The organism is Methanoculleus caldifontis, from assembly GCF_032842345.1.
Taxonomy (GTDB): Archaea; Halobacteriota; Methanomicrobia; order Methanomicrobiales; family Methanoculleaceae; genus Methanoculleus; species Methanoculleus caldifontis.
The window spans coordinates 1,169,223-1,224,120 of sequence record NZ_WBKO01000001.1 but is presented as its reverse complement, the minus strand read 5'-3'; the positions used below and the strand labels follow the sequence as shown (position 1 = coordinate 1,224,120).

Sequence of the window (54,898 nt, the reverse complement as noted above, 5' to 3'; positions counted from 1 at the left end):
GTTGCCGGAGCGGCGCTCCTTCTCCTGCTCGCGGGACGGAAGATGCGGGGCTGATCCTCCAGGGGCCGGACCCCGGCCCCCTCAGACCTCTACCCTATTCTCATCTCAGTTCACGTTTTCGGGAAGTCTCAGGTCTCCCCTCGCCGGTAGTAGAAGAACGCTCCCGCCCCCACGAGGGCAAGGGCGATCAGGCCGGGAACGACGTGCGCGTACGGAGAGTCGCTCCCGGCCTCCGCCGGGAGAGAGATATCCGGCCCGACAACCTGCGCCGCGCCTCCTCCGGGCACCTCGGCGAAGAGCGCATACAGGCTGAAGTGTGAAACTTCGGCCGTGACGCTCCGGGTCTCGGGGTGGACGGCGGTGGGGACCTCCTCCCAGGTCTCCGCCGACCGGTTATACCACTGCACCAGAAGCCCGCCCTGGCCGCGGTAGACGGTATGCCACTCTTCCTCCGTGAAGTTGAACGCCAGAGCCACCGGCGGCGAGAAGGTGGCTCCCTCCGGGCCGGCGGCGCAGGCATACCCGGCAAAGGCATACGCCCCCACTCCCGGCACCGGGGGCACCTCGACGGGGTCGAGCCCATCGAGGGTCACCGCACGGAGCGGGTTCCCGGCAGCGTCGACGGCTCTGACACCCCCGGCAACGATGAGACTCGCAATGCCGTCGGACGAGCCGACCCGGACGAGGTCTTCCACGAGGCCGGCCTCACCGATAAGCAGCCGGCCCGGCCCGGCCGCTCCAGGAAGAGGGGTCGGCGTCGCGTTCGCGGTGGGGGTCACTGTCGGCGTGGCGGTCGGAGTGAGTGTCGGCGTGTTCCAGGCCGGGTTCCAGCCGCCGCCGCCACCGCCACCGCCTCCTCCTCCTCCCCCTCCCCCACTGGCCGGCGGCTGGGTCGGTATCGCGGTTGCCGGTGCGGGGTGGACGGAGATGTACCGGGTCTTCATCACGGTATCCTTCCCGGCAGCGTTCTCCACCGTCAGGTTGACGGTGTAATTCCCGGCGGCAGCGTAGGTGTGCGTGGGATGGCGGTCGGCCGAGGTCCCCCCGTCACCGAAACTCCAGAGCCAGGCGGACGGGTCTCCGGTGGAGGCATCGGTGAACGTAACCGCGAGGGGGGCAGTGCCGTTGGTGGATACGGCACTGAATCCTGCGGTGGGTGGGCCGAGGACGCGGATCTGCAGGGACTTTGTAGCGTGGTCGCCGCCGTCGGAGACCTTCAGGCCGACGGTGTAGGTACCGGGTCTCGCGAATACGTGGACCGGGTCGGGCACCGCGGAGGTCTCGCCGTCCCCGAAGTCCCAGGACCACGACGCCGGGCCCCCGGTCGAGGCATTCGTGAACCGGACCGCGAGCGGGGCGACCCCGACGGTCGCGTTCGCGGTGAACCCGGCGACCAGCGGCTCGCGGACGGTGATGTAACCGGTCCGGGTCGCCGTATCCTCCCCGGCATCGTTCTTCACGGTCAGGATGACGGTGTAGGTCCCGGGCGCCCGGTAGACATGGACGGGGCTCCCCGCCGTCGCCGATCCCCCGTCACCGAAGGCCCACGACCACGAGACCGGGGCCCCGGTCGAGGAGTCCGTAAACCGGACCGCGAGCGGGGCCCTGCCTTCGGTCACGTTCGCGGAGAACCCCGCCGTCGGCGGCGCGGCGACCGTGACGTATCCCGCCACCTCCCGGAGATCCTCACCGAATCGGTTCGCGACGGTGAGCGTGACGGTATAGATGCCCGCGCTCCCGTAGGTATGGGTCGGGTTTCGCTCGTTCGACGAACCCCCGTCCCCGAAACGCCATGACCAGGTCTCGATATCGCCGGTCGAGGCATCCGCGAACCGGACGGTGAGCGGCACTCTGCCCGTCGTGGCATTCGCCCCAAAACCGGCGACCAGGGGCTCAAAGACCGTTATGTGTCCGGCTTTCGTCGTCGTATTCTCACCGGCATCGTTTTTCACTGTCAGGGAGACGGTATAGGTCCCGGGACTCCCGTACGTATGCTCCGGGTTCCGGCCTGTGGAGGTCCCGCCGTCCCCGAAACTCCAGGACCAGGATGCCGGAACCCCGGTCGAGGCATCCGTGAACCGGACCGCGAGCGGGGCGACTCCTTCCCGGGCGTTCGCGGTGAATGCCGCGACCGGTTGCTCGATCACGGTGATGTAATCGTTCTTCGTCTCGGTGTCCTTCCCCGCCGCGTTCCCGACCTCGAGCGAGACGGTGTAGGTCCCGGCACCAGGGTAGGTATGCTCCGGATTTGGGTCGTTTGAGGAGCTGCCGTCACCGAAACGCCAGAGCCGTGTCGTGACGTCGCCGGTCGAGGTGTCCGTGAACCGGACGGTGAGCGGTGCGATCCCGCTCCGGGCATCGGCCTCGAACGAGGCCTCAGGAGGCCGGACGACCGTGACGTAGGCGGCTCTCGTGACGTTCGAGTCGCCTGCCGCATTCTCAACGGTCAGGCTGACGCTGTAGGTGCCGACCGTCACGTAGGTGTGCTTCGGGTTCTGCTGGGTAGAGCGGTTCCCGTCCCCGAAGTCCCAGAACCAGGCGGTGGGGCCGTTCTTTGATTCGTCTTTGAACTGTACGGCAAGGGGCGCGCCGCCCGATACCGGCGAGGCGGAGAAGGCGGCCTCAGGCGGCCTGGGCAACTCCGCACGGATGAGGTCGGTCTTTGTGACGGTGTCGGACCCGAACCGGTTGCTCGCCTGGAGGAAGACCGTGTACTCGCCGGGGCTCTCGTAGATGTGGACCGGGTTCTGCTCCGTCGAAGTCTCACCGTCGCCGAACTCCCACTCCCAGGCGTCCGGGCCGCCGGCGGAGAGGTCGGTGAACCGGACGGTGAGCGGGACCGTGCCGGCGGCCGGCGACGCCGAGAACTCCGCCTCCGGCGGCTTCCCGCCGGCGTAGGTGAAGGCGTAGATCTTCCACTCCCCGCTCCGCTTGTCCTGCCAGACGATCCTGCTCCCGGAGACCGAGGGGAAGAGCTGCTCGTTTGTGGCGGTGCAGACCGACATCTCGGCGCCGGTGTCGAGATCATGCATGTAGATGTCCCAGAGGCCGCCCCGCTTGTCCTCCCAGGCGATGATATCCCCGTCGATCGCTGGAGAGACCTGCTCGGAGGGGTCGCTGGTGATCCGGTACTCGCGGCCTCCGCCGAGATCGTACAGGTAGATGTCGGGCTGCCCGTTCCGGTAATCCTCCCAGACGATCCGGCCTCCCGATATTGCAGGATACGCCTGCCGCGCACCGTTCGTGGTTATCCGCCTCTTCTGCCCGGTCGCGATATCGTATGTCCAGATGTCGCCGCCCCCGGTGCTCTCCTCCCAGACGACGTATCTGTCCGAGAGTGCCGGCTTCCACCCGGTCACCGGCGAGCAGTCGAGATAGGTCTCCTCTTCCGTTCCGATGTTGAAGAGGCAGATATCGACACCTCCCTCGCGGTTCTCGTACCAGACAACATGGTTGTTATAGATAACCGGCATCCACCGGTCGCCGGTGCCGGTGCCGATCCGCCTCTCGCCGCCGGAAGGCGAGTACATGTATATCCCGAGGCCCCCGTCCCGCCGGTCCTGCCAGACGATACGGCCTCCCGAGACGGATGGATACCCCTGTTGGGCGTAGCCGTCGGTGATCCTCTGGCCCCCCCCGCCGGGAGCAGTAGAGTAGTAGATATACTTCCCGTTCCGGCCGTCTTCCCAGACGACCATGCTGCCGTCGATATCCGGATGCTCCTGCGATCCGCCGGCGGAGCAGAAGGCTATCGTTTCCCCCGGAGCCACAGGCGCCGCAAAAACGGGCGGAGCCAGCAGTCCGGCAAGGATGACGGCGCAGACTATCATCAGCGCTATGTGTTCAGCCATTCTCCGATCACCACGATGAGAACGCCCCCTTTCGTCTCACGCGATGGTGCCCGCAGGCAGGATGGAGACGGTGTCCCCTCCCCGCCGGCGTGCAAACTGAGGTCCTGCAGGGTGCCGGAGAATCACCGGGTCCCGCCAGGCAAAGGGTTCGTGGGTGGGAGGATATGAGTATAAATATATATCTCTTACGGACTCCCGGTGTCGGAGGGGTCATTCGGGATTATTATAAAATATAGAGAATAATATTGTGCCCGGGCCCCTGGAGACCGGGTCACACTCCGGCGAGTTCGCGAACCTTCGCGATGTTTCCGCCGTCACCCCGGCGCTCATCGACCGGGGTCTCGCAGATGAGGGGGAGGCTCCGGACGGCCGGGTGCCGGAGGATATGCCGGAACCCCTCCTCCCCGATGGAACCGAGCCCGATGTGTTCGTGCCGGTCAAGCCCGCTCCCGAGGTCGCCCTTGCAGTCGTTGAGGTGGATGATCCGGAGGTTTGAGAGGCCGATCAGGTCATCGATCTCGCCAAAGAGCGCGTCGACGCCTTCGGCGGTCCGGAGGTCGTACCCGGCGGCAAAGGCATGGCAGGTGTCGAAGCAGAGCCCGATCTCTCCTCTCTCATCGATCCCGTCAACGATCCGGGCGAGATCCGCAACGGTCGACCCGACGCTGTTCTTCTCCCCGGCGGTGTTCTCGAGGAGGAGCGTCACGCCGTCCGCCCCGGCTGCGGCGAGCGCCCGGTTGGCGGCGGCGATCACCCGTTCCTGCCCGCCCTCCGTCCCGGCACCGCGGTGGTGGCCGAGGTGGGTGACGAGATAGGGTATCCCGAGCAGATCGCACCGCTGGAGTTCATTGGTGAGCGCCGCGACCGATTTCTCGTAGATCTCGTCGTCGGGCGAGGCCGGGTTCGGGAGGTAAGGCATGTGATCGACGACCGGGCCGAGCCCGGATGCGTCGAGCGCCTTCCGGAACGCATCGACCGGTCCCGGCTCGAGGTCCTTCGCCTTCCAGCCCCGGGGGTTCCGGGAGAAGATCTGAAACGTCTCGCAGCCCGCCTCGCGAGCTCGCCCGACCGCGCGGTCGATCGAGCCTGCGATGGAGATATGGCATCCCACCAGCACCATAGCCTACACCTTGGCGGGGAAGCGTTTAGGCCTTCCCCCGCCCGACCTCGCGGAGCACCGCCGCCCCGAACTCCCGGGTGCCGGCGGCGCCGCCGAGGTCGCGGGTCCGGATGCCTGCCCCGATCACCCGGCCGACGGCCTCCTCCACGGCCGCCGCGGACGCGGTGTCCCCGAAGTGGGAGAGGAGCATCGCGGCGCTCCTGATGGCGGCGATGGGGTTAGCCACGTTCTGTCCCGCGATATCGGGAGCGCTCCCATGCACGGGCTCAAAGAAAGCGTGACGCTCGCCGATGTTCGCGCTCGGCAGCATCCCGAGTCCCCCCACCAGGTAGGCGGCGGCGTCGGAGAGGATGTCCCCGAACATATTGGTCGTCACGATCACGTCGTAGCGGTCCGGGCGCATCAGGAGGTCGAGGCAGAGCGCGTCGATGTAGCGGGTTGTACAGGGAACCCCCGCACGGACGGCCTCCGCCGTGCAGATCTCCACGAAGAGGCAGTCCGACTTCAGGACGTTTGCCTTGTTCCCGACGGTGAGGTGGCGGCGCGGCTTCGCGAGCGTGCAGGCGTAGCGGGCGATCCGCTCGCTCCCCCGCCGGGAGACGACCCTGACGGTGCAGGCCCGGTCAGGTTCCGTCCACTCGATCCCGGAGTAGAGCCCCTCGGTGTTCTCCCGCACGATGACGACGTCGACATTATCGCCCCGGATCGGGCGGACGTTCGCGTAGAGATCGAGATCGTGGCGGATCTGCAGGAGGACGCTGCGGTAGTCCGGGTCCGGCGGGGTCGTGACGGCTCCAAAGAGGATGGCGTCCGCCGACCGGAGGTCGTTCATGGTCTCGTCGTCGCAGGCGCTCCCGGTCCGCTCCCACCGGCCGTAACCCACCTCGACGTCGAAGAACTCGAAGTCCGGCCGCACGGCGGCGAGGATCTCGCGGGCAACCGGGACGACCTCCTGCCCGATCCCGTCGCCCTCAACGACCGCTACCTTCACCATGCTTCTCCCTCCATGCGGTCGCCACCTGCCGGACCGCCTGCGCGATCTCCCACGCCGATGCGCCCCAGTGGACCACCGCGCCGAACCGGCCGTTCCAGCGGCCGAGACCTGCCCGCTCGCTCCGGCAGCACCGGGCGATGAAAGGCTCAGCCGCCACCGCGCCGAGGGGGCAGATGTTCTCCACCGTGATCCCGTCGTCGCAGCACTCCTGCACGAGGTTCTGTGCCGTCAGGCAGCCCACGACCCGGTCGCCGGGGCGGACCGGGTCGGCGTCGAGGGTCCGGGGGAACCCCGCCGCCCGGCAGGGGTAGACGTCGCCCTGGATCTCCCGGATATCCCTCGTATGATGCTCAAAGACGACCTCGAGGTCCCCGAAGAGCCCGGTCCTCTCGAGCTCGGTGAGCGTGGATGAGAGGTGGGGGCGGGGCGGGGTGATGTCGTAGACGTGGATCCGGAGGAACCCCGAGAGGTCCGGATCGAGGACGAACGTCGTCTGTTCGCCGTGGCCGGTGAATATGGTGCACCGGTGCCCGGACCGTATCGCCTCACTTACTAAGAGTGTTCGATCCTGGACGTTCACGCGATCGGGATAGCAGTAAACCTCGTCTCCGGCGGCGATGACGCGGGCGGAGAGGACCCTGCGCATCAGTCCGGTGCCTTCCGGGTCGGGCTCGACCTCGAGCACCTCCATGCCGTCGGGGGTCTCGCGGACCAGGTAGCGCGAGAGGAAGTAGACCCGCTCGCCGTAAGGGGCGGTGGTCGCGGACCCGACGAACTTGCAGTGGGGCGGGAAGATCATCGGCACGACCTCCAGTAGGGCACCAGCCCTCCGGCCCGGAGGATCGCGACCATCTTCTCCGAGAGCGGGCGGGCGGGATATCGTTCCCCGTCGACCTCCACCCACCCCGCATCGAGGTCGAAGGCGACGCGGGACCCGTCGGTACAGGGGATAGCGGCCTCGATCACCGGGAGGCCCACGTTGACCGCGTTCCGAAAGAAGATGCGGGCGAAGGAGGGAGCGACGACCCCGACGACACCCGCTTCACGGAGGGCGACGACCGCCTGCTCGCGGGAAGAACCGCATCCCATATTTCTCCCGGCGACGACGACCGCACCGCGGAGGCGGCCGGCAAGCGTCGGGTCGAGATCCTCAAAGACATGCTCCGCCCAGACCGAGCGGTCCTTCGTCCGGAGGTAGCGACCGGCAATGACGAGGTCGGTATCGATGTCGTCCCCGATACAGACCGCCGGTCCGGCTCCCTGCATTTATACCACCTCCGGCACGGCGATTACGCCCGCAAGCGCGCTTGCGGCGGCGGTGGCGACCGACGAGAGGTAGATCTCGCCGCCGACACCCATCCGGTTCTTGAAGTTCCGGTTGGCCGTGGAGAGGCAGACCTCGCCCTCGCCGAGCACGCCCGCGTGCGCCCCGAGACACGGCCCGCAGCCGGGCGGCGCCACCATGCATCCCGCCTCCACGATATCGGCAAGGACGCCGGTGGCGATCGCCCGGGCGAGCACCGGCCGCGAGGCGGGGACGACCAGGGTCCGGACCGCCACCTTCTTCCCCCGCACGATCCGGGCAAACCGCTCAAGGTCCTCGTAACGGCCGTTCGTGCAGGTCCCCACAAAGACCTGGTCGAGGTGCGTGCCGGCGAGCGCCTCCGCCTCCCTGACGGTGTCCACCCGGTGCGGGACCGCGACAAGAGGCACGACATCGGCGAGGTCGAGATCGAGCGTCCGTTCGTAGCAACAGTCCTCCGGGGTCAGGGGCGATGCCGTAAGGCCGTATTCCCCGAGATGACGGGCGGTGACCTCGTCGGGATAGAAGATCCCCGTCTTCGCCCCGGTCTCGACCGCCATGTTGCAGAGGGTCAGTCTCCCGCTCATGGAGATCCCTGCCGCCCCGTCCCCCACGAACTCGAGCGCCTGGTAGGTCGCCCCCTCCATGCCGAGTTCTGCGACGTAGGCAAGAGCGAGGTCCTTTGCTTCCGCAGCTCCGTCGAGCCTCCCGGCGAGGTTGACCGCGATCGTCTCCGGGACCCGGAACCAGGTGGCCCCCGATGCCCAGATCGCCGCCATATCGGTCGCACCCACCCCGGTGGCGAACGCGCCGAGAGCCCCGAGGGTGCAGGTGTGGGAGTCGGCGCCCACGACGACCATCCCGGGCCGGACGAGGCCTTCGCTCATCACCTGGTGGCAGATCCCTCCTCCGGCGTCGGAGAGGGCTATCCCCGAGACCCGGGCATACTCGCGGAGCTCCGCCTGGAGCGTCGCCGTCGTCCCGGTGTTCGCCGGGACGATGTGGTCGAAGATGAGGCGCAGGCGATCGGGATGAGGGAGGCTCTCCACTCCCATCTCCCTGAGCGCCTCCCTGGTGAGGACGCCGGTCCCGTCGTGGGCGAACGCGACATCGACCTCCCGGTCGACGTATCTCCCCGCCGGTGCGCCGAGGATCCTCTCGGAGAGCGTGCTCACCGTGAGACACCCTCCTTTGCCTGCCGCAGGATCGTGCAGAGCACCTCGCGGGTGACGCTGCACTTCCCCTCGCTCTTCTGCTTGACCTGCTCGAGCACCCACCGCGCTTCGCCATCGGAGAGGTCGAACCCGTAGGCCTTCGCGACATGCTCGAGAGCCCGCTTCCCCGTGTGCTTCCCGAGGATGAACCGGCGCTCGCCGCCCACCATCTCCGGGGGCACGTACTCATAGGTCGCCGGGTCTTCGAGGATCGCGGCGATGTGGATCCCGCTCTCGTGGGCGAAGGCGTTCTCGCCGACGATCGGCCGGGTGCGTTCTCGGGTCACGCCCGAAGACCCTGCGACCAGGTGCGAGATCTCCTGCAGGCGCGAGAGGTCGTAGCGATCGATGCCGCCCTTCAGCCGCAGGGCGACGAGGACCTGTTCGAGCGCCGCGTTGCCCGCACGCTCCCCGATGCCGTTGACGGTGGTGTGGAGCTGGAACGCCCCGGCAGCCGCTGCCGTGACGGTGTTTGCCGCGGCAAACCCGAGATCGTTGTGGCAGTGGATACAGAGCGGGAGGGGCGCTTTGCCGAGGATCTCCGATACGACCGCGTGGATCTCGAGCGGGGTGAGACACCCGACGGTATCTGCGAAACTGACGAGATCGGCACCGCACTCGACGCCCCGGGTATACATCTCCACCAGGAACGCCGGGTCGGTCCGTGAGGCATCTTCGGCCGCAAACCGCACCTGCAGCCCGTGGTCGGAGGCGAACTCCACCATGCCGAGGGCACTCTCGAGCACCTCTTCGCGGGGTTTACGGTACTTGTGCCGGATGTGGAGGTCCGAGGTCGCGATGAAGATGCTGACCATGTCCACGTCGCAATCGATGGCCGCCTCGATGTCGGGGCGCAGAGCCCGCGCAAGACAGCAGACCCGGGCGTCAAGGCCGCTCCGGGCGATGGCGGCGACGCACTCCTTCTCCGATGCGGAGACCACGGGGAAACCGGCCTCGATCACCTCCACGCCGATCTCGTCGAGCGCTTGCGCGATCGCCATCTTCTCATCGCGGGTAAAGGAGACGCCGGGAGTCTGCTCCCCGTCTCGCAGCGTTACATCACAGATCTCGATATGCCACGGTAGCATGTTCTTCACCTTCAGGGCAGGCGCCTTCGACGATCACCGTCCGGGGTCCCCCTCTCGGGGGGACGAGGGCCCGGCGAAGCGCTGCGGTGTCGTCCGCAGCGCAGATGACCGGGTCCGCCCAGGCGATGTAGCGAAGGATCTCGGGGACGGGGTGACCGCCGGTCATCCCCATCCGGTTGTTCGCGAGGACGATACAGAGGAGCGGGAGGTTTCGTTCGTAGACGTCGATGAGGGCGTTTAACCCCGAGTGCAGGAGCGCGTAGTCGCCGGTGAGCGCGACGCCCGGACCGGTCGCCGCCACGGCGACCGACGAGCCGAGGCCGTAGGTCGCAAGCCCGACCCGGTAGGGGGGGTTCATCGCGAGGATCGCGCACCCGGCGTCGCAGACGACCCGCATCCCGCGTTCGGAGAGGATACCGAGCGCGGAATGGAACGGGCAGGTCCGGCAGAACGTCCGGCAGTAGCCCCGCGAGGAGAACCGCTCCGGTTCTCCGGCGGGTTCTGGAGGGGAGAGCAGCCGGTGCTCGGAGAGGAAGGGGCGGCCGGTCTCGGGGACCAGGGCGAGCACCTCAGGGTCTGCCGGGGGCGGGTAGACGGTGACGGCGCGGAACGCCCCTCCGGCGGAGCGGTTGAGAGGCGAGGACCGCGACCAGGCAAACATCGCCGCCGTCCGCCGGTCCGCTGCCCGCGCCCGTCCGGCCATCGTGAGGTCCGGTTCCGCGAGGCTCCCCTCGCGGTCGTTGCGGAGGAAGGAAGGTTCCGGGACGTCCGCTTCGAGGAGGTCGGGCGTGACCCTGACGAGAGCGACCCGTGAAAAGGTCTCCGAGACCTCGAAGGCCGCCTCGACGGCCTGGCCGATCGTCTCGCAGTCGGGCTCGATGACCGGCACCCGGGCCACCTCGCCGTAGTAACGCGAGTCCTGCACGACGTCCGATCCGGCCGCGCGGAGATCGTCGCCGACGACCACCACGACCCCCGCCCGGAGACCCTGGGCGGTGGCGTGGACCAGCGGGTCGGCGCAGGCGTTGAGGCCGACATTCTTGACGATCACGGCGGCCCTCCTCCCGGAGAGCGAGTCGCCGAGGGCGTACTCGAGCGCCACCTTCTCGTTGACGGTGAGCGCGGCCCCGGCCGAGGCAACGAGGTCCGTGACCGGGTAGCCGGGGACGGCGTAGCAGCGGTCGGCAGCCCGGAGGATCGCGAGGGCGAGCGCCTCGGTGCCCTTCATACGTCCCTCCCCGGCGTAAGGTCGCACCCGGTGCATGCCGAACACATCGTGAGCGCCCGGCGGGGGTCGAGACCGGCCTGCTGGAGGATCCTGTCGTGAGCCTTGTAGAGCCGGAGCAGCCGTTCTGCGGACGGCCGGGGCCGGTCGGCGAGGGATGCCGCCGGGGTGAGCGGCCGGAGGACCGGGATGACCCCGGCCGCGGCGAGGTCGCCCATCACCCGCTCGAGATCGCCGTCGCTCTCGCCGAGGCCGACGATGACGTTCGAGTAGACCCTGCCCGGTCCGAAGAGCGCGACGGACGATTGCAGGGAGTCCCAGACCCCGTCCCACGAGAGGTCGGGGCACATCTCGCAGAAGAGCGCCTCAGTCGCCGCCTCGAGGTTGAACTTCACCTCGGCGACGCCGAGGGCACGGAGCCGGGCAGGGGTCTCCGGCCCGGGATAGATCGAGACCCCGATAGGGAGGTCGAACGAGGCGAGCGCTGCCACGACCTCGAGGACGTATGCCTCCTCCTCCTCGATCGAGGAGGCGACGCCGCTCGTGATCGAGACGGCGTCGATCCGGTCGGCCACGCCCGCGACCATCCCGACGATTTCTTCAACCCCTTTCCGCCGGCCGGGGAGAGACGGGACCATACAGTAGCGGCAGTGGAAGATACACGACCCGCTGACGGTGATATAGGCCTGGCGGGGGCAGTGGAGGGCGGCGGGTTCGAGCCGGCCGCGGAAGACGTCGCCGTCGATGGAGAGGTCCGCCTCGCCTCCTCCGCGGTGGAAGATCTCGATGGGGCTTCCCTCATCGATACCGGCCCGGACCCGCCGGCCGGCGCCGGTGGAGAAGAAGAGCGACCCGGAACTCCCAGCCGAGGGGCCCGCGGCGGAACGGGAGACGTATCCGTCCGCAGGTCTGCCGGTGAGGCGGACGGCGCCCGCCTCAAGTACCCGGGCCTTCAGCCGCCGCCAGTCCATAACGCCAGTGCCTCCTCGTAGCGGGTGTAAAACGGGATCGCCGCCACCGCGCCGATCACTCCCCGGCCGTCCATGACGACCGAGAGCCGCTTATCGTCGAGGGCGGTAAGGTCCTCCGGCGAGACCTCGCCCCGCTTTACGCGGCAGCCGAACTCCTCGAGCGGGGCGGGATCGAATCCCCGCCAGACCGCCATCCCGGTCTTCTCCGAGAGGGTGTACTCCTCGAGGAGATCGCGGTAGCGCCGGACGAGCCCGTCGGGGTCGGAGGTGGCGAACTCGCAGGCGATGGCGACGCAGTTCTTGGTCCGGTAGGGGACGGGGTAGAGCTGCACGATGGTATGGGAGAGGTAGCGGGAACGGTCGTCCTCGACGGCCCGGGCGATGTTGTGGGCGAGCGTCCAGGTGGCGCCTTCCTCGGGGGTGTCGGTGTCGTCGACGCCGATGATCACCCGCTCGCGGCGGGGGAGCCAGATCGTCGAGCCCGCAAGACGCCCGCCGCCCGCAGGGTCGCTCTCATGGCGGAGGACACCGCTGGCCCCGGCACGGCAGATGGACGCGCCCACGCCGCCGCCGCCGAGGCCGCGGTAGGTAATTGCGATCTCGTCGCCTTCGACGGCGACGCCGGCGATCCCTGCCGGGAAGATCGACCCTGCGAGCGCGAGGTCGGCGTTGCCGGTCGAGAGGAGGTAGCGGTTGGTCGCGCCCACGGTGCGGACGGAGCGGACGAGCGGACTCTGCGCGTAGTGGCGCTTCACCCACATCGCCCCGCCGATGCAGTCGAAGAACTCGATGAGTTCCACCTGCCCGGCCTCCTCGCCGGCCACCGCAACGATCTGCGGATACCGTATCGTGTAGGGATCAGAGAGTCTCTCCATACAGCCCTGCCGCCTCAACGCCCTTGTTCCCCCAGAGAACAGCGCCCAGTGCTCCAATCCGCCCTTTCCGTCTGTTCGAGTCGACGAACCGGACACCCATCCGTGCCGCCTCCGCCTCCGCATCCTCGACCGTCAGGAGCTCGGTCTTGACCCGCTTGAGATAGGGGGACTCCTCCGCAAACGCGATCCCGCGGTATACCGCGATGCCGGTGTCGTTGCTGACCGCCTCCGACTCGATGAAGTCGCGGACGTATTCGATCAATGCGTCCACGTTCCCCGGACGGACCGCGAAGTTCAGGGCGGATCCAACGCAGTTGGTGGTCTTCTTCGGGACCGCGGGGTTCAACTGCACGAGGCGCATGTCGAGGTATTCGACACCGGGGATCGTGCAGGCCTCGGCGCACTTGAGCGCGAGCACCCACGTGGCGCCCTCCTCGCGGGTGTCGGTGTCGTCGATCCCGATCGTCACCTTCTCATAGAGCGGTGATGCGATCCGCACCCGGCAGACCCGGGCACCCCCGATCCGCAGATCGTCCTCGGAGGGGTACTCGGCCCGGATCACGCCCGGCGCCTGGGGGAGGCAGGCAGCGACGCCGACGCCCGCTCCCGCGATCCCGGCCCAGGTGGTCACCACCTCGTCGCCGAGAACCTCGACACCCTCGAGTGCCTGCCCGCCGATCTCGGTGCTCGCGGCCCCGAAATTCGCCGGCGATACGCCCAGGCGGGCAAGCATCGTCATCGTCGTGCCCTCGACATGGCAGGAGAGGACCGCACCTTTCGCCCGCACGCGGTTCGCCGCATCCCACTCGATCGTCCCCCGGGCCCGGCACTGCTCGCGGATCTCCGCGAGACCGGCGTTCTGATCGACCATGGCGAGGTACTTCATCGAGAAGAGCGGCCCGAACCGGGCCCTGACGTCATCAGGCGTGAGCGTGATCATGATGTCACCGAAATTATCGTTAACAAGATTATCGTTGATAACGGTATTTAATGAGATCGATCGCAGGGGTCGGGGCGGCGGGCAACGGCCCCCGACAGGGCAGCGGGGGCGCCACGGGCGAGGGTGCGCAGGGAAAGGGCTCGACGCACCCGGTGGAAAGATTTCACAGCCTCCGAATGATGCCCGGCTATTACAGGAGGCCGGTGGCGTGGCCCCATGCGAGGAACAACGCCCCCATACGGACGGGGAAAAGGGTGCAGCGCTCCAGCGGGACAGAGCGTCGGTCCCGAAGCCCGGAGGGCTTCTCAAACTCCGTTCCTGATGGAACGTCGCATCTTGAAGCCTGATAGCTTCTCAAACTCCGTTCCAGATGGAACGTCGCATCTTGAAGCCTGATGGCTTCTCAAACTCCGTTCCAGATGGAACGTCGCATCTTGAAGCCTGGGGGCTTCTCATGCCCGCATTTCGCGGCTTCGCGGCTTCGCGTGAGACCGCATTATCACCTTCAACTGCCGACGCACGCGAAGGCGCGAGGAACGCGAAGTTCAGCAGGATGGCATGCAACTCCCCCTATGCGAGACCGGAGCAGTATGAGACAACGGCATCCCGGGGGAGGGTAACGATCCGGTGCAATTCACCGTATGGGCAAAGGGACAGAAAAGAAAGAGATTTAGAGGTAGTCCGCAAGGACGTCCTTCAGGTCGAACTTGAACGGTCCGAGGCTGCCGCCGAAGTTCCCGGCGCTGATGAACTTCACGCCCGGCACCTTGGTCGCCGCACGGATGCCCTCGGCCATCGCGGTCTTGATCGAGTCCTGGTCGACGCCGTCGATGACGATCTCGTAGACGGCCTTGACGCCCTCGGGCACCTTGCTGCCCTCGACCTTCTCCCGGAGCGTCGGGCAGTAAGCCTCGTTCGTGCTTGCGCCCATGAACTTGTACTTGTTGCTCCCGACCTTCGAGCCGCTCGCGACGATGCCGCCGGGGAAGGGGGTGATTACACCGCAGACGCCGCTGATGGCGTCGACCGCCGCCTGGGCTGCCGTGAGTGCGGCCATCTGGTTCTCGCCCATGATGAAGAAGTTGCCGCCTGCAACGCCCTTGACGGCGCCGAACTCCTCTTCACCGATGTACTCGCCTTCCATGATCGGGATGGCCCAGACGGTCCTTCCGCCGACCTCGCGCTTCTCCTCAAACCCGTCGCCGAAGAAGTGGAGCTTGACCGGGAGCTTCTCCTGGACCTCGGCGACGACGTCGGAGAGGCCGTCGAAGACCGCGGTCGTCGGGGCGGTGAGGACGCACTCGGCGAGGCGCTCTACGACCTGCTCCTTGAGTTTCTTCTTGCTCGCACAGATCATGATCGCATAGCCGGGCCGTCCGTCGGGAGTCTCGTCGGGTGAGACGAAACAGTCGATGCCCGCCTCTGCCGGACATCCGATGGTGGAGGTGGCAAAGCCGACGGCCTCCACTGCGGCCTTGTATGCCCACTCTTCGGTGACTGCGGTGATGATGGGCCGTGCCACCCAGGTCGGGAACGCCTCTGCATACGTATCGTCGATAGTAACGCCATTCAGTTCCATGGACAGAATACACCTCGTTTGCTACAGTGTCACGATGTAGACAGAATAAGGTTTCTTTTTTTCCCGGCAGCATGGAGGTCGGGCGGCGGGAGAGCGACTGGATGCCGGGGGTGCGCGACCACCCGGGCGACCCCCTGAGCCCACCGATATTCTCCAACCCCGCGAAGTAAACAGATTGCGGGATCGGCGATTCGGTCGAACGGCCTTTCAGGGATTGCCGGTTAGAACATTTCGCCATATATTACCCCCGGCCCCCCGCATGCAGTTGAAGCGGAGTTAACCATTCATGATATGGCCTGTCCCCGTCGACGGCCCGTCCGGGATGCCCGCAGCCCCTGCGGGCACAGGGTCCGGGCCGCCCGGCCCGAAGAATGCTCCCGCCCAGGTCGGAGAGAGGAGAATCGAGGGATCCGGAAACGGTTGCCCCCTGAACCGCGCAACGAGCGACAGGCCGGACCCGACGACAGGTCGGGGTCAAATCGGGGTCCCCGGAGAGATCCGGTCGGTCCTTGATGCTGCCGGGCCGGAAAGGCCACCGATTTTCACCAGGCCGTCTGATTTCAAATTTAAGGTTTTCGATATACCCTCACCAGAAGAAACGCATTTTACGCGGGAATCCGGGGCATTGGGTTAACATACCAATTTTTTTAATTTATAAAAATTGACGGATAATCATAGTTCTCGAATATAATACTGCCGGATTTCAGAAAGTTTATGTATATTCTTTGACAACTCTTTTTATATCGATTCTAAATCGATCAGATCTGGTGCGTGAAACCATGGCATTCGCATTGCACATCAATATGGAACGATGTACAGGCTGCAACAATTGCGTGGTAGCATGTCCGGTCGACGCTCTCGAACTCTACACCGAAGATCCGGCAACCAGCGAGAAGATCTACAAGGTCAAGGGCGGCAAGGCCGTCATCCTTGATTTCAACTCAGAGTTGTGTGCCGGCTGCGGCGTATGCGTCCAGGCATGCCCCTATGCAGTAATCAAGCTTGTAGGACCGTGGGAGAGCCGGGCAAAAGCCCGTAAAGTGGAAGCCTAGGAGTGATACAAGAATATGGCACTGTTTCCAAAGTATTCCAAGACGCGGGAAGGACAGAATGTCATCATGGAGCAGAGGCTCCTGAAGGCAGTCAACAACCTGATCCTGAACGCTGAGACCTGTACAGGCTGCGGCATCTGTGTCGACGCCTGCCCGGAAGAGGCAATCGTGCTCGGACCTGTCGGTGCAGCACGCCGCGGGGCGATCGACTACGCCGAGCCCATCGATGTCAACCCTGAGAAGTGTTCGTACTGTGGCGTTTGTGTCATTATGTGCCCGTTCAATGCGATGACACTCACGATCGACGGCGAAGAGCGCCTCCCCATCCTGGAGAAGGAAGGGTTCCCCACGTACAACATGGTTACCACCATCGACGAGGAGAAGTGCGACCGGTGCACCATCTGTGAAGAAGTCTGCCCGAGGGATGCCATCGCCCGCGATGTCCCCGCATTCGAGGGTGGCGACGAAGCAGGCAAACCGCGCCAGACCGCACTTCAGACGAAGACCACGTTCAACGTCGACGCCGAGAAGTGCAACGTCTGCGGCATCTGCGGCGAGCTCTGCCCGAGCATCACCGTTGAGCGCAACGCCGCGAACCCCGAGACCGGCAAGATCGAAGGGGAAGTCAAGTGGGAAGAGAGCACCTGCGACGGCTGCATGATCTGTGTCGAGGCCTGCCCCGAGGAGTGCATCACTCTCGAGCGCGAGGTCATCAGCGACAGGCTGCCCGGCAAGGTCGAGATCCAGCAGGACAACTGCTGCACCTGCACCTGGTGTGTCGAGTCCTGCCCCGAAGAGGCAATCACCGTCGAGAAGATCTTCGAGGGAGATATCGAGATCAACCCCGCGAAGTGCCCCGGCGGCTGTTCGACCTGTGTCGAGGTCTGCCCGTGCAACGCTCTCTACCTGCCGACCCCTCTCCCCGCAAAGGAGATGAAGGGACAGATTGAGCCCAACATCGCCATCAACAAGGACTTCTGTATCCTCTGCGGCGCCTGCGTCAACGCCTGCCCGAGCGAGGATGCGATCGTTCTGCGGCGGACGGCGATCCGGATGTCGGACAAGGAGACGGATCTCTTCAGGAGAATCAAGGAGAAGCTGCTCACCCCGAGAACGTCGAAGGTGAAGGAGACCGCTCCCGGAGAGGTCGAGGTCAAAGTTGTGGGAGCAGCAGAAGAGGCGTGAGGGATAGTCAATGGCAGTAAAGAAAGACTACAAGGATCAGAAACTCGCTGAGAAACTCCGGGACAGGAAGTACTACGCTCCTGACAGCAACCCCGAGTTCCTCAAGGAAGTGGAGAAAATCGGGCAGACGGCCGCCCATATGTGCTACCAGTGCGGCACCTGCACCGGTTCGTGCCCCTCGGCACCCCGGAGTTCGTACCGTATCAGGCTGTTCATGCGCAAGGCAGTCCTCGGTCTCGAGGAAGAAGCCCTCACCGACCCGGACCTCTGGCTCTGCACCACCTGTTACAGCTGCACCGACCGGTGCCCCCGCGACCTCGCGCCGACCGACGCGATCATGGCGATGAGGAACCTCGCGTTCAAGCGCGACATCATCCCGCGCAACTTCCTCCAGACCGTCCAGCTGATCTACAAGAGCGGCCACGGCGTCCCGAACAACGACGCGAACCGGGCCGCCCGGAAGAAGCTCGGCCTCGAGGAGGAGCCTGAGACGACGCACAAGTACCCCGAGTACCTGCCCGGCATCAGGAGAATTCTCGACCACTACAGACTCAAAGAGAACGCTGACAGGATCCTCGCGGAGGGAGAGTGAAACCATGAGCGGAAACAACCACCAGTACGCATTCTTCCTCGGGTGCATCGCCCCGAACCGGTACCCCGGCATCGAGGCAGCGGCCATCCAGACCAGCAAGAACGTCGGCATCGATCTCCTCCCCCTGAAGGGCGCAAGCTGCTGCCCGGCACCGGGTGCGTTCGGTTCGATCGACCTGAATGTCTGGTATGCAATGGCAGCCCGGAACGTCGTGCTCGCCGAGCAGATGAAGATGGATATCGCCCTGATCTGCAACGGGTGCTACAAGTCCATCTGGGAAGTCAACCACAAGCTGAAGCACAACGATGAGCTCCGCGACGGAGTCAACGAAGTGCTCAAAGAGATCGATATGGAGTTCAAGGGGACTGTCGACGTCTGGCACCTCGCCGAGCTCTACTACGACCCCGAGATCGTTGGCGTCAAGAAGATCGCCGACAGCATCAAGCGCCCCCTCTCCGGTGCAAAGATCGCCGTCCACTACGGCTGCCACCTGATGAAGCCCGGCAAGGAGCGGCACTTCGGAGACACCGAGAACCCGATGTGGATGGAAGAGCTCGTCGCCGCACTCGGAGCCGAGCCTGTCCAGTACCGCAACAAGATGCAGTGCTGCGGCGCCGGCGGCGGTGTCCGTGGATACGATCTCGCGCACGCGCTCGATATCACGAACGAGAAGCTGATCAACATGCAGGAAGTAGGCGTCGATGCAGTCACCGAAGTCTGTCCGTTCTGCCAGCTCCAGTTCGACCGCGGCCAGATCGAGGTCAAGGAGAAGTTCGGTGCCGAATACGGCATCCCCGTCCTGCACTACAACGAACTCCTGGGACTGGCACAGGGCATGAGCCCGGACGAGCTCGCACTCGACCTGCATGCCATCGACGTTGAACCGTTCCTGAAGAAGATCCTGTGAGGTGCAAATACATGGCAGAAGTCAAGAAGAACAAAGAAGCAAGAATCGGCGTTTTCGTGTGCCACTGTGGTACCAACATTGCAGGCACGATCGACGTCGAGGCAGTAAAGGAATACGCCAGGACGATCCCGAACGTCGTCGTCGCTGATAACTACGCGTATATGTGCTCGACCCCCGGTCAGAACATGATCGCGGACGCCATCAAGGAGCAGAACCTGACCGGAATCGTGGTAGCGGCCTGTACGCCCCGTCTGCACGAACCCACGTTCCGTAACGCGACCGCGGCAGGCGGCTTAAACCCCTTCCGGTTCGAGATGGCAAACATCCGCGACCAGAACTCGTGGGTGCACATGCACCAGCCCGAAGAGGCAACCGAGAAGGCAAAGGACGCAATCAGGATCGCCGTAGCAAAGGCCTCCCTGCTTGAGGACCTCATCCCCAAGAGCGTCCCCGTAGAGAAGACCGCAATGGTCGTCGGCGGCGGTGTCGGCGGCATGCAGGCGGCGCTCGACCTCGCGGACGCAGGCATCAAGACCTACCTCGTCGAGAAGAGCCCGACCATCGGCGGCAGGATGTCCCAGCTCGACAAGACCTTCCCGACGCTGGACTGCTCGCAGTGTATCCTGACACCGAAGATGGTGGACGTCTACCGGAACGAGAACATCGAACTCCTCACCTACACCGAGGTCGAGTCGGTCGAGGGCTACATCGGCAACTTCGACGTGACCCTCCGGAAGAAGGCGCGCGGTGTCCTTACCCCCGCAGAGGCGGAAGCCCGCGGCATCGTCGGCGGCGGCTGTACCGGCTGCGGTGACTGTGCTAACGTCTGCCCGGTCATCAAGCCGAACCCGTTCGAGCTCGGCATGGCGCCGAGAAAGGCGGTCTACATCTACCACCCCCAGGTCTCTCCGCTGATCTACACCGTCGACTTCGACTCCTGTGTCAAGTGCGGTCTCTGCGTCGAGTCGTGCGGCACGAAGCAGGCAATCGACCTTGATGCGAAGGACGAGTTCATGACCGTCAAGATCGGTACCGTCATCCTCGCCCTGGGATACGACATCTACCCCATCGAGAAGAAATTCGAGTGGGGCTACAAGAACTACGACAACGTCATCACGTCGCTTGAGTTCGAGCGGCTGATCTGTGCGTCCGGTCCGACCGGCGGCCACCTCGTCCGTCCGAGCGACGGCGAGACCCCCAAGAAGATCGCGTTCGTGCTCTGTGCGGGTTCCCGTGACAACACCGAGACCGGTAAGCCGTACTGCTCGCGGTTCTGCTGCATGTACTCGCTCAAGCACGCCCACCAGATCATCGAGAAGATCCCCGGCGCGATACCCTACATCTTCTACATGGACATCCGGTCCTTCGGGAAGATGTACGAGGAGTTCTACTACCGCATCCAGAACGAGGGTGCGAAGTTCATCCGCGGCAGGGTCGCAAACATCACCGAGGACCCGGTGACCAAGAACCTCCACGTCAACGCGGAAGACACGCTCCTCGGCCGGCCCATCGACATGGAAGTCGACATGGTCGTGCTCGCGGCAGCCATCCAGCCCTCCGCCGAGACCGAGAAGACCCGCAGACTCTTCGGTGTCTCCTGCTCGCAGGACGGCTGGCTCCTTGAGGCCCACCCGAAGCTGAACCCATGCGGCACCACCACTGCCGGCGTCTACCTCGCCGGTGCCTGCCAGGGACCGAAGGATATCCCCGACACAGTCGCCCAGGCTGAGGGTGCGGCATCCGCGGCATCCATCCCGATCCACAGAGGACAGGTGGAACTCGAGCCGTACTTCGCCCAGTGCATGGAGGAGAAGTGCGCCGGGTGCGGACTCTGTGTCCCCCAGTGCCCCTACAGCGCCCTCTCGCTCATCGAGAAGGACGGCCGCACCGTGATGCAGGTCACCGAGGCCAAGTGTAAGGGCTGCGGTACCTGCGGCGGGTTCTGCCCCGGCGGCGCAATCTGGATGCAGCACTTCGCAACCCCGCAGATCATCGCACAGATCGATGCGTTCCTCCTCGGAGGTGAACAGTAAATGGCAGACGAGAACTGGAAACCCAAGATCATCGCCATCATCTGCAACTGGTGCTCGTATGCCGGTGCAGACCTTGCAGGCGGCGCCCGCATTCAGTACCCGCCCGACATCCGTGCCGTCCGTGTGATGTGCACGGGCCGGGTCGACCCCCTCTTCATCCTGAAGGCATTCCAGGATGGAGCAGACGGCGTGCTCGTCTCCGGTTGCCACTTCGGCGACTGCCACTACCTTGAGGGCAACTACAAGGCAGCGAAGAGGATGTTCCTCTTAAAGAGTGTCCTCAAGAACATCGGCCTTGACGACAAGCGTCTCAGGATGACCTTCGTCTCCGCATCAGAGGGTGCAAAGTGGGGCATGGTCATGACGGACGTCATCAAGACCATCAACGAGCTCGGTCCAAGCCCGCTCAAAGAGTTTGCCAGGTAAATACTATAGACAGGGGATAATTGACAATGGCAATCAGTGTAAATTTGATCACGGGCCGCACCATCCAGCAGGGGGTGTCCATGGAGGCGGGGAAGGAAAAACCCGCCTACACCACCGCTTGCGGGATCATCGAGCTGGACCCGGCGGACTTCAAGAAGCTGGGTGCTTACCGCAACACGAACGTACGTGTTACCAGCAACTACGGTAGTGTCGTCGTCAAGGCGGTCGAGGCAACCCAGGGCCCCCATCCCGGTGTAGCATACATCCCGATGGGCCCCTGGGCAAATATGGTGGTCAACCCGAACACCTACTCGACCGGGATGCCAACCTTTAAGGGTACGCCTGTTCAGGTGGACGTCGCCAAGAACGAACCCGTTTTCAGCTCGCTTGAGCTGGTGCGCAAAGGATGCAGGGGTGAGTTAGCATGACGAAGACTGTAACCGACGTAATCTGCCCGTTCTGCGGAACACTCTGCGACGACCTTGAGGTCGTCGTCAGCGACGACGGCAAGCAACTCCTCGAGGTCTACAACGCCTGCGCCATCGGCGCGGAGAAGTTCCTCCACTCCCAGGCAGAGGACCGGATCACCCGCCCCCGTATGCGGCAGGAAGACGGTTCCTGGAAGGAGATCACCTACGACGAGGCGATCGAGTACACGGCGAAGATGCTCGTCGATTCGAAGAAGCCTCTGATGTACGGCTGGAGCTCCACGAACTGCGAGGCACAGGCAACCGGCTCCGAGCTCGGCGAGCTCGTCGGCGCGGTCATGGACAACACGGCGACCGTCTGCCACGGCACATCCCTCATCGCGGTTCAGGATATCGGTATCCCGAGCTGCACGCTCGGTGAGGTCAAGAACCGTGCCGACCGCGTCCTCTTCTGGGGATGCAACCCGGCGCACGCTCACCCGCGGCACATGTCCCGCTACTCGATCTTCCCCCGCGGCTTCTTCACAGGGAAGGGCCACACGGGCCGCAAGGTCGTCGTCATCGACCCGCGCCCCACCGACACCGCCCGCGTGGCGGACGTCCACCTGCAGGTCGAGCAGGGACGCGACTACGAACTTCTCAGCGCGTTCCGGATCGCGTTCCGGGGCGAGAAGCTCCCCGACGTCGTCGCCGGAATCCCGAAAGAGCAGATCTACGAGGCTGCCGAGACGCTCAAGAGCGGCCGGTTCGTGATCATCTTCTTCGGTATGGGCGTGACCCAGTCGCTTGGAAAGAATCACAACATCGACATCGCCATCGCGGTCACCCGTGACTTAAACGAGTACACGAAGGCGGCCATCATGCCGATGCGCGGGCACTACAACGTCACCGGCTCCGGTCAGGTCTGGGGCTGGCAGTTCGGGTTCCCCTTCGCGGTGGACCTCTCCCGCGGATTTGCCCGCTACAACCCCGGCGAGACGACGGCAAACGACCTCCTCCGCAGGGACGAGGTGGACTCCGTCTTTGTCCTCGGCAGCGACCCCGGCGCGCACTTCCCCTTCAGCTCCGTCAAGAAGATGTACGACCTTCCCTCGGTCGCGATCGACCCGCACGAGACCCCGACCACCGAGGTCTGCAAGGTCCACGTCCCGGTCGCCTTCGTCGGCGTCGAGATCGGCGGATGCGCTTACCGGATGGACAACGTCCCGATTGAGACCAGAAAGGTCGTCGAGGCCCCTGAGGGCATGATGACCGACGAGGAGTTCCTCGACCGCGTGCTCGCGCGCGTCAAGGAGATCAAGGGGGTATAAGCGATGGCAGAGTATCTCATCAAGAACGGTTTCGTCTTCGACCCGGTCCAGGGGATCAAGGGCGACAAGACCGATGTCGCCATCAAGGACGGCAAGTTCGTCGAGACCACCGCGGTCAAGAACCCGAAGGTCATCGATGCAACCGGCAAGACCGTCATGGCCGGCGGAGTCGATATCCACGCCCACGTCGCCGGTGCGAAGGTGAACGTCGGCCGGAGTTTCCGCCCGGAGGACAAACTCTTCGGGTTCAAGGCCGGACGCGGCATCGAGCGGATGCAGGGCGGGTTCTCGGTCCCGACGACGATCAAGACCGGCTACGACTACGCCCGCATGGGCTACACCACGGTGATGGAAGCGGCCATGCCGCCGCTCTACGCCCGGCACACCCACGAAGAGATGCGGGACACCCCGATCCTCGACCAGGGTGCCTACCCGGTCTTCGGGAACAACTGGTTCGTCCTCGAGTACCTCAAAAACCACGAGATCGAGAACACCGCCGCCTACATCGCCTGGCTCCTGCGGGCGACGAAAGGCTACGCGGTCAAGGTCGTCAACCCCGGCGGCACGGAAGCCTGGGCCTGGGGCCTGAACTGCGAGAATGTTCACGACCCGGTCCCCTACTTCGACATCACCCCGGCCCAGATCATCAAGGGCCTCATCGAGGCGAACGAGTACCTGGGGCTCCCGCACTCGATGCACATGCACGCGAACAACCTCGGGAACCCCGGCAACTACACGACGACGCTCGACTCGTTCAAACTCTCCGAGGGCATCAAGCCGAACAACAAGTTCGGCCGCGAGCAGGTGATGCACCACACCCACGTCCAGTTCCACTCCTACGGCGGCGACTCCTGGGCGAACGTGGAGTCGAAGGCCAAGGAGATCATGGACTACGTGAACTCGCACGACAACATGACCATCGACATGGGTCAGGTTACGCTCGACGAGACCACGACCATGACCGCCGACGGACCGTTCGAGCACCACCTCACCGAGCTGAACCACCTGAAGTGGGCGAACGTCGACGTCGAACTCGAGACCGGGTCCGGTGTCGTGCCCTACGTCTACAGCCCGGACATCAAGGTCTGCGCCATCCAGTGGGCCATCGGCCTTGAGCTCGCGCTGCTCGCGACGGACTCCATGCGGGTCTTCCTGACCACCGACCACCCCAACGCCGGACCGTTCATCCGCTACCCGCGGGTCATGAAGTGGCTCATGAGCCAGGAGTCCCGGGACCAGCAGTTCGACGCCTTCAAGCACAAGGACAAGGTCATCGACGCGACCAACCTCGCCGGCATCGACCGCGAACTCGACCTCTACGAGATCGCGCAGATGACCCGTGCGGGACCCGCGAAGTCCCTCGGCCTCGCGCACATGTACGGCAGCCTTGCCCCCGGCCTCGAGGCGGACGTTGCGGTCTACGACTTCAACCCGAACGAGCCCTACGCGCCCGACACGATCGAGACGGCCTTCTCGAACGCGAGACACCTCTTCAAGACCGGTGTCCAGATCATCAACGACCGCGAGATCGTCTCGAACGGCAACAAGCGGACCCTCTGGGTGAACACCAAGGTCAACGAGAACGCGCAGGTGATGCGTGACGTCAAGGAGAAATTCCTCCGCTACTACACGGTCACCTTAAACAACTACGAAGTTAGCGGGCACTACCTCCCCAACCCGTACGTCATCGAGGTCGATGCCACACAGTGAGGTGCAGAAAGGATGGAAACCGTTACACTCACCATAAAGGACCAGCCCGGGCTGTACCTCGAGGCCGACACCATCTCCCCCGATGCACTCGCCGGGAAGAAGGCGGAAGAGATCGCCGGACTCCCTGTCTACATCGGCAAGGAGGAGCACCGGCTCGGAGACTTCTTTGATGTCTCCGGCCGGGCCGGAGCGACGGCGGCCGAGACGAAGATCGTCGTCGGCGGCGACCTCTCCCGGGTCAAGTACATCGGCATGAAGATGACCGGCGGCGAGGTCGTTGTCAACGGCAACGCCGACATGTACGTCGGTGCATGGATGCAGGGCGGCAAGATCACCGTGAACGGGAATGTTGACGCCTTTGCCGGAACCGGGATGAAGGGCGGCGAGCTCATCGTCAAGGGCAACGCCGGCAACTACCTCGGTGCCGCATACCGTGGAGACTGGCGCGGCATGTCCGGCGGAAAGATCACTGTCACCGGCAACGCCGGGAGCGATCTCGGCACCTTCATGACCGGCGGCGAGATCGTCATCGGCGGCGACGTCGACGTTCACGTGGCCACCCACGCCGAAGGCGGGAAGATCATCGTCAAGGGCAACGCGAAGAGCCGCGTCGGAGGCCAGATGGTCGAAGGCGAGATCTATGTCTTCGGCAGCATCGACCTCATGATGCCCGGGTTTGCATACCGCGAGGATGTCGATATCGAGGTGGACGGCACCAAGGGACGGTTCGCTCTCTACGAGGGCGACCTTGGCGAACGCCACCGCAAGCGGAAAGGCCAGATGATCTACGGTAAGTTATACCAGCAGATCAGGGCCTGAACCCTCCCTCTTTTTCGCCCCGCATGCAGATCTGCGCCTATCGGAGGCAGCTGCAGCGGACAGAGGGGAGTAACACGAAGTAGTACTATTTTCGTTATTTCATATTACCCACAGGCGGGTATGATAAATTTGTTATCCGGTGGAATTGACCCTTATTTCGCGGATATTTAATATTGCGGTCCCGGTATATATCTGATCATAGACATAAATAGGAACGCTTATATCATCAGAGAAAGTTACTATCTTTTTGTCCCACGAGGACGTGCAGTAGTTACCGGCAGACACAGCCAGCGATACTTTTAGCGTTCACTTCACATTCCCGGATTGTATGCACTTAAAGAGGGTAACGGAGGAAAATTATGGCAAAATACAAGGAAACTATTGACCTGTACGATGATGCGGGCAAGCAGTTGAAGAGTGGTGTGCCGCTGGAAAAGATCAGTCCGCTGGTCAACCCGGCAACCAGGAAGCTCATCGACCTCACCAAGAGGACGATTGCAGTCAACCTGGGAGGCATCCAGGAGTCCCTGAAGACCGGAAAGGTAGCGAAGGGCTACGTTCTCGGCCGCGAGATGAACCTCGATGTCGTCGGCAACAAGGACGCGATCATCGCCAAGATCAAGGAGATGGTCCAGGTCGAGGAGGGTGACAACACCAACATCCGCGAGTTCGGCGGCGGTAAGCTCATCCTCGTCGAGGCGCCCAGCGCCCGTCTGGAAGCCGCGTCCACCTACGACGCCGCTATCACCTCGGTCGCAGCCGCGACCACCTACGCTCTCGTCGACCAGTTCAACATCGGAGCGTTCGACGCAGCGATGGTCAAGGCGGCAGTCTGGGGTTCCTATCCGCACACGATGGACCTCTCCGGTGCCAACGTCGTGTCCATTCTTTCGATCCCCCAGAACAACGAAGGTCTCGGCTACGCGCTTCGTAACATCCCGGTCAACCATGCCGTGATGATGACGAAGAAGAACGCGATGCAGGGAGCGGCACTCGCATCCACCTTCGAGCAGGCAGGAATGTTTGAGATGGGTAACGCCATCGGACCGTTCGAGCGCGCCCAGCTGCTCGCGTACGCCTACCAGGGCCTGAACGCGAACAACCTGGTCTACGAACTCGTCAAGAAGAACGGTGCAACCGGAACCATCGGTACCGTCGTCCAGAGCCTGGTCGAGCGCGCTATCGAGGACAAGGTCATCACCCCGGGCAAGAAGGGCGGTTACTTCCAGTTCTACGACACGAAGGACCCCATGCTCTGGAACGCCTACGCTGCTGCGGGAACCATGGCAGCCACCATGGTCAACTGTGGTGCCGGACGGTTCGCCCAGGCGGTCTCCTCGACGCTCCTCTACTTCAACGACCTGCTCGAGCACGAGACCGGCCTCCCCGGCTGTGACTACGGCCGAGTCATGGGTACTGCTGTCGGGTTCTCGTTCTTCAGCCACTCGATCTATGGCGGTGGCGGCCCCGGTATCTTCAACGGCAACCACGTCGTGACCAGACACGCCGCAGGCGTGGCAATCCCGTGCGTGGTCGCTGCAGCAGCACTCGACGCCGGAACCCAGATGTTCTCGCCCGAGAGCACCTCCAAGGTCTACGGCGACACCTTCGGCCAGGTTGACGTCTTCAACAAGCCGATCCAGCAGATCGCACAGGGTGTGTAAATAACACAAGGATACTAATGACAGACGCCATATACCCTCAGGTTCGAATCGTTTCTGCGCGATTCCTCAAGCCCGAAACGGTGGAACGGCTCCTGAACAGAATAATTCAGGTAGGCGGGATACTCCGGATGTCCCTCAACGGACAGAGCATCCCCGCCACCGTTCCCTACGGCCCGGCACGGGGGAAACCCAACCCCCACCCGGACCGTAAGACCATCCGTGTAGGAGAGCAGGACGTCCAGCTCCGGGTACAGGTCGGAACGATCATCCTGGAGCTTGAGGACGAATCGTACATCCCGGCAATAGGGGAAGCGGTCGACGAAGTTTTTGCCGACAAGGACTTCTCCTGCATCGTCCAGAAGGGGCGGTACATGAAGACCCAGCCGACAATGTCCGATTACGCGAAGTACGGGCCTGACGCCGACAGAGAGATCCTCGGGCTCGTCGATCCGAGAAGGAAAGACGGCCCCGTTATCATCCAGGGAACCAAGTGAGATGCCTATCGGAAGAGTAACCCAGGTTGTCGACTGCCGCGAGAGCATGGGGATGGGAAAAGGAGGCGGTCTTGCCCAGCGCGGGACTATCTCCGAAGCGAGATCCCCTGACGTGATCGTGATCGGGATGTCACCCGGCCGCAGACACGTCACGAAACCGGTCTGCGACATCACCTCCGGCCTCCGGAGGGAAGCGACGGAGTTCTCCGTGACGACGCTCGTCCTCAACGCAGGGAGCGGGGTCCCGGCGGATTCGCCCGTCGCGGGTCACGTACTCGGAGCTTATTTCGGGCTGACGGAGAAGGAGATCGCCCAGATCGAGCAGCACAAGGTCGCCATCCTGCACCACGGGAATGTCCGCTCCCATGTGGTGCAGAAAGTCAGGTTCATCCTTGAGCATGTGAACATCAGGGCAATCGTCGTCTCACAGGCCCCGATCGACTTCGAGGACCTCGCAAAAGAGGGAGTCAGGACATCTGTGGTTATGCCGCCGCCTGATAAGGTGAAGACGAAAGGCATGGTGATGGATATCGTCAGCGGCGTGACACGGGGCCAGACACCAGGCAGGGAAAGATTGGCGGAAGTCATTCGTGCCGTTATGAAAGTGCTAAAAAGCCCAACATGAAGGTGAATTCAGACATGGCATACAAGCCCCAATACGGACCGGGTACATCCAACGTCGCCGCAAACCGGCGCAAGCAGATGGACCCCAACCAGAAGCTTGAAAAGATGCGTGATGTGACTGACGAGGACATCGTGCTGATCCTCGGCCACAGGGCGCCGGGAGCCGCCTATCCGACGGCCCACCCGCCGCTCGCCGAGCAGCAGGAGCCCGACTGCCCCATCCGGAAAATGGTAACCCCGACCGAGGGCGCCAAGGCCGGCGACCGCGTCCGCTACATCCAGTTCGCGGACTCGATGTTCTTCGCCCCCTCGCAGCCCTACCAGCGGACCTACACCGAGTGCTACCGCTTCCGCGGTATCGACCCCGGCACGCTCTCCGGCCGTCAGATCGTCGAATGCCGCGAGCGCGACCTCGAGAAGTACTCCAAGGACCTCGTCAACACCGAGCTCCTCGACCCCGCCCGCGTCGGCATCCGTGGCGCGACCGTGCACGGTCACTCGCTCCGTCTTGCCGAGAACGGCATGATGTTCGATATGCTCCAGAGGAGTGTCCTCGGCGAGGACGGCATCGTCCGCTACGTCAAGAACCAGATCGGCGAGCCCCTCGACCGCGCGGTTGCCGTCGGCAAGCCGCTCGACGAGAAGTGGCTCAAGGCCCACACGACAATCTTCCACTCGCTCGGCGGCACTGCCTACCGTGACGACGCCGAATACATCGAGTACGTCCAGCGCATCCACACGCTCCGGACGAAATACGGCTTCATGCCCAAGGAGGACTGATTGCAATGGCAAAGATTGAGAGAACCAAGAAGCTGTTCCTGAAGTCGCTCAAGGAGAAGTTCCAGGGACAGGACGTCCAGTCCGAGACGACCGAGTTCTACAAGTTCAACGGCTACCACCAGTCCCCCCGCAAGGAGGAGTTCGTGAAGGCGAGCCGCGCCGTCGAGATGGACCGCGGCATCTCCATGTATGACCCCGTGCGCTGCCACCTCGGCGGTATCCCGCTCGGCCAGCGCCAGCTGATGACCTACGAGGTCAGCGGCACCGGCGTCTTCGTGGAGGGTGACGACCTGCACTTCGTCAACAACGCTGCAATGCAGCAGATGTGGGACGACATCCGGCGGACCGTCATCGTCAACATGGACCTCGCCCACCAGACCCTGCAGAAGCGTCTGGGTAAGGAAGTCACCCCCGAGACCATCAACGAGTACCTCCACGTGCTGAACCACGCGATGCCCGGCGCGGCCGTCGTTCAGGAACACATGGTCGAGACTCACCCCGGCCTCGTCGACGACTGTTACGTCAAGGTCTTCACCGGCGACCAGGAACTTGCCGACGACCTCGAGCCCCAGTTCGTCCTCGACGTCGAGAAGCTCTTCCCCGGCAAGCAGGCTGAGGCGCTCTCCGCTGCCGTAGGAAAGTCCCTCTGGCAGGCGATCCACATCCCGACCACGGTCGTCCGGACCTGCGACGGTGGAACGACCTCCCGGTGGTCTGCGATGCAGATCGGTATGTCCTTCATCGGCGCCTACCGCATGTGCGCCGGCGAAGCGGCTGTCGCCGACCTCTCCTACGCCGCGAAGCACGCGGGTGTCATCCAGATGGCGTCCCACCTGCCCGCCCGGCGTGCCCGTGGCCCGAACGAGCCCGGTGGCCTTGCATTCGGTCTCTTCTCCGATATCGTCCAGGCGAACCGGAAGTACCCCAACGACCCCGCCCGTGCCTCCCTTGAGGTCGTCGGCGCCGGAACCATGCTCTACGACCAGATCTGGCTCGGCTCCTACATGTCCGGCGGTGTCGGATTCACCCAGTACGCGACCGCGGCCTACACCGACAACATCCTCGATGAGTTCACCTACTACGGTATGGACTACATCAAGGACAAGTACAAGGTCGACTGGAAGAACCCGAGCCCGAACGACAAGATCAAGCCGACCTACGATATCGTCAACGACATCGCGACCGAGGTCGCCCTCAACGGCATGGAGCAGTACGAGCAGTTCCCGACCATGATGGAGGACCACTTCGGCGGGTCCCAGCGTGCCGGCGTGCTTGCCGCCGCCTGCGGTCTGTCGACCTCCATCGCAACCGGAAACTCGAACGCCGGTCTGAACGCCTGGTACCTCTGCATGCTCCTGCACAAGGACGGATGGTCGCGTCTCGGCTTCTTCGGCTACGACCTCCAGGACCAGTGCGGTTCCGCGAACTCGCTCTCCATGCGTGGAGACGAGGGTGCGATCGGCGAGGTCCGCGGCCCGAACTACCCGAACTACGCAATGAACGTCGGACACCAGGGCGAGTACGCCGCCATCACCGCCGGCGCCCACTACGGCCGCGGCGACGCATGGTGCTTCGACCCGCGGGTGAAGATCTGCTTCGCCGACCCCGCGCTGAAGTTCGACTTCGCCGAGCCCCGCCGCGAGTTCGCGAAGGGTGCGATCCGCGAATTTATGCCCGCCGGCGAGCGCTCGCTCATCATTCCGGCCCGGTAAACCCTACTCAACTTTTTTTTACCTAGCGTAACCAGAAGTGTCTAAAAAGGACAGTTTGGGCGATTTTTTACATTTCGTTGCGATATCAGCGCAACTTTTCGAAACCTTTAATTAAGTCATAAACAACTGTTAAATGAACCAAAAAGGTTTTGAACTCATACTCCTGGTGCATCGCGCACCGGAGGAGGATGCTGAATGGAAGAGATCGTATTTGGCATCGGCATTACCGCATTGGCAGGTGCTCTTGCAACCGTAGCCGGCGCTGCGGAAGACGTTGAATCTGATATCGGATCACAGGGTGACCCGAACTCACAGGTTCAGCTCGCTCCGCAGATGGGATATATTCACCGCATCTTCAACAAGGCAGTTGCCGGTGAACCCCCCGCGTACGGCCTCTGGGTTGCTCTGGGTGCAGGCCTTGCCTGGGCATTCATGGCGATGCAGATAAATCCGATACTTGCAATCGTACTCGGTAGCGCTCTCGCGGTCTTCGTGCAGGGCGTCTATGCGACAACCGCATACCTTGGCCGTACTGCAAGTCTCGCTAAGTTTGGACAGCCGGTCTATATCGATATCTTAAAGTCGATGACGACCGTGACCATGGCACACGCGTTCGTGGCGATCTTCACCACCGTCGCGATGTGTCACCTGATGATCGGCGCGCTCGGTCACCCCTTCCCGCTCCCGCTCCTGGGTCTCGTCTGGGGTATCGCGCTCGGTGCAGCCGGGTCTGCAACCGGTAACCCGTTCTACGGAAAGGAGCGGCAGTACCAGGAGCAGAAGTTCGGAGCAGGCGTTCCGATCTCCGCGTCCGGTAACATTGTTCGCTACGCCGAAGCCGGCCAGCGGAACTCTCTCGACAATGGTTTCTTCAGCGCCAAACTCGGCGGCCCCGCGTCTGGTGTCTGTTTCGGCCTGATCGTATTCTTCGAACTCTGGCGTACCGTGGTCTTCGAAGAGCTCAACGTCTGGGGACCGGTCATTGTCGGTGTCATTGTCATCCTGATCTTTGCCATCATCGACCGCTACATTGAGGTCTGGGCAAGGAAGAACTTCGGACCCTACACGGCCCCCGAGGAGGCATCTTCATGAGCGCACTTGGTGGACCCAAACAGACTGTAGGCGTCCAGCCCCCGACGGGGATGGGCCTCGTCGTCAGTATCGTTCTTATCGTCGTCGCGCTTGCGCTCGCCTTCTACCTCGTGCAGATGGCCGGCGTGCTTGCCGTCATCGGCATCATCATCGGCGGCGTCCTGATCGCCTTCGGCGTTCACTTCGTCCCGGTCGGCGGTGCTCCTGCCGCAATGGGACAAGCGCCCGGTATCGCGACCGGTGTCGCGATGCTTGCCGCCGGTGCCGGCCTTGCCGGGCTCTTCGGCGGTGCGTGGGCCGCGCCGTTCGGGCTCGCTGTCGCCCTCGCCGGCGGTGCCGTCGGTGGCGGTCTCTTGATGGCGATCACCTGTACGATGGTCAACGTCATCTACATCTTCGGTATGGGTATCCCGGCAGCATCCGGTAAGGTCGCAAAGGACCCGATCACGGGCGACACCTTCCCCGAGTACAAGAGCCAGGGTACCGAGGGGCACGGCCTCCCGTTCATCTCCTGGGTCGGCGGTGTCATCGGTGGCGCGCTCGGTGGTCTCGGCGGAACGCTCATCTATCTCGAGCTCCTCGACATCTACCAGGCACAGCTGCCGATCATCCTCAACACAACGGTCGAGCAGATCGCGCCCGTCGCCGTCTCGCTTGCCGGTATCTTCGCGGTCGGCATGTTCCTCGTGAACGCCGTGCTTGCCGCATACAACATCACCGGTACGATCGAAGGCCCGCATGACCCCAAGTTCAAGCGGTTCCCGAGAGCAGTCATCGCAGCCGCCGCGGCATCCGCCGTCACCGGCATCTTCGCGATCGCGCTTCTCAGACTGATAGGGGGATTCTAAATGTCGGTGAAAGTTGAAGTTGGAGCAGGCGGCATCCCGCACAACCAGATCCTGATCTACGGACTCGTGGGATCGCTCGTCCTCATCTACCTGACATACCTGAACACGATCACCGGCACCCTGTACTTCTCGTTCTTCGGCGGGCTTGCAGCAGTCGCCGCACTCGTCTGGGGTACCGACACGATCAAGCACCTCTGCAGTTACGGTCTCGGTACCGGTGTCCCGTCGGCGGGTATGATCGCGCTCGGGTCCGGTGTCATCGCCGCGCTCTTCGGAGCCACGACCGGCATCTTCGCACCCATCACGACGATCATCATCGCCGCGATCATCGGCGCGGTGGCCGGACTGATGGCAAACAACGTGGTCCGGATGAACATCCCGGTCATGGTCGTCTCGCTGATCGAACTCGCGATCGTCGGCGCCATGACGGTGCTCGGCCTCGCGGCCATGGCCTGCGGGACGTTCGAGTTCCTCGGCATGATCACCGGCACGACCGTCATCCTCGGATTCGTCGTGCAGACCTACGAGGCATCCCTCATCGGCGGGAGCATCGTCGCCGTGATCTTCATGCTCGGCGCCATCGCCATCCAGCACTCCTTCAACGCCTGTCTCGGGCCGGGGGAGAAGCAGGACCGGACGCTCACGCTCGCTGCCGAGTGCGGATTCCTCTCCATGATCACCGTCGCGATCATCTCGTTCGCGTTCATCGGGCTCCTTCCAGGCGTCGTCGCGCTGCTGGTCTCCGTCATCGGGTGGTTCTACACCTACACGAAGTACATCGCGCTCTCGAAGCGTGACGCCTACGCGTGGCTCGACGCCCAGCCGATCCTGGAGCCCAAGGGAGGTGCCTAAATGGCGTACATTCAGGTACTGCCCGAGTTTGGACTGGTAGCTGACCCGATAGTCGGTCTCGTCACCACCGCCGGTATCTCGTACACCCCTGTTCTCGAACAGGTGGCGGAACTCGAGAAGATCACCGACGACCTGGTCGGCATGCTCTCCGCAGAGGGCAACTTCCTGGCATCGTTCCCGAACAGGGAGGGTGTCCTCAAGATCGCCGGAGGCGTGACCGCATTCTGGTATGGCATGGCAATCGGCCTTCTGGTTGCCGGTGTCGTCGTATTAGGACTGCTGTGAGGTGAAGAACATGGTTGAGAAGAAATCACCGGCCAGCGGATGGCCGATTGTTCAGGGCGACTTCCACACGGGAGATGCGCAGAGCTGCGTCGCCGTCGTCACCATGGGTTCCCACCTCGACGAACAGGGCATCTGCGATGCCGGAGCCGCAATCGCCGGCTCCTGCAAGACCGAGAACCTCGGCCTTGAGAAGATCATCGCGAACGTCATCTCCAACCCCAACATCAGGTTCATCCTCTGTTGCGGTACGGAAGTGAAAGGGCACCTCTCCGGTCAGAGCTTCATGGCGCTGCACACCGGCGGTGTCTCCGGCGGTAAGATCGTCGGAGCCCAGGGAGCCATTCCGTTCATCGAGAACCTCTCCGACGAGGCGATCAAGCGCCTCCAGGACCAGGTCGAGATGGTCAACATCATGGAAAGCGAGGACATGGGCACCATCAAGGCCAAGATCAACGAACTCAAGGCCAGAGATCCCGGTGCGTTCGGCGCGGAAGCCATGGTCATCGAGGTCAAGGAGGCAGGCGGTGCCGGTGCAGAAGAAGTAACCGGTGCAGTACAGCCGCTCTCCGGTGAACTTGCACTGATACATGCACGGATGAAGGTCATCGAGCGGATGGTCACCGATATCGGCTACCGTAACAGGTTCGCCGCCGGCGTCTACTCGGGCAAGGTCGAAGGCGTCATGATCGGCCTGATCGTCTCGTTCGTGATCCTGGGATTTATCCTGCTGGGGTGAGATAGATGGCAGAAGAAAGCACACAGGCAGGCCCCATCCGGATGACGGCGATCAACATGATGGTGGACGCCATCCGGTACAAGGCACAGATCCTTGCCCGCACGACCAAACTCGAATCGGGTATCATGGGCATGGGCATCGTCGGGTTCGGAGTGGGACTCGCGATAGTCATGCTCCTGATCGTGGTTCCGGCGATCATGCTGGGGGCGATCTAACATGGTTGAGAAGAAATCACCGGCCAGCGGATGGCCGATCGTTCAGGGCGACTTCCACACGGGAGATGCGCAGAGCTGCGTCGCCGTCGTCACCATGGGATCCCACCTCGACGAGCAGGGCATCTGCGACGCCGGAGCGGCAATCGCGGGCTCTTGCAAGACCGAGAACCTCGGCCTTGAGAAGATCATCGCAAACGTCATCTCCAACCCCAACATCAGGTACATCCTCTGCTGCGGTACGGAAGTGAAAGGGCACCTCTCCGGTCAGAGCTTCATGGCGCTGCACACCGGCGGTGTCTCCGGCGGTAAGATCGTCGGAGCCCAGGGAGCCATTCCGTTCATCGAGAACCTCTCCGACGAGGCGATCAAGCGCCTCCAGGACCAGGTCGAGATGGTCAATATCATGGAAAGCGAGGACATGGGCACCATCAAGGCCAAGATCAACGAACTCAAGGCCAAAGATCCCGGTGCGTTCGGCGCGGAAGCCATGGTTATTGAAGTCAAAGAGGCGGGCGGCGGTGCGGCAGGGGTTGCCGTTGCAGGCGCGAACCCGCAGTTCCTCGAGATCGAGGAGCGGCTCAATGCCATCGAGACGAGGATCGAGTTCGTCGATGCCGAGATAGCCCAGCGCGTCGGAAGAAAGATCGGGCGCGATATCGGTATCCTATACGGACTGGTTGCAGGTTTGATTGTATTCATGATGTTGTTGGTATTACTCCCCAAGTTAGTTGGGTTCCTGTAAGGAGGATTGACGAATATGTTCAAGTTCGAAAAAGAGCAGACGGTACTCGACTTCAACGGTACCAAGATCGGCGGGCAGCCCGGCGAGTATCCGCGGGTTCTCGGTGCATCGATCTTCTACAACAAGCACGAGACCGTGCTTGATGACCACAAAGGCAAGATTGACAAGGCGAAGGCAGAGGCGCTCTGGAACCGCTGTCAGGAACTCTCCGACATCACCGGAGTTCCCCACTTCATCCAGATCATCGCGGAATACGGCGAGGCGTTCGAGAGCTACTTCACCTGGTTCGACAGCATCGACAACAAGACCGCGTTCCTGATGGACTCGTCGGCACCTACCGCACTCGCGCACGCCTGCAAGTACGTCACGGAAGTAGGTCTGGCCGACCGTGCGATCTACAACTCGATCAACGGTTCGATCACGCCGGAGAACATGCAGGCACTGAAAGAGAGCGACGTCAACGCCGCTATCGTCCTTGCATTCAACCCCGGCGACCCGTCCGTCCGCGGCCGTGAGCAGGTGCTCACCCAGGGAGGCGTTGCCGGACAGGAGAAGAGCATGATGGCCATCGCAGAGGAATGCGGCATCACCCGCCCGATCCTCGACACCGCAGCGACCCCGCTCGGTCTCGGTTCCGGCGGCTCGTTCCGTGAGATCCTCGCCTGCAAGGCCATCCACGGCCTGCCGACCGGCGGTGCCTACCACAACATGACCGTCTCCTGGACGTGGCTCAAGCGCTGGAGAAAGAGCGTCCTCGCCGACCACTACAAGGGCAAGGACGTCCTCCTCGAGCAGATGGCCCACCACCACTTCGGTGGCTTTGAGGGTATCCGCCAGGCTGCATGGTCGAGCCCCGACATCGGGTGCAACATCATGGCCGCCACCCTCGGTGCCGACCTGATCATGTACGGGCCTATCGAGAACTGTGAGGGTGCCTCCACCGCTATCGCTTTCGCCGACATTGTGCTCGCGGAAGCAGCCAAGGAGTTCGGTCTTGAGACTCAGACCCAGAACCACCCGCTCTTCAAACTCATCTAATCTTTTTTTTACTCAGCTGTTCTCGCCGCGACGGAGCGGCTTCATGTGGGTTCATCACCGATTAATTTTCCGGCGGACAGTCGCCGGCGGTTGCCAGGACCGCTCTCTATGCTGCTGTCGGCGACGGAAGTATGCCCCGGCCCCTGAACCCAATGACCTCCCTTCGCGGCTTCGCGTCCTTCGCGTGAGATGTTAGCCCTACCCCGTTGCCGCACGCGAAGGCGCGAAGGCGCGAAGGCGCGAAGAGCGGTATCCCCGGAGGGTGCGACGGTTCAGGGCGCAATGGTCCCTCATGGCCAGAGCATGGAGGAGCGGAGTTTGAGCAGAGCCGGGTGCGAAATCCGGCGTCCGGGTGCTGCCACTTACTTGTGGCAGGTCGGGGGTTCAAAAAAAGGAGAAGGGTGTCCGGAGCCGGGATCGCTCCTTCTGCTCTCAGGACAACTCGATGTGGCCGGCGATCCGGAGCTTCCCGCCCTCGAGGTAGTGGAGCACCGCCGTATCTCCGGGAAGGTAGACGAGGTCTTTTTCGAGCGCAAGCGTGAGCGTCGGCTGCCGCCAGTTCCCGTCGTCCCGCACCGCCTCCACCCTCGCCGGGATGAACTGCATCCAGTGGCCGAGGTGGAGCACCGTCCCCGCCGTGAGCGCGGCCGGCCAGTACTTCACCAGCGTCGCCCGCGCTTCGATGGTCTTTCCGGTCCGGAGCGCGGGATCGTTTGAGAGGACGTACCCGCGGTCGAGGTCGTCGGACTCGATGTTCTTGAGCGCGAGCCCCACCCGGTCGCCCTCGGCGGCCCAGTCGAAATCGTCGTCATGTTTCTGGATCGACCTCAGGCCGATCGGCCGCTCGCCCGGATAGACCTTTATGGCGTCGTGCTTCTTGATGCCTCCCCGCACCACGCCGCCGAGGATGACCGTCCCGATGCCGCGGACGTTGAAGTGGTGGTCGATGGTGATGGTGCCGACGCTTCCGGCGCCGGGGGGGACGGATGCCCGGGCGTGCGCCTCCGAAAGCAGGAGGTCGCGCAGCGCGATCGGGTCTTCTTCCACGAACCTGTACTGCTCAAGGACCGTTCCCCGCAGAAGCGGCGCGATCTGGTCGGGGGTCAGGTAGTTCCGGAGGACGATATAGCCCTGCTTCACTCCCACCTCGTCGAGCATCAGCACCCACTCCCCGAGCATCGGGGTGATCTCGCCCACCACGAGGAGAGCGGCATCCGCCATCGACGCGGCATAGAAGAGCGGGGCCAGTCGCTCGGGATACCGCGCAGGCTCGACGATGGTGACGGTATCTTCGCCCTTCTTCAGGTTATAGAACGTGATATCGGAGTCCGTGCCCTTCTTCCCGAGGTCTTTTGCATACCCCGCGGGTCCCAGCACGGCAACATTCAGATTGCCCATATGCCTGATCTCTTGGTTATCCGAGGGTATCAGGTTAACTCAAGCGGTGCGGCAGACAGACGATCCGCGCGGTCTCCTGGAGTTTAGAAACCGGAGCCGCGTCCGATCAACCGTTCCACCGCCGCGCGGAACTCGCGGAACTGCGATGAGACTTCCGGACCGGCAGAGCCCGGATAGGCGTTTGCACCCCGCGCGACCACGCCGCGCCCGCCCGTCTCCATCCGGAGATACCAGTAGGTGACGTCGCAGCAGGAGTGCGCGGAGACATACTCCGCCTCCCACGTAAGGACGGCGAGCCGATCGACGGCCTCCATGAACCTTGCCCACTCCTCAGGTGCCGGCGACGCCTCCGTCACCACGCCAGAGTAGCCACCGGCGCTCGCGTGCTCATAAAGGAGACGGCCGTCCGCGAGCCTGACGTAGAGCGACGGCCCGACGCTCCCGCCGATATAGAACTCGAACGAAGATGGAACGATGGTGGCCCCGGGCCCGTCCGCACACATACCAGGCTTATACGAGCAGCACGGCCAAATACCCTGCGACCACGAGGCCCATGCAGCAGATCCCGGCAACATCGCCCCTGCCGAGGACGCGGTCCTGCATGGGCGTCCGCCTGCCGGAGCGGTATCCCCGGAGATCGATCGTCAGGCCGAGGACCGTGGCTTTTCCGAGCGAGTTCGAGACCAGGGGGATGATGATCGGGAAGAGGCCGCGGACCCTGCCCGTGAGGCCCTTGCCCGGGTTGTAGGCGCGGGCGAGCTGCGCCTCGTGGATCCGTTTCCCTTCGAGCTGCAGGCTCGGGATGAACCGGAGCGCAATCAGGAGCATCAGCGTATAATCGACGGGCATCCGGAGGCGGTCCATGAGGTGGACGAGGTCGCGCGGCTGGGTCGAGATCACGAAGAGCTGGAAGGCAAAGAGCATCGCCGCGAACCGGAGCGACATCGCTGCCGCAAGGTCGATCGCCCCCGTCGTGACCGGGAAGGCCCCGCCGACGACCGGGACCGAGAGCGGGACCAGGTAGAAGACGATATCCCCGCTCTGGATGGTGAGGACGGTGAGGGCGAGCAGGCTTGCCGCAAGCGAGAGGAGCAGGGGCACCTGGCGGAGGAGATCGCGGACGAGCCCCCCAGCCGCCGCTACGGCCACCACCGCTCCGACAAGGACCGCGAGCATCGCGGTATCGCTCGTCAGCACCGCAAGGGCCACGACGACGACGGCAAAGATCAGTTTGGTGATCGGGTGGAGGCGGTGAAAGGCGCTCTCCCTGATGACGTACTGCATAATTTCGGGCATGGTTCCTCCTCGGATATTCTCTCGTCGCCGACGATGCTTCCCTGCTCCATCCTGACGATGCGGTCGGCGTATTCCTCTCCAAGACGCATGTCGTGCGTCACCATGACGATGGTGTGGCCTTCCCGGCGCAGGCGGCCGAGGGTCTCCATGACCCGTGCCGCCTCGCGGGCGTCGAGTCCCGTCGTGGGCTCGTCAAGGACGATCACCCCCGGCTTCATCGCGATGACGCAGGCGATGGCCAGGCGTTGCCGTTCGCCCCGTGAGAGCGACCGCGGGTAGACGGCCTTCCGGTGGATGAGGCCGACCTCGCGAAGGGCTGCCTCGATCGGCTCCCCCGTGCTCTCCGGGTCGATGTTCCTGAGGCCGAACGCCACCTCTTCCTCCACGGTCTCGGCGAAGAGCATGGTGTCCGGGTTCTGGAAGACCAGGCCCACGTGGCGCGCGAGTTCCGCGATCGGGACCGTCGCCGCATCGAGCCCGTCGACGGTGACGCTGCCTTCGGTGGGCCGGAGCAGCCCGTTGAAGTGTTTGATGAGCGTCGTCTTCCCGGACCCGTTCTCCCCGACCACGGCCACGATCTCGGCGGGGACGATCTCAAGGTCGAGACCGGCGAGAGCCGTCACCCCGTCGTAGCGGTGAACGAGCCCCCGGATGGAGATGATGGGCGGTGCCCCTCCTTCCGGAAGGGCCGCTGCCGGGGCGGGGTGCCTCCGGGCGGCGCCTGACGGGGACTGCACGGAGCCGCTCCCCATCACCTCGTCGGGCGAGCCTTCCTGCACGATCCTGCCGTCCTCGATCAGGACCATCCGGTCCGCGATGGCGGCAAGCATATCGAACTTCTGCTCGACGATGAGCACGGCCGTGCCCTCGTCCGCGAGCCGCCGCAGGAGGGCGGAGATCGCGTCGGTCGCATCCGTGTCCAGTTCGGCGGTCGGCTCGTCGAGGATCAGGATCTCTGTGCCCAGGGCAAGGGTTGCCGCGATGGCGACACGCTGTTTCTGGCCCCCGGAGAGGGTGTGCGGCGCCCTCTGTGCAAGGTCGGCGATCCCGGTCGACTCCATCACGTGGCGGAGCCTCTGCTGCATCTCCGCCCGGGGAATTCCGAGATTCTCAAGCCCCGAGGCCACCTCCTCCTCGACGGTGGAGAAGATGAGCTGGGCGTCGGCGTCGTCGAAGACCACCCCGACGTGCTTCCCGATCCCGGCCATGCTCTGGTAATCCCGGACGTCTTTCCCGAGAATCGTGATCGCGCCCTCGAGCGTGCCGCCGTACTCGTGGTGGAGGATGCCGGACGCGGCAAGGCAGAGGGTCGTCTTCCCCGCCCCGGTAGGGCCGGTGACGAAGACGATCTCTCCTCTCCGGAGGTCGAGGCTAACCCCTTCGAAGGCCGGAGAGTCGGAACCGGGGTAGGTGTAGGAGACGCCTCGAAGGGAGAGGACGCTCTCCCCGCCGGTCTTAAGATTCATCAACCTTCCCCGCACCCCGCGGAGCTGCCTGCCGCGTGCCCCGCATCAGCGCCCTTGATGCCGGCACCATGAGCACCTGCCCGACGACCGCGTTGACCGCCGCCGTGATCAGGACGATCGGCACGGTCACCGCGAGGAACGCCTCGAGGGTCCCGAACTTGTCGAGGACTGTCGGGGCCACCGCGAGGAGTGCGATGAGGATGAAGGAGAACCCGCTCGCGAGGGTGGCAACGAGCACCGTCACCGCCGGGGCAAGCGCGAAGCGCTCCCTGATCACCAGGTAGACCGCGAGGGCGACGACCGCCCCGATGGGCTCGCTGATGAGGTTTGCGGGCGGGAAGATCGAGTGGCTGAGGAGAGCACAGATGATGCCCGCCACAACGCCGATCCCGATCGCTTCGCGGAACGTGGGCACGACCAGGATGATGGCGAGGCTATAGAAGGCGATCACGAGGTTCGATACGATCGGGCCGGGGATCAGGAGTGACATGTACCTGATGATGGCCCCTACGGCAAGGAGTATGCCGACGATTGCAATATCTCTCGATTTCATGGTATCGTTTTATGTATGGTATTGTGTTCGACAAACGGTTCGGATCCGGGGACTATGACGGTCGGCACAGACGCCAACGTGGCTGCGAGAGGGGGCGGGCGGGTCCCCCGGAGGTGATGAGTCGGGCGGAGAGCCCGAACGAGATCACAAACATCGTTGTACAAAATAGTACATATTTGTATATATAGATACTCACGGGAGAGAGGTCGCCGCCGCCGTCGTGAAACTTCCCGGTCCCTCCATGAGACGACGAACCCGATCCCCTCAGGCAGAAACGGTCAGCCCCGCGCCGGCATACGCCTCGACGAGCAGCCTGGCGCTCTCTTTTGGTCTGCTGCCTCCGGGCATGAAGCGCGCGCCGCCGAGAGCCGCGCATATGGCCGCAACGGCCTCCGCGTGCGACCGCCCGTAGCCTCCCTCGAGGACGAGGGCGAGAGATGCTCTGCCTGCATCCGCGAGCATCCCGGTCAGGACCCCGAAGTCTTCCGGGTGGAGGAGGATCAAGCCGAGCGGGTCGTCGAAGAGCGCGTCCTGGCCGGCCGAGACCACCACGAGGTCCGGCTCAAACCGCCGGAGCGCCGGGATGAAGACCTCCGAGAAGATCAGGGCGTAGTCGGCACCGGTCGAGCCCGCTTCGAGCGGGGCGTTGATGGTATACCCCGTGCCGGGTCCGGCACCCCGCTCGTCCGGCCGCCCGGTCCGGGGGAAGAGCCCCGCCTCGTGGACCGAGCAGTAGAGCACCCGGTCCGAGGTGTAGAACGCCTTCTCTGTCCCGTTGCCGTGGTGGAGGTCCCAGTCGAGGATCGCCACCCGGTCGACCTCACGAAGCGCTCTCGCCGCCGCGACGGCCGCATTGTTGAAGAGGCAGAAGCCCATCGCCCGGTCGGGCTCGGCATGGTGCCCCGGCGGGCGGACCAGCGCGAACGAGTGCTCGCCCTCGAGCGCCCGTTCCACCGCCAGGATCGCGCCCCCCGCGGCGTAGAGGGCAGCGTCGAACGACTGCCGGGTGACGTAGGTGTCCGGGTCGAGGTACCGGACCCGGCCCGGGGGGCACTCCCTGCAGAGCGAACGGATACTCTCGATATGCCGGTGCGTATGCACCCGTGCGAGGTCGGTGGGCGTCGCCTGCTCCGGGGCCATGCGGCGGGCACCGGCCGGCACCCCGGCAAGGGCCGCATCGAGGCGGGCCTGGGACTCAGGGTGGCCGGGAGCGTCGTGGCCGGCGAAGAGATCCCCCGTCACGATCGAGTACGACATCGCGATCGGGGGGTGGGTTGTCGGCACCCGGATATGAACTTTGTTCCGGAGCGGCAACCCCGTCCCATACAGGGTCGCCGCGTCCATGCATTTATGGGGGAAGATGCTCATGGAAGTCTGCATGGCGCTGCCCGGCGTGACCTCCCCCTCCTGCATCTATGCCTGCACCCGGTTCCGGGTCCGGAAGACCGCTCTCCTTCCCCGTGAAGAGTACCTGCGGCTCATGCAGCTGAGCATACCCGGCATCGTCAACCACCTCGCCCGGCGAGAGGAGTACGCGCAGGAGATCGCAGACCTCGCGCACGACTTCACGGGTGCCCAGCTCATCGAGGAGGCGGTGAACCGGAGTCTGGCGCGGTCGTTCTCGCACGCCCTCGCGATCGCGCCGGGAGACCTGCACCTCCTGACCGCGGAGTACCTCGCCCGGTGGGACATCGCAAACGTCATGGCGGTCCTGCGGAGCACGGTTCACGACATCCCGCGGCAACAGGTCCGCGACCTCCTCATACCCGCGGGTGAGGTCGACGGCACGCTCCTCGACCGCCTGCTGGGCCTCTCGACCTGCGAAGACGTTCTCGAGGCCCTCCAGGGCTGGCGGTTTTACCCGACCCTTGCGGAGTACTACCGGGTCTGCGGGGAGAAGGGAGTCTTTGCCCGGATAGAGACCGAACTCTACCGCCAGTATTATGCAAAACTGCTCGGTCCCACAAGATCCGGGTGCAGCGGGTGCCAGGAGCTGAACGCTTACCTCCGGTTCGAGATCGATAGCACCAACATGAAGAACCTCATCCGGCTCCACTGCGCAGAGGAGGCCTGCGACATCACGGTCGTCGACCGGACCATGATCCCGGGCGGCTACATCCCCATCACCCTCTTCCGGAGGCTCTACGGCATCGAGACGGAGGGGGAGTTCATCAGCACGTTCTTAAAGACCGATATCGTCCCGGTCCTCGCCCGTGCGGTCCGCGACCTCCGGCAGGACCCGGGCTTCTCCGGTGAGGACGCCGCAGAGCTGGTCTGGCAGCGATGGCACCAGCACCGGCGGCCGGTTCACGAGATCGAGGTGGCGGTCACCCGTATCAGGCTCCACCAGATGGAGGCCCAGTCCCGGCGCCACCCGTTCTCGGTCCTGCCGGTCCTTACGTACCTGGAGCGGAAGAAGTACGAGGTCTTCAACCTGCGGGCAATCGCACGGGGAAAAGCATTCGGTCTGCCATCCGAACGGATCTGGCAGTACATCGTCCTGTAGGTCGAGCGATATGTCGGTCGAGAGCATCAAACCCACCCGGTCCGGCCTCCTGGTCGTCAGGCAGCGGTTGGCACTTGCAGAGCGGATACACCGCCTTCTCGCGATGAGGCTCGACGGGATGATGCTCGAACTCATCCGGCTCACCGGGCAGGTCGCCGTGCAGCGGAGGGAACTCGAGGAGAAGTATGCCGGAGCCCGGGAGATGGCTGCCGTCGCCGCCATGATGGAGGGAGCGACCGGGGTGCTCCTTGCAGCGCTCTCGGTGGAGACCGTCCCGACCTACACGGCAGGATACCGGAACGCCTTCGGGGTGCAGCTGCCGGACCTGAAGCCGTCCATGGTGAAGAAGACGCTCGACCAGCGGGGCTACAGCGTCGTCGGGACCTCTTCGGTCATCGACGATGCCGCCGATGCCTATGAGGATCTCCTCTCCGAGATCATCAAAACCGCCGAACTCGAAGGCGGGATCAAGCACCTGCTCAACGATATCGAGCGGACCCGGCGGAGAGTGAACGCGCTGGAACTCAAGGTCATTCCGGAACTGAAGGACCTGCGCCGGCTCATCGAGGACCGGCGAGACGAGATGGAGCGACAGGAACTGGTGCGGCTCCGGCGCATCAAAAAATTAAAAGCGATGAGGCCGGGGAGCCGTTAAAGGCTCTCCTTCTGCCGTTTGAGGCATGCAATCGCGGTATCGACGATCGTGGCGAGAGCGTCCACGCCGAAGGTCTCTGAGGAGAGGACGAGGTCGTAGTGCGAGAGGTCGCCGATCTCGATCCCGTAGTAGTTCAGGTAGCGGGTGGCTTCCGAGCGCTGCCGGTTCTCGGTGTAGACCAGGGCGCCCTCCTCGTCCATCTCGTCGCGGCCGGCGATCCGCTTTGCCCGGCACGCGATCGACGCGGTGAGCCAGATCCGGAGATCGGCGTTCTCGACCATCCGGCCCGACAGCCTGCCCTCGACGATAATGTTCTCCGAACGCTCGCCGATCTCCTTCTGCCGGGCATCGATCATCCGATCGACCGAAGGGTCGCTCTCTGCGAACCTGCCGAACTCGGCGAGGTCCATACCGTGCTCCCGGGCGAGCTGGCGGAAGACCTCTCCTGCGGAGATGAGGTCGAGCCCATACCGGGTGGTCAGGTGCCGGGCAAGAGACGTGGTGCCGCTCCCCGGCGGGCCGCTGATGGTGATCCGCATCAGATCCCTCCGATGTTGAGGGATTTCCGGATCACCTGGCTGATCGTCAGCGAGCAGAGCATGTACCAGAGGATCCAGGCCGGGACGATCCAGATCGCAAAGTCGGTGAGGCCGATAACCCCGATGAAGGGCATCACGATACCGGTCGTGATCGCGATCTCCGCCCCGAGCGGCGGGAGCCGCAGGAGGAGCCAGAAGAAGATCGGTACGGACAGCACCAGGATGATCGCCATCGGGGTGAACTGTTGTTTGGAGATGTCAAGCTGGTCCTGCATCATCCGTTCCTGCTTCCCCTGGAGTTTCTTGATCCGTTTCTCATCCCCGGAGAGCTGGGCTTCCCGGAACTCCTTCTGGAACTCCCGCATCTTCGCCTGGGTATCCTGCATCTTCTCGTAGTCGATGGTATACTTCTGGACCAGCGACGAATACAGGCCCGTAACGCTCGAGAGGATCAGGATCATGACGAAAAACGGCACTCCGAACGTATCTATGAAGGGACCGAGCACTACGTCCATCCCGTGGCCGACCGTCACCCGGATCGCTTCGACGCTGTATGAGAGCATCACGAGCATCGTGAAGACAAGGGCGATCGTCGGGCCGTGCTTCTTCAGGTCAACCATGCAGGGTTACCTCAATACGCTCACGAGATCTTCGATGCCCTTCTCAAGCAGGAAGTTCTCGTTTCGGACGATCTTGATGGTGCAGCCGGTGTACATGGCATACGCCGCGGCAATCGCGCGGTTGAACTCCTGGTGCTCGGCGATCGCCCGGGCGCCTTCCATGTCGCGGACTCTCGAATCGTCGCCGAGCCGGCGCATCAGGATCTGGTCCGCGTCGGTCTCCACCAGCACGACGATGTCGGGCATCAGTTCGCGGAGGACCCATTCGGGCAGCCCCGCGAGGAACCCCGTCGGAGTCTTGACGCTGCTGTGGGTATCGATGATAACGTTCGCATCGGCACTCTTCGCCGCGATCCCCGATGCCGCCGCCTTCTGGAGGCGCTTCTGGACGTCTTTGCCGAGTTTGCGCATCTCGTCGCGGTTCGAGGCCAGGTTCTCCTGCTGTGCTACGTCAAACATGAACGTCCCGTAGTTGATGGCTTCATAGGCGATACCCTCGGCCGCCAGTCTCTCCATCGCACCATTGATAACGGTGGTCTTCCCGACACCGGGAACTCCCGTCACGACAACTTTCTTTCCCAACTCAATCACTCCTGTTAGGATATCATTCGCTGTAAAATAAATCCGTGCCTGAAAGAGTAATGCCTTTCGGAATCACCCCGGAGTCCGGACGGGCATAACGACCGGCCGGACGAAAAACGGCTCTGCAGACGTCGCTGCAGGAAAGGAGGAGGTCCGGGGGGAATTTCGGACTTACTGAACGACCCCTTCGGACTCACTCCCGGTCGGAGCGAGCGCCGATGCGCCGCTTCTCCGAGAATGACTCCTCCGGACTCACTCCCGGTCGAAAAAGGTGCTGATGCACCTTTTTCTCCAAGAATGACTCCTCCGGCCCCGCATCTGCGGGGCCTCCGGACTCATTCTCTCCCAAAGAACGTCCGCATGAACGGATACATCTCCATGATCTGCTGGCTTGCGACCTCCTCGTAGAGGCGGTAGGTGATACTCACCGCAAGCAGCAGACCGGTCCCTCCGACCGCGCCGATGACACCGAACAGGTTCGCCACGACCGAGAGGATCCCGATGAACGCACCGCCGATGACGGTCACCCGCGGGATGTAGCGGTCGAGGTACTTCTCAAGCACCTGCTCGCTCCGGCGGTAGCCGGGGATGTGCATCCCGCTCCTCTGGATCTGCCGGGCCACGTCTTTTGAGTCGAGGCCTGCGGTCTTGACCCAGAAGAGTGCGAAGATTGCACCTCCGGCGACCATGACGGTGATATCGATGCCCATCCGGATGAGGATCTCCCAGGGGGCGTGCCCGAGATCGGAGAGCCACCACATCCAGTCCTGCGGCTGGTTGATCGGCGCGATGAACCACATCAGGCCGTTGACCGGTGTCTGCCCCTGGAACTCGCCGAAGATCGTGATCCCGGCGTTCGAGAGGAACATACCGATCATCTGGATGTTCGCCTGCAGCACCCGGACGAGGATCATCGGCAGAACGCTCGCATAGATGAGCTTGACCGGGAACCGCGCACGCGCACCGCGCACAGCGGTGTGCGCGAGCGGGATCTCGACACGCGTCGACTCCACGTAGACGACGACCATGAAGATGACCAGCGTCGTGATGAGAGCGAGCATGTCCGTGCCGAAGTACTCGAGGAAGTTCGCCCCCGACGTCGCTATCGCGAACAGCCGCGGGAAGAACCCGATCGGGAACGGATCGGTGCCGGTCTGCCAGTTCAGGAAACCGTTCACCAGACCCTGGGAGACTCCTGCAACGATGAAGAGCCCCACGCCCGATCCGATGCCCCACTTCGTGACGACCTCGTCCATGAATACCACCAGCAACCCGCCAAGGCAGATCTGGAGGAAGATCAGGAGCGAGACCACGAGCATATTCCCGCCGAAGAACTGCATGGCTATCGACGGGTCGGGCATCATCAGCCCGCTCGCGACCATGGGGAGTCCCTCGACGACGATCATCACGAAGATGAGCAGTTTCTGCAGGCCCATGTACATGACCTGACCACGTGCTTCACTGGTGTCGATCTGCAGGATTCCGGCGCCCTTGAGCAGCTGCAGCACGATCGACGCGGTGACGATCGGCCCGATACCGAGATGCAGGAGCGAACCGCTCGCACCGGCAAGCAGGGCACGGTACATTCCAAAGATATCCTGCGACTGCGCAGAGAGTCCAAAGATATCGATGTTGGTCAATGTGAAGTAGAGGAGGAGAATCGCAAGCGTCCACGTGATTTTGTTCTTGAAGTGGACGTGCCCCTCCGGACTTCGGACTGCAGGCATCGCTGCAAGGATGGGTTCAAATCTATCCAGCAGATCTCCCATGGTTTCACCTGAAAAAAGAAGATTAAGCGGTCGTTGCCTGACCGCCCATCTCCTCTATCTTTGCCCGGGCTCGTTCCGAGAACTCCCGGGCGGAGATACTCATTTTGTGGGTGACTTGTCCGCCGCCGAGCACCTTATCGATGCCGAGTTCGGTGGCGTCGAGGGTGATGAGGTCACCCTCCTGAGTTGCAAGCCCCTCACGGAGCAGCACCTCGACAATCTGGTCCAGTTCCCCGACATCGAGGGCGGATACCGGCACGGAGGTCTTGCTGACGAAACCGTGCTTGCCGTTGGATATCTCACCCTTGAGGTAGAAGTGGGAGAAGCGGTGATCCCGCTGCCCGGCTCTACCCCGTCCACCCCTGTTGCCGGCGCCACGCCGGTTCTTGTGCGTACCGCCGCCACAGGTCCGTGAACCTCTGTATTTTGATCGCTTGTTTACGGGCATCAGTCTCACCTCATCTTGTAGAGGAGATCGTTGATCTCAGGACCATAGTAGCCGAGAGCCCCGCTCTGCTGAAAGGTTCGCTTGATGGTTTTATAGCCCTTTCGCGGAGGGTGCAGTCTCAGCACCGGCTTGATCTCAGTCAGATCCCGAAGGCTGGTCTCACCTTTGCAGAGCGCTTCGGCGAATTCGTCGATTCCAGTGTACGGAGTGTGTGCCCGAACATAGTCGTCGGTCAGCCGCTCGTCACCGGTGAGTCTGCCACGGGTGCGCAGGAGGGTGGCCAGAGTATCTGCATCCACCTCGCCGTACGCCACGAAATCCTTCACCTTGCGGATCATGCCCAGATACGCGGGGGTATCGGGCACGAGGACGCAGTGGTTGATGTGGTGCAGACGGAGCATCTTGAGGGTATCCTTGATCTCGCGGTTGGTGTTGACCACGCCGCGCACCTGCACTACTGCGTACATTTACTCCGTCCCCCCAATCCTGACGAGATTCGTCTGCTTGAGCGCCTCAAAGGTCGCCTTGGCGTAGTTGATGGTCGTCCGGGTCTGTCCCTTGTTGAGGGCCCAGACATCCTTGATCCCTGCAAGCTGCAGGACCTTCTTCGGAATATCCCCGGTCACAAGACCGATCCCCTGCGGCGCGGGCTTCAGCGTCACCCGGACGCTGCCTGCCTTTCCGGTCACTTCGATCGGGATCGAGTGGCCGGTCTCGCAACCGCACTCCCAGCTCCCGCATCCCCGCGAGACCTTGATGAGGTTCACTTTCGCGTCTGCTATTGCCTTCTGGATCGCGTTGCCGACCTGGGCATCCTTCCCCTGGCCGAACCCGACGTAGCCGTTCCGGTTGCCGACTACCACGACGGTGCGGAACTTCACACGGCGACCCGAGTCCGTCATACGCTGGACCATATTGATGTCCAGCACCTCGTCCTCCAGGTCGGGCAGGAGGAGATCAACGATCTGGGGCTCCTTGATCGGCCTGCCGCTTGCGAGCACCTCGTCGATACTGGTGATCTCGCCTGCGGCGACCATGCGCCCGAGACCGGTGAGCGGAATCCATTCTTCCTGTACGTATGCCATGTCACACCAGCTCCTTCTTGATGGCCAGAGCCACAGCCTCTACATTCGCCACAAGGTTGCCTGCCCGCTCGGGCGCATACCCGGCGATGTGGGCACCCTTGAGCCGGTCCTCATCGGGGAGGATCGACTCGCCGTAGGGGACATCGAGGCCGCCGTCCACTGCGCCCTTGAGGGCTGCAAAGACACGCGCTCCGGGTTTCGCCCGGGCGAGGCCGATGTCCAGGATACCTTCGTCGTATCCTGCGTTCAACGCCTTGACCGCAAACAGCATCCCGGTCAGGTAAGCGGCCGGGGTGCTGGAGGTCGATCCCTCGTAACCGTAGTCGGCAAGATCAGCCGAGTACGCGGCCACCAGGGTGCGGTCTCCCTCAATCTCGGCGACGACCAGCTGGACGATGATCTGCCGGTTCGTCTTCCGTACGACCATCCTCGGTCTTCCCGATGACAGGAGCGACATCCGCTTGTAGTAGTCAGTCTTGCCCTCGTGCCTTCTCCTGAACGGCACGAAGTATCGTGGGCCGGTTGCCATTATCTCATCCTCCCTGCCGTTGTATCCATATGAGACGTGAGGTGCGACACGCTCCGGAACTGGCCGCCGGAAGCCCTGCGATACATCACGCGGTAAAGGCTCCGGTCAATGCTGCCGTCGGCGCGCATCTCGCGCAGAACGCGGCGCTGCGCCCGGATCTTGCGTATCCATGCCCGCTTGCTGGACCCGCGTGCTCCAGCGGCACCTTTCCTCCGCCCCTGGCCTTTCCGGTGGCCGTAGGAGCGCTTTGCTATCCGCACACGGGCTCTGCCGCGGCTGTTTCCCTTGACGGGGTGCGCCTTGATCGCACCCTCAGTGACGAGCTCGCGCAGGTCGTTCCTCGAGATGGCCGCCTCGATATCGGCCTGGCGCTCGGGATCGAACCAGACACGGTTGACACCGCACTTGAGAATGGCGGCTGCGATTCGCTTCTGGCTGGCGAGATCACTCATCCTCGCTCACCTCTTCCTCGGTCTTTACAGGCGCCTCAACCGCACGGGTGAGGTCCTTTGCGTTCAGCACCTTGAGCCCGAGTTCCATGGCCCGGGTCTGGATCTCTCCACGCTTCCTGTTGCCTACGGATCCGCCGATCCGGACTGCCTGGACCTCCGGGTTCAGTCCCGCAAGTTCTGCAGGTGTAAAGACCCGGACTTCCTCGTAGCCGCTCGGGTGCATGCCGCGGATTGCAGCGGGGCTCCCGTATCCCGGCCGGGGAAGAGCGCCCTTCGCTTTGAACTGCCGCCTCTGCTTGTTGTGCAGACCGCGCGGACGTCTCCAGACATCCTCGAGTCTTGACTTGCGGTGCAGTCCCCGCCTCTTGAAGGCAGGCTTGTTGTGCCGGGCACGGACGCGGATCAGTCTTCTTGTGTTATCCATTGCTTTCACGCCCTCTCGGTGATGTAGATGCCGTCCTGGAACACCCGGGGGTCACGCTTGGTGATCCTCGTCGCATGCTCGATGTTCGCGGCCGTGTTGCCCACCTTCTCTCTGTCGATACCGGTGAGAGTCACCTCGTCGTTCCCGACCTTGACGGTGACGCCCTCAAGGATCTTTGCTACCCGCGGCTGTTTCTCGCCGAGGAAGTTGTTGATCTCAAGGCGGTTGCCCTGCTGCTTGATCTGGATCGGGAAGTGGCTGTAAACCACCTTCATGTGGTACTCGTATCCCTCGACGACACCCCGGACCATGCCCTTGGAGAGGGCCTCGAGCGTGCCGCTCATGGCGAGGATCCGCTTCTTGTCCGATGCCGTGGAGACGACGATCTCGCCGTCCTCGATAGCGACATTGATCTGCGGGAAGCGCATGTCACGGACCAGCGTGCCTTTCGGCCCGGTGATCGTGAGTACGGTGCCTTCGAGCTTTGCGTCCACACCGGGAGGGATCTCGACTCTTCGTGTAATTCCCATGCTCTCTCCCTCCTTTAGTAGACGTATCCCAGCAGCTGCCCGCCGATGCCTTCGTTCCTGGCCTCGGCATGGGAGATGACTCCCTTCGAGGTCGAGACGATAAGGATCCCGAAGTTCTTTGCGGGGAGGTACTGCGACTCCCAGTATTCCATGTCGTCCATCGCCACCGCGAACCGGGGGGTGATGGCGCCACACTTATTGATCGTTCCGGAGAGCTGGACCCGGAACTGGCCGCCACGGCCGTCGTCGATGAACTCGAAGCCGCCGATAAAGCCGTTTTCCTGCATGACGCGGAGCATTGCGCCGAGGAGCTTGCTGGCGGGCTCTACAATAACCTCGCTCTTTCCGGCGTCCCCGGCGTTCTTGATCGTGCTCATCGCGTCAGCGATTGGATTCAGTCGTGCCATATTCGTTAACCCCTAGTTCATCTTCTTGAAGCCCATCTTTCCTGCCCACTCGCGGAAGCACTGACGGCAGAAATAGATGCCGTATTTCCGGACAAGGCCCTGCTTCCTGCTGCAGATGCGGCATTCGTTCGCGCCGCGGCCGAATTTCTTTGTGCTCTGGCCCGAAGAAGGTGCTCCTGACTCGTCTGCCATGCTTTACACCTCCACCTGGTAGCGCTCGCGCATGAACGCGATAGCATCCTCTTTAGTCACTCTCTGGTCCGCCGGCATTTTCCTGCGCTCGACGCTCCTGCGTGCGATCCGTACACCCTTGTACTCGAGCACCACGTTGACGTCCATGCCGTAGATACCGATCGCCGGGTCGTAGGACATACCCGGGAAGTCGGTGTGCTCCTCGATACCGAAGGCGACGTTGCCGGTCCGGTCGAACTGGGAGAGCGCGAGCCGCCGCTCGATGATATTGAGTGCGGTCCCGATGAACTCCTCGGCCTTCTCCCGGCGCAGGGTGACCTTGCACCCGATGGGTGCGCCCTTCCGGATACCGAACGCCGGCTGGGTCCGCTTTGCGATGGTGCGGATCGGCTTCTGGCCGGTGATCTTCCGCACAAGTTCCTCGGCATTGACCAGACGCTCACCGCTCTCGCCGACGCCCATGTGGACGACGACCTTGTCGATGTAGATCTCCTGCATTGCGGTCATGCCGAAGCCTCCAGTTCAGGTGCAATCGCGGAGCGGCCGACCATGAAGACGTAATCTTCGATGGTCTCGAAGCGCTCGCCTGCAGACTCGTCCATGAGGATCGCACGGTTCGGGACGGAACTTGCGGTCCTGATGATCTCGACGATCCTGCCGACCTTCCCGGAGTGCTTGCCGCCGACGATCATGGCGACGTTGCCCTCCGCGAAGGGGAAGTGGTCGACGATCCGGAACCGGTCTTCGCCCTCCCCGAGGGTCACGACGATGGAGTCCTTTGCTTTGTAGGTGTTGTCGGCGAGGATGTTTGCGCCGAACATGAGATTCAGCTGCACCTTGCCGCCCCGGATCGTGGTCTTGTTCCGGACCTTGCAGAGCCGGGTCTTCGCGGAGTCCGCGGAGATCTCGACGGCAACCAGGTTGCCCCGCTTGTCGAGCTGTATGCGGTAGTGCTTTCCGATCTTCGGGATCGAGACGATATCGAAGACCCCGAGGCCCATCTGCGGGTTCCTGCAGGCCCGGCCGTTGACGATGACGTCACGCTGGTGCAGGATCTTTCTGACCTCGCTCGCGTTCTCTGCGACCTTGATGTGCTCACGGAGCCAGACACCGACCGGCAGAGCGCCGGCGTTGTGAGGACCGGGGGCGGTCTTCATGACGAATTTCTGTACTTTCTTCGGGATATGCCAGGATCCTGGCGCTACCAGCCGCTTGAGGTGATTTGACATTACGCTCCGCCTCCAAGTCTCTCCTCACGGAGTTTGTCTTTCAGGTTGAGCTTCGTGATCAGCACGTTCGAGGGGTCGACCGGTCTTGGGACCTCGGTCCCGTCGGCCTTCGTCACCATCACACCGTGCACGATCAGCCGGCACATCTTCATGTCCACTGCATCGACGATGCCTTCGTCACCGCTGAAGTCTCCGCGGAGCACCTTCACGGTGTCGCCCTTGACCACGCGGGTCCTCCGGACATTGTACTTCCCGCGGAGTTCGGGGGAGAGCGGTGCGGAGATGAAGTGACCCCGGGTGTGGTTCGGCGCGTTGTAACGTGCCTTACGCTGTTTTCTCGGCTGTTTGCTTGCTATGCGTACCATTGCTTCACCACACCTTACACGATGATCGTCGCCATGGAGGCGATCTTGGGATAGCGTTCCGCGATCTCACGGGGGACAGCGCCCTTGATCTCGGTTCCTTTCGGTTCGCCGCGCTCGTTGATGAGCACCATGGCGTTGTCCTCGAACGAGAGCCGGATGCCGTTCGGGCGGCGGATCTCCTTCTTCTGTCGGATGACCACAGCCTTCTCGAGCTTCCTCCGCATGTCGGGGGTGCCCTTCTTGACGCTCACGGTCGCGATGTCGCCGACGCCCATGCAGGGCTGCCGGCGCCTGACACCGTGGTAGCCGTCGACCGAGAGGATCTCGACAAGCCGTGCACCGGTGTTGTCGGAGCAGACCATCCGGGAGCCGGTGGCAAGAGCCCGCGGAATGGTCGCCTGCATCGCCTTCATTCCTTCATCACCTCAACCACCACAAAACTCTTCGTCTTCGAGAGCGGGCGGCACTCCGCGATCTTGACCACATCACCCGTGCTCGCGTTGAGGCAAGGGGTGCTGTGGGCGTGGTACCGGGACCGGCGCTTCTCGTATCGCTTGTACTTCTTGACGTAGTGGAGGTATTCCCGCTCCACGACGACGGAACCGTTCATACGGTCGCTCACGACTTTGCCGGTAATCACCTGGCCGTGTACTGGCAAAGTGCCGTGAAACGGACAATTTGCGTCCTTACACTCCGTCTCCGGAATGGGGACGTCCAACCCAATGTTTCGTGCCATATTCATCCTCACTTATCTGATGCGCATGTTGATCCGCCGTTCCGGCTGTGTCTCCAGACTCGAACCATCGACATCGACGGTTGTGCCGTCCGGAAGCCGGAGGCGGAACACGCTGAACCGTTTCGGTATCCGCTTCTCTCCCAGCCCGGTCACGATGACCAGGGTGTTCTTGGTCTCATCGACGATGCGACCCGACACCCCGACATGACCCGGGTTGCTCGCGCGGGCGACCAGAACGTCCAGGCCGATCAACTCGTGCCTCAGGACGTTCTGGGGAGAGATCATGCGTTCCTCCGTGCGTTCTTCTCGGTCTGGATGCGCGCGATCGTTCTCCTGACCTCGCGGATCCTTCCGGGGTTCTCGGTGGCACCGCCGGCGCTGACTTTCCCCCGCTCCTGGATCAGTTCGAGGGA

Annotated in this window: 64 protein-coding genes (2 of these 64 only partly in view); 26 read left to right on the top strand and 38 right to left on the bottom strand. The window is 63.3% G+C overall.

The features are described 5' to 3' along the window. On the top strand, positions 1-54 hold the final stretch of the coding sequence (locus F8E02_RS06280) for a hypothetical protein (protein ID WP_317064634.1). The gene continues 1,161 nt to the left of window position 1, outside the view; 54 of the gene's 1,215 nt are visible here — the last part of the coding sequence; its start codon lies off the left edge, out of view; it ends in the stop codon at positions 52-54. Between the two features lie 74 nt (positions 55-128). Here F8E02_RS06280 and F8E02_RS06275 read toward each other — a convergent pair whose 3' ends face one another. The 12 genes from F8E02_RS06275 to fhcD all read right to left on the bottom strand — a co-directional run bounded on the left by F8E02_RS06275 (position 129) and on the right by fhcD (position 15,160). Next, positions 129-3,851 (bottom strand): PKD domain-containing protein, encoded by a 3,723-nt coding sequence (locus F8E02_RS06275; protein WP_317064633.1) that lies wholly within the window; start codon positions 3,849-3,851, stop codon positions 129-131. A 271-nt stretch (positions 3,852-4,122) separates the two neighbouring features. Next, a complete protein-coding gene (locus tag F8E02_RS06270; RefSeq protein WP_317064632.1) occupies positions 4,123-4,971 on the bottom strand; it encodes a deoxyribonuclease IV in 849 nt (282 codons plus the stop codon). Positions 4,972-4,996: 25 nt separating this feature from the next. Continuing rightward, positions 4,997-5,965 (bottom strand): isocitrate/isopropylmalate dehydrogenase family protein, encoded by a 969-nt coding sequence (locus tag F8E02_RS06265; RefSeq protein WP_317064631.1) that lies wholly within the window; start codon positions 5,963-5,965, stop codon positions 4,997-4,999. Further along, positions 5,943-6,764 carry a DUF7714 family protein gene (locus F8E02_RS06260; RefSeq protein ID WP_317064630.1) on the bottom strand — a complete coding sequence of 274 codons (822 nt, stop codon included), beginning with the start codon at positions 6,762-6,764 and terminating at the stop codon, positions 5,943-5,945. Before F8E02_RS06260 ends, F8E02_RS06265 begins: the two co-directional genes overlap by 23 nt. After that, a complete protein-coding gene (locus tag F8E02_RS06255) occupies positions 6,761-7,231 on the bottom strand; it encodes a LeuD/DmdB family oxidoreductase small subunit (protein ID WP_317064629.1) in 471 nt (156 codons plus the stop codon). The genes F8E02_RS06260 and F8E02_RS06255 overlap by 4 nt, the downstream gene beginning before the upstream one ends. Continuing rightward, positions 7,232-8,443 carry a 3-isopropylmalate dehydratase large subunit gene (locus F8E02_RS06250; RefSeq protein ID WP_317064628.1) on the bottom strand — a complete coding sequence of 404 codons (1,212 nt, stop codon included), beginning with the start codon at positions 8,441-8,443 and terminating at the stop codon, positions 7,232-7,234. Then, positions 8,440-9,570, bottom strand: coding sequence for a homocitrate synthase family protein (locus tag F8E02_RS06245; RefSeq protein WP_317064627.1), 1,131 nt, complete (start codon positions 9,568-9,570; stop codon positions 8,440-8,442). The genes F8E02_RS06250 and F8E02_RS06245 overlap by 4 nt, the downstream gene beginning before the upstream one ends. Continuing rightward, entirely contained in the window at positions 9,542-10,798 is a 1,257-nt protein-coding gene (locus tag F8E02_RS06240; protein WP_317064626.1) for a thiamine pyrophosphate-dependent enzyme, read from the bottom strand. The genes F8E02_RS06245 and F8E02_RS06240 overlap by 29 nt, the downstream gene beginning before the upstream one ends. Next, positions 10,795-11,766: a radical SAM protein gene (locus tag F8E02_RS06235; RefSeq protein WP_317064625.1), complete on the bottom strand. Its 972-nt coding sequence runs from the start codon at positions 11,764-11,766 to the stop codon at positions 10,795-10,797. The genes F8E02_RS06240 and F8E02_RS06235 overlap by 4 nt, the downstream gene beginning before the upstream one ends. After that, complete coding sequence (gene mmp11, locus F8E02_RS06230) at positions 11,748-12,641, bottom strand: methanogenesis marker protein 11 (RefSeq protein ID WP_317064624.1); 894 nt, start codon at positions 12,639-12,641, stop codon at positions 11,748-11,750. The genes F8E02_RS06235 and mmp11 overlap by 19 nt, the downstream gene beginning before the upstream one ends. Beyond that, complete coding sequence (locus F8E02_RS06225; RefSeq protein WP_317064623.1) at positions 12,625-13,581, bottom strand: tRNA(Ile2) 2-agmatinylcytidine synthetase; 957 nt, start codon at positions 13,579-13,581, stop codon at positions 12,625-12,627. The genes mmp11 and F8E02_RS06225 overlap by 17 nt, the downstream gene beginning before the upstream one ends. Before the next feature lie 670 nt (positions 13,582-14,251). After that, a complete protein-coding gene (gene fhcD / locus F8E02_RS06220) occupies positions 14,252-15,160 on the bottom strand; it encodes a formylmethanofuran--tetrahydromethanopterin N-formyltransferase (RefSeq protein WP_317064622.1) in 909 nt (302 codons plus the stop codon). A 779-nt stretch (positions 15,161-15,939) separates the two neighbouring features. Here fhcD and F8E02_RS06215 point away from each other — a divergent pair. The 23 genes from F8E02_RS06215 to mtrH all read left to right on the top strand — a co-directional run bounded on the left by F8E02_RS06215 (position 15,940) and on the right by mtrH (position 36,704). Continuing rightward, entirely contained in the window at positions 15,940-16,212 is a 273-nt protein-coding gene (locus tag F8E02_RS06215; protein WP_317064621.1) for an indolepyruvate ferredoxin oxidoreductase subunit alpha, read from the top strand. Between the two features lie 15 nt (positions 16,213-16,227). Further along, positions 16,228-17,397, top strand: coding sequence for a 4Fe-4S binding protein (locus tag F8E02_RS06210; RefSeq protein WP_317064620.1), 1,170 nt, complete (start codon positions 16,228-16,230; stop codon positions 17,395-17,397). Positions 17,398-17,407: 10 nt separating this feature from the next. Then, the gene (gene hdrC / locus F8E02_RS06205; protein ID WP_317064619.1) at positions 17,408-17,989 is read left to right on the top strand and encodes a CoB--CoM heterodisulfide reductase subunit C; all 582 of its coding nucleotides are present in this window, start codon (positions 17,408-17,410) and stop codon (positions 17,987-17,989) included. 4 nt (positions 17,990-17,993) lie between these two features. Continuing rightward, positions 17,994-18,896: a CoB--CoM heterodisulfide reductase subunit B gene (gene hdrB, locus F8E02_RS06200; RefSeq protein WP_317064618.1), complete on the top strand. Its 903-nt coding sequence runs from the start codon at positions 17,994-17,996 to the stop codon at positions 18,894-18,896. Positions 18,897-18,907: 11 nt separating this feature from the next. Further along, positions 18,908-20,929: a CoB--CoM heterodisulfide reductase iron-sulfur subunit A family protein gene (locus F8E02_RS06195; protein ID WP_317064617.1), complete on the top strand. Its 2,022-nt coding sequence runs from the start codon at positions 18,908-18,910 to the stop codon at positions 20,927-20,929. Continuing rightward, the gene (locus F8E02_RS06190) at positions 20,930-21,355 is read left to right on the top strand and encodes a hydrogenase iron-sulfur subunit (protein WP_317064616.1); all 426 of its coding nucleotides are present in this window, start codon (positions 20,930-20,932) and stop codon (positions 21,353-21,355) included. Positions 21,356-21,381: 26 nt separating this feature from the next. After that, positions 21,382-21,783 carry a molybdopterin dinucleotide binding domain-containing protein gene (locus tag F8E02_RS06185; RefSeq protein ID WP_317064615.1) on the top strand — a complete coding sequence of 134 codons (402 nt, stop codon included), beginning with the start codon at positions 21,382-21,384 and terminating at the stop codon, positions 21,781-21,783. After that, complete coding sequence (locus F8E02_RS06180; RefSeq protein WP_317064614.1) at positions 21,780-23,093, top strand: formylmethanofuran dehydrogenase subunit B; 1,314 nt, start codon at positions 21,780-21,782, stop codon at positions 23,091-23,093. The genes F8E02_RS06185 and F8E02_RS06180 overlap by 4 nt, the downstream gene beginning before the upstream one ends. A gap of 3 nt (positions 23,094-23,096) precedes the next feature. Further along, the gene (locus F8E02_RS06175; RefSeq protein WP_317064613.1) at positions 23,097-24,803 is read left to right on the top strand and encodes a formylmethanofuran dehydrogenase subunit A; all 1,707 of its coding nucleotides are present in this window, start codon (positions 23,097-23,099) and stop codon (positions 24,801-24,803) included. 12 nt (positions 24,804-24,815) lie between these two features. Then, a complete protein-coding gene (locus F8E02_RS06170) occupies positions 24,816-25,622 on the top strand; it encodes a formylmethanofuran dehydrogenase subunit C (RefSeq protein WP_317064612.1) in 807 nt (268 codons plus the stop codon). A 359-nt stretch (positions 25,623-25,981) separates the two neighbouring features. After that, positions 25,982-27,286, top strand: a complete 1,305-nt coding sequence (gene mcrB / locus F8E02_RS06165; RefSeq protein WP_317064611.1) for a coenzyme-B sulfoethylthiotransferase subunit beta — start codon at positions 25,982-25,984, stop codon at positions 27,284-27,286. 17 nt (positions 27,287-27,303) lie between these two features. Beyond that, positions 27,304-27,780, top strand: a complete 477-nt coding sequence (gene mcrD / locus F8E02_RS06160) for a methyl-coenzyme M reductase operon protein D (protein ID WP_317064610.1) — start codon at positions 27,304-27,306, stop codon at positions 27,778-27,780. A 1-nt stretch (position 27,781) separates the two neighbouring features. Continuing rightward, complete coding sequence (mcrC, locus tag F8E02_RS06155; RefSeq protein WP_317064609.1) at positions 27,782-28,405, top strand: methyl-coenzyme M reductase I operon protein C; 624 nt, start codon at positions 27,782-27,784, stop codon at positions 28,403-28,405. Positions 28,406-28,419: 14 nt separating this feature from the next. Further along, positions 28,420-29,184 (top strand): coenzyme-B sulfoethylthiotransferase subunit gamma, encoded by a 765-nt coding sequence (gene mcrG / locus F8E02_RS06150; protein ID WP_317064608.1) that lies wholly within the window; start codon positions 28,420-28,422, stop codon positions 29,182-29,184. Positions 29,185-29,189: 5 nt separating this feature from the next. Next, on the top strand, positions 29,190-30,896 hold the full coding sequence (mcrA, locus tag F8E02_RS06145) for a coenzyme-B sulfoethylthiotransferase subunit alpha (protein ID WP_317064607.1): 1,707 nt from the start codon (positions 29,190-29,192) through the stop codon (positions 30,894-30,896). A 195-nt stretch (positions 30,897-31,091) separates the two neighbouring features. Continuing rightward, on the top strand, positions 31,092-31,988 hold the full coding sequence (gene mtrE, locus F8E02_RS06140) for a tetrahydromethanopterin S-methyltransferase subunit E (RefSeq protein ID WP_317064606.1): 897 nt from the start codon (positions 31,092-31,094) through the stop codon (positions 31,986-31,988). Further along, positions 31,985-32,836, top strand: coding sequence for a tetrahydromethanopterin S-methyltransferase subunit D (gene mtrD / locus F8E02_RS06135; protein WP_317064605.1), 852 nt, complete (start codon positions 31,985-31,987; stop codon positions 32,834-32,836). Before mtrE ends, mtrD begins: the two co-directional genes overlap by 4 nt. After that, positions 32,837-33,688, top strand: a complete 852-nt coding sequence (mtrC, locus tag F8E02_RS06130) for a tetrahydromethanopterin S-methyltransferase subunit MtrC (protein ID WP_317064604.1) — start codon at positions 32,837-32,839, stop codon at positions 33,686-33,688. Then, entirely contained in the window at positions 33,689-33,973 is a 285-nt protein-coding gene (gene mtrB / locus F8E02_RS06125; protein ID WP_317064603.1) for a tetrahydromethanopterin S-methyltransferase subunit MtrB, read from the top strand. A 10-nt stretch (positions 33,974-33,983) separates the two neighbouring features. Further along, positions 33,984-34,709: a tetrahydromethanopterin S-methyltransferase subunit A gene (gene mtrA, locus F8E02_RS06120; protein WP_317064602.1), complete on the top strand. Its 726-nt coding sequence runs from the start codon at positions 33,984-33,986 to the stop codon at positions 34,707-34,709. Positions 34,710-34,714: 5 nt separating this feature from the next. Continuing rightward, complete coding sequence (locus tag F8E02_RS06115) at positions 34,715-34,924, top strand: tetrahydromethanopterin S-methyltransferase subunit F (RefSeq protein WP_317064601.1); 210 nt, start codon at positions 34,715-34,717, stop codon at positions 34,922-34,924. Between the two features lies 1 nt (position 34,925). Next, positions 34,926-35,666: a tetrahydromethanopterin S-methyltransferase subunit A gene (gene mtrA / locus F8E02_RS06110; protein WP_317064600.1), complete on the top strand. Its 741-nt coding sequence runs from the start codon at positions 34,926-34,928 to the stop codon at positions 35,664-35,666. A gap of 15 nt (positions 35,667-35,681) precedes the next feature. Continuing rightward, positions 35,682-36,704: a tetrahydromethanopterin S-methyltransferase subunit H gene (gene mtrH / locus F8E02_RS06105; protein ID WP_317064599.1), complete on the top strand. Its 1,023-nt coding sequence runs from the start codon at positions 35,682-35,684 to the stop codon at positions 36,702-36,704. A 432-nt stretch (positions 36,705-37,136) separates the two neighbouring features. Here mtrH and F8E02_RS06100 read toward each other — a convergent pair whose 3' ends face one another. The 6 genes from F8E02_RS06100 to F8E02_RS06075 form a co-directional block, all read right to left on the bottom strand. Next, on the bottom strand, positions 37,137-38,102 hold the full coding sequence (locus F8E02_RS06100) for an EF-Tu/IF-2/RF-3 family GTPase (protein ID WP_317064598.1): 966 nt from the start codon (positions 38,100-38,102) through the stop codon (positions 37,137-37,139). An 83-nt stretch (positions 38,103-38,185) separates the two neighbouring features. Then, the gene (locus F8E02_RS06095) at positions 38,186-38,605 is read right to left on the bottom strand and encodes a hypothetical protein (RefSeq protein ID WP_317064597.1); all 420 of its coding nucleotides are present in this window, start codon (positions 38,603-38,605) and stop codon (positions 38,186-38,188) included. Positions 38,606-38,612: 7 nt separating this feature from the next. Beyond that, on the bottom strand, positions 38,613-39,398 hold the full coding sequence (locus tag F8E02_RS06090; protein WP_317064596.1) for an energy-coupling factor transporter transmembrane component T family protein: 786 nt from the start codon (positions 39,396-39,398) through the stop codon (positions 38,613-38,615). Further along, entirely contained in the window at positions 39,329-40,864 is a 1,536-nt protein-coding gene (locus F8E02_RS06085; protein ID WP_317064595.1) for an ABC transporter ATP-binding protein, read from the bottom strand. The genes F8E02_RS06090 and F8E02_RS06085 overlap by 70 nt, the downstream gene beginning before the upstream one ends. Further along, complete coding sequence (locus tag F8E02_RS06080) at positions 40,854-41,417, bottom strand: tryptophan transporter (RefSeq protein ID WP_317064594.1); 564 nt, start codon at positions 41,415-41,417, stop codon at positions 40,854-40,856. Before F8E02_RS06080 ends, F8E02_RS06085 begins: the two co-directional genes overlap by 11 nt. A gap of 264 nt (positions 41,418-41,681) precedes the next feature. Further along, entirely contained in the window at positions 41,682-42,830 is a 1,149-nt protein-coding gene (locus tag F8E02_RS06075) for a histone deacetylase family protein (protein WP_317064593.1), read from the bottom strand. On the opposite strand from F8E02_RS06075, the gene F8E02_RS06070 reads away from it, so the two are divergent. Both F8E02_RS06070 and F8E02_RS06065 read left to right on the top strand, forming a co-directional pair. Further along, positions 42,784-43,923 carry a V-type ATP synthase subunit C gene (locus tag F8E02_RS06070; RefSeq protein ID WP_317064592.1) on the top strand — a complete coding sequence of 380 codons (1,140 nt, stop codon included), beginning with the start codon at positions 42,784-42,786 and terminating at the stop codon, positions 43,921-43,923. The two genes, F8E02_RS06075 and F8E02_RS06070, sit on opposite strands and share 47 nt — an antisense overlap. A gap of 10 nt (positions 43,924-43,933) precedes the next feature. Then, positions 43,934-44,578, top strand: coding sequence for a V-type ATP synthase subunit D (locus F8E02_RS06065; RefSeq protein WP_317064591.1), 645 nt, complete (start codon positions 43,934-43,936; stop codon positions 44,576-44,578). Here the strand turns inward: F8E02_RS06065 and cmk are convergent. From cmk to rpmC, 20 genes are all read right to left on the bottom strand, one after another. Beyond that, the gene (gene cmk / locus F8E02_RS06060; protein WP_317064590.1) at positions 44,575-45,117 is read right to left on the bottom strand and encodes a (d)CMP kinase; all 543 of its coding nucleotides are present in this window, start codon (positions 45,115-45,117) and stop codon (positions 44,575-44,577) included. The two genes, F8E02_RS06065 and cmk, sit on opposite strands and share 4 nt — an antisense overlap. Next, entirely contained in the window at positions 45,117-45,737 is a 621-nt protein-coding gene (locus F8E02_RS06055) for a DUF106 domain-containing protein (protein ID WP_317064589.1), read from the bottom strand. The genes cmk and F8E02_RS06055 overlap by 1 nt, the downstream gene beginning before the upstream one ends. A gap of 6 nt (positions 45,738-45,743) precedes the next feature. Next, complete coding sequence (locus tag F8E02_RS06050; protein ID WP_317064588.1) at positions 45,744-46,319, bottom strand: adenylate kinase; 576 nt, start codon at positions 46,317-46,319, stop codon at positions 45,744-45,746. A gap of 335 nt (positions 46,320-46,654) precedes the next feature. Beyond that, on the bottom strand, positions 46,655-48,088 hold the full coding sequence (gene secY / locus F8E02_RS06045; protein ID WP_317064587.1) for a preprotein translocase subunit SecY: 1,434 nt from the start codon (positions 48,086-48,088) through the stop codon (positions 46,655-46,657). Positions 48,089-48,110: 22 nt separating this feature from the next. After that, entirely contained in the window at positions 48,111-48,536 is a 426-nt protein-coding gene (locus tag F8E02_RS06040) for an uL15m family ribosomal protein (protein ID WP_317064586.1), read from the bottom strand. Between the two features lie 5 nt (positions 48,537-48,541). Next, complete coding sequence (locus F8E02_RS06035) at positions 48,542-49,003, bottom strand: 50S ribosomal protein L30 (protein WP_317064585.1); 462 nt, start codon at positions 49,001-49,003, stop codon at positions 48,542-48,544. Next, entirely contained in the window at positions 49,004-49,621 is a 618-nt protein-coding gene (locus tag F8E02_RS06030; protein ID WP_317064584.1) for a 30S ribosomal protein S5, read from the bottom strand. 1 nt (position 49,622) lies between these two features. Next, positions 49,623-50,150, bottom strand: a complete 528-nt coding sequence (locus tag F8E02_RS06025) for a 50S ribosomal protein L18 (protein WP_317064583.1) — start codon at positions 50,148-50,150, stop codon at positions 49,623-49,625. Further along, positions 50,150-50,602, bottom strand: a complete 453-nt coding sequence (locus tag F8E02_RS06020; protein WP_317064582.1) for a 50S ribosomal protein L19e — start codon at positions 50,600-50,602, stop codon at positions 50,150-50,152. The genes F8E02_RS06025 and F8E02_RS06020 overlap by 1 nt, the downstream gene beginning before the upstream one ends. After that, positions 50,595-51,026 (bottom strand): 50S ribosomal protein L32e, encoded by a 432-nt coding sequence (locus tag F8E02_RS06015; protein ID WP_317064581.1) that lies wholly within the window; start codon positions 51,024-51,026, stop codon positions 50,595-50,597. The genes F8E02_RS06020 and F8E02_RS06015 overlap by 8 nt, the downstream gene beginning before the upstream one ends. 5 nt (positions 51,027-51,031) lie before the next feature. Next, on the bottom strand, positions 51,032-51,556 hold the full coding sequence (locus F8E02_RS06010) for a 50S ribosomal protein L6 (protein WP_317064580.1): 525 nt from the start codon (positions 51,554-51,556) through the stop codon (positions 51,032-51,034). Between the two features lie 14 nt (positions 51,557-51,570). Next, positions 51,571-51,963 (bottom strand): 30S ribosomal protein S8, encoded by a 393-nt coding sequence (locus F8E02_RS06005; protein ID WP_317064579.1) that lies wholly within the window; start codon positions 51,961-51,963, stop codon positions 51,571-51,573. A gap of 12 nt (positions 51,964-51,975) precedes the next feature. Beyond that, positions 51,976-52,155, bottom strand: a complete 180-nt coding sequence (locus F8E02_RS06000; protein ID WP_317064578.1) for a 30S ribosomal protein S14 — start codon at positions 52,153-52,155, stop codon at positions 51,976-51,978. 3 nt (positions 52,156-52,158) lie between these two features. Continuing rightward, a complete protein-coding gene (locus tag F8E02_RS05995) occupies positions 52,159-52,662 on the bottom strand; it encodes a 50S ribosomal protein L5 (RefSeq protein WP_317064577.1) in 504 nt (167 codons plus the stop codon). Continuing rightward, entirely contained in the window at positions 52,659-53,384 is a 726-nt protein-coding gene (locus tag F8E02_RS05990) for a 30S ribosomal protein S4e (protein WP_317064576.1), read from the bottom strand. The genes F8E02_RS05995 and F8E02_RS05990 overlap by 4 nt, the downstream gene beginning before the upstream one ends. Beyond that, positions 53,384-53,749, bottom strand: a complete 366-nt coding sequence (gene rplX / locus F8E02_RS05985; protein WP_317064575.1) for a 50S ribosomal protein L24 — start codon at positions 53,747-53,749, stop codon at positions 53,384-53,386. The genes F8E02_RS05990 and rplX overlap by 1 nt, the downstream gene beginning before the upstream one ends. Before the next feature lie 14 nt (positions 53,750-53,763). Continuing rightward, positions 53,764-54,162: a 50S ribosomal protein L14 gene (gene rpl14p, locus F8E02_RS05980; RefSeq protein ID WP_317064574.1), complete on the bottom strand. Its 399-nt coding sequence runs from the start codon at positions 54,160-54,162 to the stop codon at positions 53,764-53,766. Further along, positions 54,159-54,485 (bottom strand): 30S ribosomal protein S17, encoded by a 327-nt coding sequence (locus F8E02_RS05975; RefSeq protein ID WP_317064573.1) that lies wholly within the window; start codon positions 54,483-54,485, stop codon positions 54,159-54,161. Before F8E02_RS05975 ends, rpl14p begins: the two co-directional genes overlap by 4 nt. A gap of 12 nt (positions 54,486-54,497) precedes the next feature. Continuing rightward, positions 54,498-54,770, bottom strand: coding sequence for a ribonuclease P protein component 1 (locus F8E02_RS05970; protein WP_317064572.1), 273 nt, complete (start codon positions 54,768-54,770; stop codon positions 54,498-54,500). Beyond that, positions 54,767-54,898 carry the 3' portion of a 50S ribosomal protein L29 gene (rpmC, locus tag F8E02_RS05965; RefSeq protein ID WP_317064571.1) on the bottom strand. Its footprint extends 72 nt past the window's final position, so the window shows 132 of its 204 coding nt (coding positions 73-204); the start codon falls outside the window, past its right edge; the stop codon is at positions 54,767-54,769. The genes F8E02_RS05970 and rpmC overlap by 4 nt, the downstream gene beginning before the upstream one ends.

Bases quoted from the DNA above. Each gene is read 5' to 3' on its own strand.
- F8E02_RS06275 (WP_317064633.1), bottom strand. From the start codon at position 3,851: ATGGCTGAACACATAGCGCTGATGATAGTCTGCGCCGTCATCCTTGCC.
- F8E02_RS06270 (WP_317064632.1), bottom strand. From the start codon at position 4,971: ATGGTGCTGGTGGGATGCCATATCTCCATCGCAGGCTCGATCGACCGC.
- F8E02_RS06265 (WP_317064631.1), bottom strand. From the start codon at position 5,965: ATGGTGAAGGTAGCGGTCGTTGAGGGCGACGGGATCGGGCAGGAGGTC.
- F8E02_RS06260 (WP_317064630.1), bottom strand. From the start codon at position 6,764: ATGATCTTCCCGCCCCACTGCAAGTTCGTCGGGTCCGCGACCACCGCC.
- F8E02_RS06255 (WP_317064629.1), bottom strand. From the start codon at position 7,231: ATGCAGGGAGCCGGACCGGCGGTCTGTATCGGGGACGACATCGATACC.
- F8E02_RS06245 (WP_317064627.1), bottom strand. From the start codon at position 9,570: ATGCTACCGTGGCATATCGAGATCTGTGATGTAACGCTGCGAGACGGG.
- F8E02_RS06240 (WP_317064626.1), bottom strand. From the start codon at position 10,798: ATGAAGGGCACCGAGGCGCTCGCCCTCGCGATCCTCCGGGCTGCCGAC.
- F8E02_RS06235 (WP_317064625.1), bottom strand. From the start codon at position 11,766: ATGGACTGGCGGCGGCTGAAGGCCCGGGTACTTGAGGCGGGCGCCGTC.
- mmp11 (WP_317064624.1), bottom strand. From the start codon at position 12,641: ATGGAGAGACTCTCTGATCCCTACACGATACGGTATCCGCAGATCGTT.
- F8E02_RS06225 (WP_317064623.1), bottom strand. From the start codon at position 13,581: ATGATCACGCTCACGCCTGATGACGTCAGGGCCCGGTTCGGGCCGCTC.
- fhcD (WP_317064622.1), bottom strand. From the start codon at position 15,160: ATGGAACTGAATGGCGTTACTATCGACGATACGTATGCAGAGGCGTTC.
- F8E02_RS06215 (WP_317064621.1), top strand. From the start codon at position 15,940: ATGGCATTCGCATTGCACATCAATATGGAACGATGTACAGGCTGCAAC.
- F8E02_RS06210 (WP_317064620.1), top strand. From the start codon at position 16,228: ATGGCACTGTTTCCAAAGTATTCCAAGACGCGGGAAGGACAGAATGTC.
- hdrC (WP_317064619.1), top strand. From the start codon at position 17,408: ATGGCAGTAAAGAAAGACTACAAGGATCAGAAACTCGCTGAGAAACTC.
- hdrB (WP_317064618.1), top strand. From the start codon at position 17,994: ATGAGCGGAAACAACCACCAGTACGCATTCTTCCTCGGGTGCATCGCC.
- F8E02_RS06195 (WP_317064617.1), top strand. From the start codon at position 18,908: ATGGCAGAAGTCAAGAAGAACAAAGAAGCAAGAATCGGCGTTTTCGTG.
- F8E02_RS06190 (WP_317064616.1), top strand. From the start codon at position 20,930: ATGGCAGACGAGAACTGGAAACCCAAGATCATCGCCATCATCTGCAAC.
- F8E02_RS06185 (WP_317064615.1), top strand. From the start codon at position 21,382: ATGGCAATCAGTGTAAATTTGATCACGGGCCGCACCATCCAGCAGGGG.
- F8E02_RS06180 (WP_317064614.1), top strand. From the start codon at position 21,780: ATGACGAAGACTGTAACCGACGTAATCTGCCCGTTCTGCGGAACACTC.
- F8E02_RS06175 (WP_317064613.1), top strand. From the start codon at position 23,097: ATGGCAGAGTATCTCATCAAGAACGGTTTCGTCTTCGACCCGGTCCAG.
- F8E02_RS06170 (WP_317064612.1), top strand. From the start codon at position 24,816: ATGGAAACCGTTACACTCACCATAAAGGACCAGCCCGGGCTGTACCTC.
- mcrB (WP_317064611.1), top strand. From the start codon at position 25,982: ATGGCAAAATACAAGGAAACTATTGACCTGTACGATGATGCGGGCAAG.
- mcrD (WP_317064610.1), top strand. From the start codon at position 27,304: ATGACAGACGCCATATACCCTCAGGTTCGAATCGTTTCTGCGCGATTC.
- mcrC (WP_317064609.1), top strand. From the start codon at position 27,782: ATGCCTATCGGAAGAGTAACCCAGGTTGTCGACTGCCGCGAGAGCATG.
- mcrG (WP_317064608.1), top strand. From the start codon at position 28,420: ATGGCATACAAGCCCCAATACGGACCGGGTACATCCAACGTCGCCGCA.
- mcrA (WP_317064607.1), top strand. From the start codon at position 29,190: ATGGCAAAGATTGAGAGAACCAAGAAGCTGTTCCTGAAGTCGCTCAAG.
- mtrE (WP_317064606.1), top strand. From the start codon at position 31,092: ATGGAAGAGATCGTATTTGGCATCGGCATTACCGCATTGGCAGGTGCT.
- mtrD (WP_317064605.1), top strand. From the start codon at position 31,985: ATGAGCGCACTTGGTGGACCCAAACAGACTGTAGGCGTCCAGCCCCCG.
- mtrC (WP_317064604.1), top strand. From the start codon at position 32,837: ATGTCGGTGAAAGTTGAAGTTGGAGCAGGCGGCATCCCGCACAACCAG.
- mtrB (WP_317064603.1), top strand. From the start codon at position 33,689: ATGGCGTACATTCAGGTACTGCCCGAGTTTGGACTGGTAGCTGACCCG.
- mtrA (WP_317064602.1), top strand. From the start codon at position 33,984: ATGGTTGAGAAGAAATCACCGGCCAGCGGATGGCCGATTGTTCAGGGC.
- F8E02_RS06115 (WP_317064601.1), top strand. From the start codon at position 34,715: ATGGCAGAAGAAAGCACACAGGCAGGCCCCATCCGGATGACGGCGATC.
- mtrA (WP_317064600.1), top strand. From the start codon at position 34,926: ATGGTTGAGAAGAAATCACCGGCCAGCGGATGGCCGATCGTTCAGGGC.
- mtrH (WP_317064599.1), top strand. From the start codon at position 35,682: ATGTTCAAGTTCGAAAAAGAGCAGACGGTACTCGACTTCAACGGTACC.
- F8E02_RS06100 (WP_317064598.1), bottom strand. From the start codon at position 38,102: ATGGGCAATCTGAATGTTGCCGTGCTGGGACCCGCGGGGTATGCAAAA.
- F8E02_RS06095 (WP_317064597.1), bottom strand. From the start codon at position 38,605: ATGTGTGCGGACGGGCCCGGGGCCACCATCGTTCCATCTTCGTTCGAG.
- F8E02_RS06090 (WP_317064596.1), bottom strand. From the start codon at position 39,398: ATGCCCGAAATTATGCAGTACGTCATCAGGGAGAGCGCCTTTCACCGC.
- F8E02_RS06085 (WP_317064595.1), bottom strand. From the start codon at position 40,864: ATGAATCTTAAGACCGGCGGGGAGAGCGTCCTCTCCCTTCGAGGCGTC.
- F8E02_RS06080 (WP_317064594.1), bottom strand. From the start codon at position 41,417: ATGAAATCGAGAGATATTGCAATCGTCGGCATACTCCTTGCCGTAGGG.
- F8E02_RS06070 (WP_317064592.1), top strand. From the start codon at position 42,784: ATGGAAGTCTGCATGGCGCTGCCCGGCGTGACCTCCCCCTCCTGCATC.
- F8E02_RS06075 (WP_317064593.1), bottom strand. From the start codon at position 42,830: ATGCAGGAGGGGGAGGTCACGCCGGGCAGCGCCATGCAGACTTCCATG.
- F8E02_RS06065 (WP_317064591.1), top strand. From the start codon at position 43,934: ATGTCGGTCGAGAGCATCAAACCCACCCGGTCCGGCCTCCTGGTCGTC.
- cmk (WP_317064590.1), bottom strand. From the start codon at position 45,117: ATGCGGATCACCATCAGCGGCCCGCCGGGGAGCGGCACCACGTCTCTT.
- F8E02_RS06055 (WP_317064589.1), bottom strand. From the start codon at position 45,737: ATGGTTGACCTGAAGAAGCACGGCCCGACGATCGCCCTTGTCTTCACG.
- secY (WP_317064587.1), bottom strand. From the start codon at position 48,088: ATGGGAGATCTGCTGGATAGATTTGAACCCATCCTTGCAGCGATGCCT.
- F8E02_RS06040 (WP_317064586.1), bottom strand. From the start codon at position 48,536: ATGCCCGTAAACAAGCGATCAAAATACAGAGGTTCACGGACCTGTGGC.
- F8E02_RS06035 (WP_317064585.1), bottom strand. From the start codon at position 49,003: ATGTACGCAGTAGTGCAGGTGCGCGGCGTGGTCAACACCAACCGCGAG.
- F8E02_RS06030 (WP_317064584.1), bottom strand. From the start codon at position 49,621: ATGGCATACGTACAGGAAGAATGGATTCCGCTCACCGGTCTCGGGCGC.
- F8E02_RS06025 (WP_317064583.1), bottom strand. From the start codon at position 50,150: ATGGCAACCGGCCCACGATACTTCGTGCCGTTCAGGAGAAGGCACGAG.
- F8E02_RS06020 (WP_317064582.1), bottom strand. From the start codon at position 50,602: ATGAGTGATCTCGCCAGCCAGAAGCGAATCGCAGCCGCCATTCTCAAG.
- F8E02_RS06015 (WP_317064581.1), bottom strand. From the start codon at position 51,026: ATGGATAACACAAGAAGACTGATCCGCGTCCGTGCCCGGCACAACAAG.
- F8E02_RS06010 (WP_317064580.1), bottom strand. From the start codon at position 51,556: ATGGGAATTACACGAAGAGTCGAGATCCCTCCCGGTGTGGACGCAAAG.
- F8E02_RS06005 (WP_317064579.1), bottom strand. From the start codon at position 51,963: ATGGCACGACTGAATCCAATCGCTGACGCGATGAGCACGATCAAGAAC.
- F8E02_RS06000 (WP_317064578.1), bottom strand. From the start codon at position 52,155: ATGGCAGACGAGTCAGGAGCACCTTCTTCGGGCCAGAGCACAAAGAAA.
- F8E02_RS05995 (WP_317064577.1), bottom strand. From the start codon at position 52,662: ATGACCGCAATGCAGGAGATCTACATCGACAAGGTCGTCGTCCACATG.
- F8E02_RS05990 (WP_317064576.1), bottom strand. From the start codon at position 53,384: ATGTCAAATCACCTCAAGCGGCTGGTAGCGCCAGGATCCTGGCATATC.
- rplX (WP_317064575.1), bottom strand. From the start codon at position 53,749: ATGGTACGCATAGCAAGCAAACAGCCGAGAAAACAGCGTAAGGCACGT.
- rpl14p (WP_317064574.1), bottom strand. From the start codon at position 54,162: ATGAAGGCGATGCAGGCGACCATTCCGCGGGCTCTTGCCACCGGCTCC.
- F8E02_RS05975 (WP_317064573.1), bottom strand. From the start codon at position 54,485: ATGGCACGAAACATTGGGTTGGACGTCCCCATTCCGGAGACGGAGTGT.
- F8E02_RS05970 (WP_317064572.1), bottom strand. From the start codon at position 54,770: ATGATCTCTCCCCAGAACGTCCTGAGGCACGAGTTGATCGGCCTGGAC.